The organism is Ruminococcus sp. J1101004sp1_RTP21198st1_B9_RTP21198_201120, assembly GCF_040924245.1.
Lineage (GTDB): Bacteria > Bacillota > Clostridia > Lachnospirales > Lachnospiraceae > Blautia_A > Blautia_A faecis.
The window spans coordinates 1-57,671 of sequence record NZ_JBCOMI010000026.1 but is presented as its reverse complement, the minus strand read 5'-3'; the positions used below and the strand labels follow the sequence as shown (position 1 = coordinate 57,671).

Genomic DNA, 57,671 nt, shown 5'->3' with positions numbered 1-57,671 from the left:
CAGATTGCATGGGTTACTTATACGAATGGAAAGTTGAAAGATTCTCTGATTGAAGCGTTTTATGATACAAAAGGGTATACAGACAGGGACGAGGCATGGGAACATGTATATAACAGGATACAAACCCAGCGAGAGAAACTGCTGATTGTAATTGATAATGTGGAAATGATCGAACAGGATCGGGATATTGAAAGAGTGGGAGACCTGCCTTGCAGGATACTGGTAACAAGCAGAACCGAAAAGATCGGTGGGCTTTATAGATGTTCCGTAGACCATTTGCCGGAGGAAGACTGCCGGGATATCTTTTATCATTATTATGTTGGGAATCATGATAATCATTACTTGGATAAGATTCTGAGATTAATAGAATATCATACGGTAATGCTGGAACTTTTGGCTAAGACAGCTAATATGGAAGAAAAAACTCTGCAGGAGTTTTATGAGCTGCTTGTTCAAAAAGGGTTCCGCATGAGTAATGAAGAAGTCGATTCGCACCATCCATTATTGCAATCAGAAAAGAGGGTAACAGAGCAATTAAAAATCTTATTTACGATTTCAAAATGTCGTATCCAGGATAAGGACTTACTGTGCCAGCTTTCCGTCATACCGGCAATTCCATTTCAATATAAAGCCGTGAGAAACTGGATTGAGATTCAACATAAGTCACAGTTGGAATATTTGGTAAAGACAGGCTGGCTTAAAAGTGACGGAAAACTTGTTTCAACATATATCATGCATTCTGTAATTGCCTCTGCTATACGGTTTCAGAATGAGGAGTGCCTATATGAAAAATGCAGATATGTAATCCATTCCATTACAAAAGAAATGGAATGCAAAGAGCAGGAACACGGTTCAGAAAAGTCTTACCTAATCCCATTTTCTTGGTCCATTTCCGATGTACTACGGGATCATTTATGTGATGAACAGGATGCCGAGTTTCTGACGAATCTGGCATATGTTTATTATGATATAGGAAACTATGATAATGCGTATCAATTTTTTCAAAGAGCATTAGAAATTGATGAACGGGTAACTGGTCCGGATTCCATTACCGTTTCTTCGGATTACTACAATCTGGCAGATGTAAGTTATAATATGTACCAGTTTTCAAAGTCTCTTTTGTATTTGCGGAAAGCTCTGGCAATTCGGAAAAAGCATTATTCGTCTGACGATATTGGAGTTGTTGTGCTTATAAAATTATTGGCAGGAATATATGTAAAACTGAACCGGCCGGATCGCGCTGAAGCACTATATTCCTGGGCGGCAGATAAATTTGAACGGAATCCGAAAACCGATATCCTGCAGTTAAGTACACTTTATTCCGATATGGCTTCTTTTTTTAGGGAACGCGGATATCCGGGAGATTACGAGAAGGCAAAGATCTATTATCAGAAAACAGAACAAGGGATGAAACAGATCTATGGTGACAAGCCTCATCCGGAAATGGCTGCCTTTTATGATGAGTATGCGTTGCTTTATGATAATATGGGAAAATATTCAGAAGCGCTTTCTTTACTTCAAAAAGCATTAGAGATAAAACAAAAAACATTAAAGAAAGAGCATCCGGATATTGTTCAATCCTATGGAAGCATCGGACTAATCTATTATGAACTTACGGAATATGACAAGGCACTGGATTATTTAAATGAAGCTTTAGAAATTGCAGATAAAATCTGGTCAGGCCCGTTTTCGTTTAAATCGGATATTTATAATAATCTGGGACTTGTATACCGGAGTAAAGGAGACTATCAGAAAGCAGAAGAGTTGTATGGACGTGCGCTGCGTATAAGAGAAGAGATTTATACACCAGATCATCCGATGGTTCTTGCAACAAAAAATAATATTGCGCAGGTTTATGCCAGTGAAGAAAGGTATAGCGAAGCTATTTCGCTGTTTGAAACAGTTATCCGAAAATACCGTGGAAATTCTACAGAGGATTCGGTATTTCTGGCAACAATATATGATAACCTGTCAACTGCATACCGGGAAATGGAAAGATACAATGACGCTATTGATATATGCACAAAAGGCTTAAATATACGTAAAAACATTTATGGGAAGAAAAGTTTGGATTACGCAATCAGTTTGAATAACCTTGCCCTGATTTATTATGAAATGGGAGCGCTTAATGATGCGGCGGATATATTTAGTGAGGCGGTGACAATTAAAAAAGAGACTCTTCCAGAAATACACGGGCAGATCAGTATCGGCTATTTTAATTTGGGCCTTGTGTATGATAAGCTACATAGGGATAATGAAGCACTGGAAAATTATCGGGCTTCTATGGAAATAGACAATGAACTGGGAGCATATGGAGATGTTCTGCTGACAGCCGAATATGTTGCCGAAATATATGAAAGGAATGATATGCCAGAGGAAGCAGAGGCATATCGTACACTCTGCAGCGAAGATGATGAGCATTAGCCTGTTACGTCATAATAGATGATTTCAAGGGAACGATGTGCTTACGAATAAGATATTTTCACTGATCTTACTTGATTTTGGGAGGATTTTCTTTTATACTGAATTGGCAAACTGCACACGTTTTTTAAAAAAGTTGTACGGTTTAGGAATGGAGGCGAATTATTTGTGAATCAAGACCTTAGAAATGCATTTTTAAAAAAAGGCGGGATTCTTCAGACAAAGGATCTGCGTCAATTGGGATATTATTATCAGAAGATACAAGAATTGTTGGAAAAGGGTGAAATTGAGCAAATACGTCGTGGATATTATCAGTATATAGATGACGATTCTTATTCAGATATTTCAATTTTGAAAGCACTGTTTCCTGACGGTGTGCTGTGCAGGGAGAGTGCATTGGATTATTATGGATATACAGAACGAACTCCTTCAGCTTGGCATATTGCGGTTGACAGACAGACTTCAAGAAGAAGATTTCAAATTGATTACCCTATTGTAAAGCCTCATTTTGTGGTCTCTGACAAATTTTCTGTGGGAATAGAAATTGTAGAAATTGAAGGGTCAGAAATTCAGATTTATGATAGGGAACGTACGATATGTGATTGTTTGAAACACAGGAATAAGTTAAACGCGGAAGTATTTAATGGAGCGATTCAGTGTTATCTGGCGGATGGTAAAAAGAATGAGGGAAGACTTGGAAAATATGCATCTGTCTTTCATGTAGATAAAAAGGTAAGGGGGATTTTAGGAATATGGCTGTGAAAAATCGTGTAGCTTCAACATTGGCAAGATTGCGTAACCAGGCAAAAGCTGAGGGAATTGAGTATCAGGTGTGTCTTCAATTGTTTTTTCAAGAAGAATTTTTAAGAAGGCTTTCTTGTTCAAGTTAGACAATATCCAAAGTGTTATGACGGAGATTTGTGAGGTGAATACCGAGAATGAGTTTGTCCGGTTGGAGGTTGTGGAGTCAGAAAGAAAGCTACGGTATTTATTAATATGGAAAAATTAGGAAATATCTAGTATACTGTTTGATAGGATAATATGTAGTTATCCGCTGGTTGGAGGAGAATATATATGATTAGTTATATCATTGCAATGAATAATACATATGCACTCATGAGTAATTTCTTTGGGTTTTTGTTACCTTCAGTAAAACCGGATGATGAAATAATTATCGCATGTGACGGTTGTGACAGTACTGCCACAATGGATTATCTTAACTCACTGGCTCAAATAGACTTGAGAATTCGTTTAATAAAGCTGAAGGAAAAATTAGGATTCGCAAAAGTAAATAATTTGGCAGTAAATGTAGCCACATCAGAAACATTGGTTTTTATTAATACAGATGTGTTTCCGAATAATGATTGCATCAATAAAATGATTTGCGCACTAAACAGTGATGAAAAAATCGCGGCTGTACAACCATTACTTCTATACCCGCAAAGTGGTTTGGTTCAAAGTACTGGACATGTGTTTTCGGAATTTAAGAGCGGACACCTTTTTTCTATGAGAAAGTCAACGGATAAGATTATTAAACAATCAGCATCTCGACAAGCATTAACAATGGCGTTGTGTGCAGTAAAAAAGAAAGTTTTTTGGCAACTGGGTGGGTTTAATGAGACGTATTTTAATTCTCACGAAGGAATGGAACTAACACTAAAAATGTCTCTTCACGGTTATATTTGTATGTATTGTGCTGAAGCAATTGCATATCATTGTTCTGGTGTTGCACGCCAAAAGACGGCTTTTGATATCAGTAGACAAAGAGCATACTTTTATCAGCAATGGCATAGCCATATTATCAATGATTTGGAAAAATATTTGTCTCAGCAAATAAATTTTAATATGGATTTTGTTGAATATATCGTTTATAATTTAAGCAGTTCAACAGCTTGGAGAAGAATATTGGAGGAATTAAGAATCAATTATGAACAAGTAATAGTTTTGGAGGAACGATTTGACGAAAAGATCAATTTATATGACTGTATTTCGTTTACTTCCTTGCATTATCCGGGTCCATATTTATTTCTATGTGATTCTTTTTCACAAATCGCGTCCAATGATAATTGGATCCGCAATCGTAATAATCCGACAGACTTAGTATTAGATTTGAACGGGAATCTACTTCGCTTGAATACATTGATTCAAAATATTTAAATGCCAAAGAAAATGTTAATCATTACAAAACATCTTGATATTGGTGGAGCAGAAAAAATGCTGTTGCGCTTTTTGCCTGTTTTTATATCTCTTGGCTATAAGATTGATTTGTATTTATTATACAATTATAGAATGCAGATGGATTTTGAGTTTGATCTAGGATATACTAGCAATCAAATTGAGTTATTCAGTATTTTTCCTTATAAAACAAATGATTATAAGCAATTTATGAAAAACGAACCACAGGAAGTATATTATTCCGTAATACATGATACATATGACGTAGAGATTGCATTTCAAGAGAGTTATGCCACCAAAATTATTAGTACCAGTAAAAATAAAAAATCGAAAAAAATTGCATGGGTTCATTCTAATTTTCAAGAATATCATTTTTCTGCAAATGCATATGATAATGATGAAGAAGAATTAAATGCATACAGCCAATTTAATAATATTGTTTTCTGCTCGAAATCTGTTCAAAATGCATTTGATAAAACTTTAAAAAATAATTTCAAAAACAAAGAAGTTATTTATCCTTTGATACATTCAGCATTTTGTAATGAATGTGCTCAACAACATCAGCAACAAATGCAGGATTCGTATTTTCTTGTGCTTTCAAGGTATTCTCCGCAAAAGGGGTTGGACAGGCTTATAAAAGCTGCAAGATTGCTAAAAGATTGTAATATGCTGTTCAAAATAATCATTATAGGAAAAGGAGAATTAGAACACGATTTAAAGGAAATGATTATGATGTATAATTTAATAGATGAAGTACACCTGGTTCCTGCGGTTCCAAATCCTTTTCCATACTTTAAAAATTGCATTTGTTATGTAAGTCCGTCATATACAGAAGCTTTCGGAGTTTCCGTGCAGGAAGCACTTTGTATGCATATACCGGTAATTGCCTGTGATACGCCTGGAACACGTGAGGTTTTAAAAAACGGATTATTTGGAGAAATCGTCGAACCCTCTGAATATGCGTTGGCGAATGCAATGAAAAACTGTATTCTTGATTCTGGCTATACAAATACATTGATCAAAAAAGCAACAAATGGAGCGGATTACTGGGACAAAAAAGAGACTATTTCTAAAAAGAAGCTTGAAGTCCTTTTGTCACCATATCCGCGGATCTAAAATAAATGAGTGGGGAGAGTAACCCCCTTCCATATTTCCCCACTCGATATTTTGGATTTGTTTATAATATCTCAAATTATGTAAAGCTATGTTTGTAAATGAGCCACCAGCCTTGGAAACCATATTAAGATTCCGTTCTAAATATTTTTTTGCCTCAACAAAATCTTGAATAATTGTGTCAAGAGCAGAAAAATACATCCCTGTTTGATAAGCAAGACGTCCGCTAATATATAGCATAGAATCCAGTTCGATACTTAAAGCTTCTTCCTTCATTTTTTGTGCAATTGCTTTAATTCCTTTTGAATTTGCGATACCTGGATTTTTAAAATATTGTACTAATTTGCATAAGTTTTCACGTAAGAATCCACGAAAATATTCATTGATATAATTTTCTCTTTGCAAATCAATTGTTAAGTTATGGATTGTTTCTATTTCATCAAACTTTTCGAAATACACGCACTGCAGGAAAGCAAAATCCATTTTTGCTAAAATATACCGTTTTTCATTTTTACCGTTCTCTAATAATTTAATGCTTCTTTTATAATAGATTTCCGCACATAACGGACATACATAGGAAATACCCCGTGCGTAATCTAAGAGCCATTCTCCTATCATGGAATTATACTTATATGAATACAAAGAAATAGGAATGTTATTATTATATTTAATATATCTCTCGAAGATACCAGTAGCATCCAAAATCCTATCTTGCATGAACAAAATCATCATATAGCGATTCATGCAAGTAGAATACGCAATTCGAATATCCAATGCTAAATAATCAGTTTCATCCTTTAGACAGTTAATTTTCCTTTCCAATTCTGTTAAAGTGATAAGTATTTCACCTTCTAATTGATCAATTTGAAATAGACTATACAAATTATTGTACAATTCGCAACTAGCCATAGAATTTACATTAGAACCAATAGGTGTACTATTTTTTATTTTCCGAAAAATTTCGATAGCGCCACGCTTTCGGTCACAATGAAGTAAAGAAATCCCATAGTAAAATAATATCATATAATCTGATTCCGACCATTCTACTGCTTCTTTTTGATTCAAAAAATAGTATGCAATTTTCCCATAATTATACATGTTTCTATAATCACAAACGTAACTACATGTTCGCATATGTTCCAGCAGATCTGTTGAAATATTTATTACACTTTTTGGGGTGACTTCAATATATTTTGTATAAATTTCGGGAAGAAAAATCAAATTTTCGTAATTAGTTGCATTGTCTACAATTTTATTAAGGCAACAAACTATATAGTCAGTACATATATGCAAATTTTCTTTAAGAAATGCATTTCTATATAATTTACTATACGCTTTCACATTTCCGGCACTGTATTTTATGTATTGTGCTTTTTTTAAATTGTCAAGCTGTTCTTCAAGTACACCTATGTCATATAGAATCTCCCTCGGTACACCATTTTCAAACAGATAGATAAAAGACAGTGTTTCCAAATATCGTTTGTCAAATGTAAAATTTGATTTGTACAAAGTGATATTCCCAGCATTGTCAGAAAGATGAATATATTTCGCAATTACGTCTATATTATCTTCCTGATCCAGATAATACTTCAAGACTTCTACAACATCTATAAATGATGCTGGACAACAAGGCATTTCTTTATAAATCACATCGATAAAAGAAGACGTCCAATTGGTGAAATTATTTGAGAGACTATTTTTTATATCACCAGATGTTAATCCGCTCAAATAAAAATCACAGTCATTTTCCCTCCCTTTAGAACTAATCAAAAAGCGAGTGCTATTAAAACGTATAGAATGTTCAATAATACTCTTGACAGCATCATACTCAGGGGTACACAATCGCTCTGTATTGTCTAACAATGCCAGATGTGCCACTGAGTCTGTTCGGTGCAAAATTACCTTATTAATAAATTGACGGTTAGACATTATATTTCTCTTGACATTTTGTGCGTGAATTTCATCATAACATCCGTCTATTATCTCTAATATTAGATTCAAATCTCCATTTTTCGGATCAAGCCTTTCTTTTAATAACCCCTTATAATAATCTTTTGTGTCTGTAGATGTTTCTTTTTTGAAATAATTTACAACCTCTCCGAAATTAATGTAGATTATCAACCTGCACATCTCAATAGCATTTCGGTAATCTCCTTGAGGATAAAAATTGAAATACATAATTTGCCTTGTTGCATAAAAATGCCTCATAACATCTCTTAATAAAAATGTTTTTCCAAATCCAGAGTCTCCACCTAGAATTAATAAACGCTCATTTGGGTTTTTGTCCGATAATATCCTGATTATTCTTTCTTTATATACTAATTGCTGTGAATACATCAATTTAACTTCATTATCCGAGCAAATGTTTAGAGTAAAGGCATAAGACAATGGCATTTCATCATTCATTTTATATCTCAACTCTACAGCACCATCATAACAGTTTTTGGTATAAACCAGAAATTTAAACTGCTGAATGCCTGGTTTAATCCGTATACACTCATAATTTTCATATCCAGGGGAATTTATAAAGGAAAAAGGATAGGTATCATCCAAAATTGCGATTTCAGCGGATATATTTGCTTCTATTGTTACAACGAAAGCATAAAAATGTTGTGCATATAACTCTTGCTTCAGTGCAAGCAAATTATTATTACTATTAACTAAGTCCAAAATCTCTATTTCCGTAATAAGTGCGGCAGAAAGATATTGATTGGCAGAATCTAACTTTTCTTGAAAATGTGTTTCATATATATCTGGATGAAGATACAACCAGTATTCTAATTGAACTTTTGTTATACAAATAACACGAAAAAAGTGCATTCTTTCAGCTTGTTTAATGCGCTTCAATAAAGTATCCGGCAAATATCCATTAGTCAGAAAAAAGATAATTTCTATCTTTCCATTCAAAAAACCTGACATCATTGTAGGATCTATATCTGATTTTTTCAAGGCAGTACAGTCTTTTTTATATTTTGCTTCTGCCCATATATTTTCCAGTATAAGAGAAATGAAATCCCTATTGTTATCCCATGATGATTTTGTGCTTTTCCAGTCATATTCCTTATAATATTGGTTCAAATAATCTAATACAAGTTTTTCAAATTTTGAGCCAGAAATTTTATTATTTTCATTACTAAGCTCATATAATTTTGTCCAATTTATCCCCATTTTTACGACCTATCCCTTTTGATTGAACATATACCAATAACGGATAACTACATATTATCCCATTATCCATGTCAGCTAAGGCATTAGCGAGAGTAGTGCGGCTGCTCGTATACGGGACTTTACTTGAAGGTTATGTTTATAACAAAAGTTCTTTGGGGTTAGCAGCAAAATATGGTATACTTAATGAAAAATAATAGGGAAGAGTGCTGTGGCAATTTATACTTCAGGCATGATGATATGGTATGTACTCTTCTTCCGATACATAAGATGGGAGAGCTATACGCATGAGGATTATTACACAAGCGATTAGAGTGATTGACTATGAAAATAACAAAGTACTGCCGAGAGATATTATGCCTAAATTCGGTGAGTATATAGAGCAGTTGATTAGTTATATAAACGGTAATACTTCAATACGGGAATATAAAACACAATCCGTTGGAGGGGAAGTCATTAGTAGTATTCTGGAAATCGTTGAGAACAGATCGAACGAAGAAATAATCCTGCAGAGAATAGATATGATGGCGGAACGATTGCTGCGTAAGGAGAGAGAAGCACAGGAGCAGGTAGCAAGCATGGATATTAAGGTACAGAAGGGGAGTCTGATACTTTCATTAATTGAACATGATGAAAATTTATTGTTCCTGCTAGCAAAAGTTGAGCATACAGATTTTTTCGATGATACGGATTATAGCATTAAATCAGGATTTTCAAAAGATACGAAAAAGATATGGAAAACATGCTTATTTGAAATTTATGATGTAAGAGCGGAACAGTTTTGTGCAAAAATATACTCTAATACAGTTGCGAAATACTGGTGGCATGACTTTTTGGAATTAGAAGAACTTCAAAGCGATGAATGCAATACAAAAAGAGCGTTTAAAGCAATAGAAAATACATTAAACAGAAATCTAAAAAAAGTGGCACCGTATGATCATATGGTGATTCAGAATGCGATATATTTATATTTTAGCAGTACTGAGCAGTTTGACTTTTCTGAAATGTTAGAGAGGAATGTAAAGAACTATACGCCTAATGATATGACTGTTGAAAAGAAAGAGGAGCTCTTGCAGAAACTGCAGAAATTACCGGAAGAGCAGCACTTTGACCAGCAGTTCCACCCTTCTCTTTCAGTAATCAAACGTAAGATGAAAAAAACATATGATGTGTATAGCGGAATTCAGATTAAAGTAACCAGTGCAGTTGAGGATTTAGGAGATGTTATCGAAGCATATCAGGCAAATGACGGAAAAAGATATCTTAAAATTCGTATAGATAATGATGTGACATTTCGGACTTTTGAAAGGAAAGCAGAGAGTTAGGGGGAGAAATTTTGTTAGACCATATTATGGATAAGATAACTGATCTGACTGAGGAAGAGCGCCGAAAAATTTATACTGCCCGGTTTACATTTCAATCGAAGCAGGCAGTGAGTTATTCGGAATTGGCGGATATTATGCGGAAGATCCCATTGAGAGATGAAATCAGAATCTTTTTGGAATCCGAGAATGAAGATACTTTTATGATGAACAGAAATTCTACAGAAGCAGAGTATCGGGAGTTTATGGGAGAAATTTTGGAAGATGAAGTTATTTCGGCGAAGATTGAGATAAACAAAACTTTATCGGCAGGATATTTTTCTATTTACCGATTTCACAAATTTGCTGAAGATATTGTCAGATTACCAATGGATGAAGTACTGAAAATATTTGCTATGTTGTTGGATGAGGCGGAAAATAGTATAGTATTTGAAATGTTTGACAATGCAAACGCCTTTTATACCAAAACAATGTATTTCCTTCCTACAGGGAACAATGAAACGTCATGTTCCTTTGACAGAAAGCAGAGATTGTCAGAATGCAGGGACACATCTTATCTTTATAATCAGGATGTGTACGCGCTTCTTCCAGATGATTTTAAAATAGAAGTAGGATACGAGGGAAATCCGTTTAAAGAACTGTTTTTTAGACTGGAAACAGTTTTAGCAGCCAGTATGGTGGCATCAAATGCAATGTTGCAGGAGGGGCAGATAAAACTTCAAATTGTAGGGCAGCGTTCCATAGATTATGCTTTTAAGATAGACGATGTAGAAGGGAACCGGGTGTTGTACAAAATATATGATTGGATATATTCAGGTGGGAGTTCCATTGACAAGGCAATTATTGCCCGGAATATCATCTGTCTGCATTGTAAATACGAGCCGCTGTTAAAGGTGGATACAAAAATCCTTGCTTCTATTCAATCTAATTATAATCTGTACTTAAAAGATAATGTGACGCAGTATCTTGAAATGAGAAATAAAGTAGCGGAGTTTATCAGTGATATTATGTCCAGAACCGGGGAATATGCAACGGATCTGCTTGATAAATTCAAGACCAATATCATAGCAGTGTTTGGATTTTTGTTTTCCGTGATTCTTGCGAACATCGTATCAGATCAACCGCTGGATAATATTTTTACAAGGGATATTACAATTATTTTGGAATTGGTGCTGGTGGGATCAGTAGGATATCTTCTTATTTGCTACAAGCAGTCAAAATTTCAGATGGAGAAAGTTTACGATAGTTATGAGAAATTAAAAAAATCTTATGAAGGGATATTGACCGAGGATGATGTCCGGGAGTGCTTTCAGGATGACAGTCTGCTCAATGACATGAAGCAAACTGTAAGCAAAGCAGAGAAAAAATATTTGTTTTTGTGGATTGCTTTTCTTTTAATATTCTTTGTAATCATTGAAAAGATTAGTGAGGCTCCGATCGTGTTTCCGATTGTAAAAGAAGTGGCAGGAAAATGGCGGGTGATTCATTAATATGGAAAAAGATGTATTGGTACAAAAGGAAAGAGGTTTTATAGAAAAGTTCATGGTCCCTCAGATGTACGATCTGTTTCGGTTTGGCGGCAGTTCTGTGAAGGATGATGAGATGGGCATGCAAAGAATGCTGCAGAACTTTTCTGGCCTTTTTACGGAAGAACAGCTACGCAAAAACATGGAAAAGTACAACCTGCAGAAGATGTTCGGGGTGGTAAAGGAATATTTCAAAAAGGAATATGGATATGCGGGTGATTCTATCATACTGAGCAATAATTATCAGCATACTATTAATAGTTACATATATAATGACAGGGAAAATCCGGCATTTATCCATATTGATGAACTGTTTGAATCTACGGTGATTGCATTTCTCCTATCTATGTTTAAGTGGTCGAAAGATTTTGGAAACCTGGAGATTTACAGTGAGTGCTTCAAATATGTTTTATTTCTGATGAATGATGTATGTATTTTCGGAAAGATGCAGGGAACCGATTCGAATGATGTGCTTCTGGGACTGGTATCCGGAGATATACAAATTTTACAACTCGCAGAGGATTGTTACTGGACGATTGTGGTTTTCAGTCTGGCGCATGAAGTTGCCCATGCATATCTGGCATATACGGGTAGACAATATTCCAAACAGCATCCGGAAAAGGAAGAATACAACGCCGACATGATGGCATATCATATTGTCCTGAAAATCATTATGGAGAAAGAGGGTGAAGAACAGATTTTAGAAAAGTACACTTATCTAGCGCCCATGATGTATATGGATTTCTTTGACCTGTACTATTATACAGACCGGGTACTGTACAAATCAAGGCTTTCCGATCCACAGCATCCCTGGCCGGTTGATAGAAAAAACCGGTTGTTTGCAGTTGTGAATAAAGATGAATATGACTTTGATACAGTGGATGGAAATCACTTATATAGCGGGTTCCTTGATGTTTATGATGAATATAAAGACCAGGTTTTATTGAAAATGGAACGTGGAAAATTGGATAAGATCCTCCATACGGAGAGAAGAAATAGAATGCGGTGTGTAAAAGTATGACAAGGCAGGATGCGATAGAGTATGATAACTGGTTAAAAAGCGGGCTGATGCAGGAAGCAGAAGTTCTTGGGCTTGGTGAAAAGGCAGGGAGTGACCTTGCAGATAGGTACATCACAGTAATCCCGGATGACGAGAGGAAAGGAATGGTTTTTCTGGGAGAGGAAGCAGCCTCCTATAAACTGGGAAATGTACGACTGGATCTCAAAAAAGCAATCGTTGCAGCTCTGGAGTTGGCAGCATCGGTTAGTCTGCCGGAAAGCTTCTTCAATTATTTGCAATTATTGATTGTTGGGGCATTTTTTATCCAGAAATCTACGAAACAGGAGATTGGAAAAAACGAAGCTTATATATTGTATTTCCTTCATCAGAAAAATTGCTATGAAAGAGGAATTGATGAGGAAGATTTTCAGGATGAGTTTAAAATTTGGTGTGAAGAAAAAATGGAAAGCTGCCCGGATGGAGTGAAATGTAAAAAGGCGCTGAGAACACTGCGTAAGTACAAGGTAATTGATATAGAAGATGGAAAAATTTATTTAAGAGAGCGTGTAATAGGATATGTTGAGTGAAAGTAAATTTGAATCTTTGATTCCAACAAAAAAGTAATCTTTGCCTTTGTGTAGGGTAAAACCGTGTTCCGGGCAATCCTGCGGTTGACGAAAAAAAGCGATCAGAATCCAGAAAGTGAGAGCGGGCAAGAGGTAGAGTTTGTTGATATGTTAAAAGAGCAGGAAAAAGAAACGCCGGATGTGGGAGAAACTGAATAACTGGTCTTGTTTTTGAAACATTCATATTATGCCGGGATACCTGCAGGACAGCTTAGCATGGTTATGGAAAACGTTATCCATTTGGCGGAGAAAAAAGCAGAGAAAATCGGGGCGGAAACTGTAGTTAGCACAAGTTATAGGGAGTACGTTCAGGAAAGAGAGGATTATGCAAAAGCAAACTTTTATCTGTATATCTCAAAATCCAAGAATGGACTGATGCAGTTGGAACTGATGGAAATTTAGTAAATAATACGCTGTCTTATATTAAGTTCGGTAATGGCATTGATTCAGTGGATGAGATTGTAAAAACAGAAAGTGTGAAACAAAAGCTCGTCTATGCGACAGTTACTTATACCAATAAGTCAGATGAAGAAATTAACCATATGCTTTATATTGGTACATTGCTGTTGATGGACCATGAAGATGGATCATATCAAATTTACGATCCGACAGAACAGTCCGGAGATGACTACGACCGTGTTATATGGGATGGTGTTGCACGTACAGCTGAAATGACATACAACAGTATATCAGAGGATTATGGAAATGGAGGAAACTATATTTCTTCATTAAAACCTGGTGAGAGTATACAGGTGAATATGGCATGGATCGTAAATGAGAATGACTTGAATAATATGTATCTGAGTCTTAATGGTGATGGAGCTACATATGAGTTTTCAGATTCAATGTTAAAAACAGGATTGGTGGACATATATCAGTAATGAAAATCTTATTATAGAGAAGAGGCTGTCCGTAGTGGGCAGCTTCTTTTAGACATATTCAATCACCCAGCTACATTTTGCAATTCCTCTTTTCCACAGAAAATGTCCTGCGTATTCATATAATTAGCTTAAATAATTCGCATTTTCTTTCTTGTAATCATTCAGCTGGCCATATATAATAAATGCCAAATTGATTTGCTGGAGGAAACTATAATGCTCGAATATATCTCTGCTCCAGAAGCGGCGAAAAAGTGGGGGTATCTCTGAGCGGCAAGTACAGAAGTTGTGCGAAGAAAACCGCATATCTGGCGCAGCAAGACTCAGCCGTATGTGGCTGATACCAAAGGACGCAGAAAAGCACGTTGATGGGCAACTGAAAATTAGCAAATCTACGGATATGTAACATTTCACGGACATTTGCCTGTTATACTGTAGATACAAAGGAAGTGAGGATATGAAGCAAATTTTGATTGTTGAGGATGACAGCTTTTTGAATAAGATGCTGTCCTATAATCTGACAGCAGACGGTTACGGCGTGACTTCTGCCCTAAATTTCAGAACCGCTGCTGAAGCTGTTCGTCAGCGGGAATTTGATTTGATACTGCTGGATGTCAATCTCCCCGATGGCAGCGGCTTTGAACTGTGCAAACTCGTAAAGCCTAACTGCCCGGATGCAATTGTGATTTTTTTGACTGCCAACGATCAAGAGAGCGACCAAATACGAGGATATGAAGTTGGTGCAGTAGATTATATTACAAAACCTTTTTTGGTAGGAACCTTGCAGAGGAAAATCAAAGCGATGTTTTCGTTGTTGGAACATCATAAGTCTGCAAAGGAAGTTTACGACGATGGGCGGCTATTCTTGGATTTCTCAGAGCATTCCGCTTCACTAAACGGCATCTCACTAACCCTGTCAGCAATGGAATTTAAGATGCTGAATCTGTTCCGCAGAAACCCAAAACAGGTATTGACGCGCAGACAGTTATTAGAAAAACTATGGGATATTGACGAGCGTTTTGTAGACGAACACACGCTGACAACTTCTGTGAGCAGAATCCGCAGCAAGATAGAATCCGATGGCGGTGCGCCCTACATCAAGACAATCTATGGTTTGGGGTATCAATGGACAGGAGGCGAAGCAAAGTGAAGTTGCAAGGTCTTTCAGTAAAGCGGTTATTTTTTTATGTGATAATAGGACTTATCCTCTCCATGACCGTGGCCGCTGCCATTTTATATTATATAACAGAGCAAGCTGCGGTGTTAGCTGTCGGTGCTGTGCAGATTTTGTGCGCCCTTGCGTGGCTTCTTGCTTTGACACAAATATTGGGAAAGAAACTCGCTCTCTTTACCTCCGATCTATGCGGGACCTTAGATCATATGATTGCCGGAAATAAAGGCATCTCTCTTTCCGAGGACAGTGAGACACAGCTTGCCAGAATTGGTCACAGGCTGGCAAGGCTATATCAGATCATGCAGGAGGATCGTCGCCGGGTGGAAGAAGATCGGCAGGAATTGCAGTCACTTGTATCGGATATTTCCCATCAGGTGAAAACCCCCGTAAGCAATTTGAAAATAGCAACAGACACACTGTTGGAAAAGCCTATGACTGAGGCAGAGCGCACGGACTTTATTCGTGGAATCCGTACACAGACAGATAAGCTGAATTTTCTTTTTCAGGCACTTGTGAAAACATCCCGGTTGGAAACAGGCGTAATCCAGTTGGAGAAGAAAGTAAGCAGCCTATATGACACAGTGGCGCAGGCCATGAGTGGAATCGTATATGCCGCAGAGAAAAAAGAGATTTCTGTGTCCGTAAACTGTCCGGAAGAATTGATGCTTTCCCATGACAGCAAGTGGACGGTCGAAGCACTCTTTAATCTTTTGGATAACGCGGTGAAATACACATCGGTTGGCGGAAAAATCTCCGTATCAGTCGTACAATGGGAAATGTATGTGGAGATTAAAGTAGCTGATAATGGTAAAGGAATTTCTGAAAGCAATCAGGCAGCTATTTTTCGGCGCTTTTACCGCGAGGAAGAAGTACATAGCAAGCCCGGCGTCGGCATAGGATTGTACCTTACCCGCGAGATCATAACGAGACAGGGTGGTTATATTAAGGTGGTTTCTGTGCCTGGAAATGGATCTGAGTTTTCCATCATGCTTCCCGCAAAATAGTATGTATGTGGTGGGTGGTCGCTTTTGGCTGCCTGCCATTTTTTGAAATGTCCGAGTGCTGTAACATTCCATCCTGATTTGCAGTGATACAAATTGACCGTTGTAACATTTCACGGACATTTAGGTTTTACAATATCCCCATTAAAAGGCGGGTAGCCTTGAAAGGAGTTTCTATATGAGCGTTTTACAGACAATTGACCTGAAAAAGTATTACGGCACAGAGCCAAACATTACCCGTGCTCTTGATGGCGTGAATTTTTCTGTAGACGATGGCGAATTTGTTGCGGTGGTTGGAACCTCCGGCAGCGGTGGTCATGTTAAAATAAGACTAAGTTAGCAGATTCCTTATAAAATAAGGGCTCACGCCAATTTAGTCTTTTTTCTATTATACCATAAAGGGTAGAAAATTCATAGACCGGGAATGAATTTCTCATAGTAGAAATGAGAAGGCAGGAGCTCTTAAAGATAGAAACCTATTGCTACTGGTCCTGTCAAAATTATATCCATTCTCACAGGCGGTCAAGTTTGTGAAAAACCATTCGGTTGCAATACATTGTAAAAAAATATGTTAAGGACTAGGTTAGTTAAAAGATTCTGTTAGCTGGCTTGGTCCTTTTTTCTTGGGAGGACGGAGCGATGATAAAAGTGATTATGATTGTTGTAACAGCTATTTTCCTTAGTTCCTGGTATGCGTGCCTGGTGGCAGGCAAAAGAGCAGATGAAGAAATAAGTGCTTTGTTTGAAAAAGAAAAGAAGCAGGGAAGTGAGGAATAAACGAATGAATGGAGGTATCTATAGCACTGGAAATGAAATCGTAGATGAAAATGCAAAACTGAATATATCTGGAAATATCATTCCGCAGGTGTGGTATCGGACAATCATCAGAGAAAGCGGAAAGCCAAATCTGACAGCGATTATTATACTGGCAGATATTGTGTATTGGTATAAGCCTACAGAAATCAGAGATGAAGGAACCGGACAGGTCATTGGGGTAAGAAAGAAATTTAAGTCAGACTTTCTTCAGAGAAGTTACCAGCAGATCAGCGAACAGTTTGGGATTTCCAAGAAAGAAGCGACAAATGCAGTGGTATTTTTAGAGAAGCTGGGTGTGGTAAAACGGGTATTTAGAACCATTTCCATGAATGGGATTGTTGTAAATAATGTTTTGTATCTGGAATTGATCGTAGACCGATTAAAAGAATTGACTTATCCAGAAGAAACAGGAGCAGATCCGGTTTCCTTTGAAAAAAGAAGAGAGAAATCCAAAGCAGAGAAAATCAGTTCCCATACAGCCATAGAGGAAGAGATACATTTTGTAGAAGAGAGGGCTGTCCCTTTCCAAAGGAAGAGGGTGTCACCATTCAAAGAGGGAGCATACCCCGACAGGGAAACAGAGCCCTGGATACCCAAAGAGGTACCTCAGACTGATAGCGGGCAGACAAATACAGAGATTACTACAAAGACTACAGCAGAAAGTACCCAAAAGAATACAACAGAAATAGGGAATGGGTATAGAGATAATCCTATCTTATCCTATCAGGCAGCAGAAGAACAGTTCAAAGATCAGATTGATTATGATGCGATATGGATAGACAGACCTTTTGACAGAAAACTGCTCAATGAGATTGTAGGGCTTGCAGTAGATGTTTTGACGTCCAATGCAAAGACCATAAGGGTAAATCAGGAAGAACGACCTCTTGGCATTGTACAGGGAATGTATAAAAAGCTGGATAAGTTTACCGTAGAGTATGTGATAGACTCAATTAAGCAGTGTACAAGGAAAGCCAATAATATCCGGGCAGTGCTGCTTACCGCTTTATACAATGCCACATTGACAGCAAACAGCTATATATCCAATCTGTTTGCTTATCAGGAAGCTATCCCTCAGACGTAAGGAGCGTGATAGAAAGTAACAAAATTAAGAAAATTCAGGACAGCTCATGGATATACACAGATAGAACTTGCGGCTGTCTTGGGTATCAGTCTTCGGACGTATCAGAGGATTGAATACGGACAGCAAAAGCCCAATGTCTATGTAGTTGTCCGACTTCAGCGGTTATTTCAAAAAGATATTAGTGAGATTATGGAGGAATATACAGAATGAGGGAAGAAAGGTTTCGTATTCAGTGCCCCAAACATTTTCTGGTTGGAGATTCAGGGCGTTTTGAAAAATCTCCACAGGGTAAGGATTCGGATTTTGTAGTAGATTATGCTCCACCGGAAATGTTTGAAGCCGGGATTGTCTTACAGGAGATGGGGACGGAGGGAGATACCTATTGCACAATGTATGTCTATTTTGCACCAGAGGAACACCTTCCGGTTTATATGGACAGCATGAAATACGACCTACAAAAAGTATCCATTCGGAAAATTTTTGTTGATACCGAAGAATACCTCATAAAAGTAAATGAGAAGACAAAAAAGTTTTATGCGGGTGAGGACGGTTGTTGGGGTTCCTATACGGAACTTTACCGGAAAGAGAATGGGGAACGTCTGACTGATGCAGTGATTGTTTTTCTGTGTATGCCAGATGAAATGAAGTTTCAGGAAATGGAAGCTGTGATGGGGGAACTGTTTGAAAAACTTCATGTGATAGATAAAGAAAAGAAAGAAACAGGTCAAGAACCAAAGAGAACAAGATAAAATACAAACTATAACTTTCAGGAGGATAAGAACGTGGAAACTAAAATGATTATTGGAATTGATCATGGAAACCGTAACATGAAAACTGCAAATACTGTATTTTCAGCAGCAATCCAGCCTTTACAGGCAAGGCCGGACAGCCTGGAACATATTCTGGAATACCAGAACCAGTTTTATTATGTGGGAGGGAAAGTACCGGAAAAGGAGTGTGTGGATAAGACAGAGAATGAAAATTATTATCTTCTTACCCTTGCAGCACTGGCACAGGAAATGCGCTGCCGGGGACTGACAGACGCTTCCGTAAAAATGGGAGCTGCCCTTCCGCCTAGAAGATTTCAGCAGCAGAAAGAAAGTTTTAAGAAATATCTGTTAAAGACAAAGGAACTGCATTTCCGTTATGAAGGAGTACATTATCATGTGTCTTTGGAAAATGTGTTTGTTTTTATGCAGGGGCATGTGGTGATCCATACGCTTTTAGAAGCAGTTCCCGGCTATTGCCTTTTAGTAGATATTGGTGGAGGAACTACCGACCTGGTAGAGTTTGTTGACGGAATGCCGGACGGGAAGTATTCGATTTCGGATAAGGCAGCTTTGTACTGTATCGGAAAAGTCAATGAGGAAGCCATTGCCAAAACAGGGGCAGGGGTACCGGCATACATTACAGAAGCATTTATGAGAACAGGAAGCTATGACTGCCCGAAGCAGTATCAGGACGTCATAAAAAACTGTTTGAAGTCCTACGCAGAGGAAATTTATGGTATCATACAGGCAAACCATTATAATCTGGATCTGACCAAAATGGTGTTTATGGGCGGTGGTTCTTCCATTGTGGAGCATTTTGGAGCCAATGAGGGAAAAGATGTACAGTTTGTAACGGATATACATGCCAATGCAAGGGGCTGTGAAGAGGCAGTGAAAAGTATTATCCGGGCAAAACAGAGGAAAATGCGGACAGCATGATAGGAAGTGAAAACTTATGGATACGGAAAAAGTATATACAACTTCACTGCGGCTGTATAAAAACAGACCGGTACATCATCAGGCTTATCGGTATCTGAAGGAGTATAACAAAGATATTTTCAAGACAAAAGACGATTTTATAGCAGAAGCAATCGTTTATTTTGCCAAGTATCTACAGCAGGAAGAAGAAGTACAGCAGATGAAACTATTAAATACCCTTCTGGAAAACCAGAAAGAACAATTTTGTAAAATCGTAAAAGAAGCGGTTTCAAAGGCACAGGAAGAAGCCTTTGAGAAGCGGGGTGTGCTGGAAAAGACCGTTCAGGGAGAACTTTCTGACGGTGGAACGATAGCAGAGAACAGGGAAAAGGAAGAAGCCTGTATGGAAAAAGATTTACGGTTTGCGGAATTTTATGGGGCATTTGAAGAATAAGGAGGAAAAAGATATGGCAGTAGGAAGAAGTGTATGGGAAGTTGTAAAAGGGATTTTCATTGCAGTGGGGAAACTGCTGTATCTGACAGGGAAACTGGTGATATGTTTGTTTCTGCTGGTTCTGCAGCTTGTTTTGGCAGTGTTCCATGCAGGAAGCAGGGAATAGAAAGGGGATTGACGGGTGCATTGGATACGGGACAGACCGTATACAAAAGATAGAAAAAAGAAGATAGAAAATGGAAAGCAGGCTTGTGTGGCCTGCTTTTTTTGACGAAAAAATGAAAAGGAGCAAAGCTATGATGAAAGGAAAAAAGAAAAGGCTGCTGGCTGGGACGCTGGCACTTCTTCTTAGTTGTTCTACGTTACTCAATACAGGGATCACCGCACTGGCTTCTGAACAGTCTGAGGAACATGCACAGATACAGGAAGTAAAACAGGAGGAGGCTGCTTCAGAAACATTACCGGAGTTGGAAGAGGTAAAGGAGCAACTAACAGAAGAAGAACTGGTGTATGCAGAGGACCTTACCATAAAAGCAGGAGAGTCCTTTGACTTGGAAACAGATTACAGGGGTTTTCAGAAAAATGATGAAAAAGTAAAGGTAACGTTTCTGAAAGCAGAAGGGGACTCCGGCAATTCTTTTGATTTCAATACCCCAGGTTCTTACCAGGCATTTTATCGTGTTGATCCGTTAAGCGGAAACCCTTCCTATCAGATTATGAGAAGAATTGTGGTAGAAGCAAGGGAAAACAGTACACAGGAACCCCAGGGAGAAGTAAGCCAGCATACCGAAGATGGCTCCGGTGAGGACGGTGAGGCGGACCCTGACCCGGAGATACCGGAGGTACTGACGGAAGAACCGGAAATGCCAGATGCAGGGGCAGAGTTGATTGATCTGACACCAAAAGAGGATAAGGGAATGTTCTTATCGGTTGTTCCGGCAGCAATGGAGCAGCAAAAAGGAAGCAATGTACATCTGGTACAGGGAGAGAAAATCCCATACCCTTCTAACGTGGGGAACTATTCTACTTCCTATTTCACCGTAAATGGCCATGTGGCATATTGTCTGGAGTCTATGAAGGCTTCCCCGCCGACCTCGGATTATGTAGCCAATGAATTTGAAAGCAACCCGGAATTACAGAAAGTCCTTTATTATGGATATGGCGGTCCCGGGGACATTACTGGGGAGTATATGCCCTCTTTTGACTGGAAGACAAAGTATATTTTTACGCATTTAGCTGCCGCTTATTCTTATTGTGGCATGGACGGTTTTTATGGCTGTACCTTTGAAGATATTAAGGCAAGCGGTGTGTGGGGATATATCCAGCATATTTACAGCCTGGAAGCACCTCCGACAGCAGCAATCACATTGTCCCCAAAGGAAGCAAAGGCTTATGAAAGTGGAAAGGAACAGCGTACCGGAGAATTTACTTTAAAAGGTGACCATAGAAACTATATTACTTTAAAAATGCCAGAGCATGTGACTTATCACAGTGGAAGTACAAAACAGACAGGAACCGTAAAGATCAATGGGAATACCACATTCTATTTCAGTGCTCCCAAAACTGTAACTGGTACATGGAACAGTGGTAAGCTGAAAGGACAAATGGGAACTCAGTGGAAGACCTTAGTATTGTCTACGGGTTCTGGTTCTCAGGATATTGGGTATGGGGCATTTTTTGAAGAAGAAAGTGCTTCTGTGGAATTTACGGTGAAGTGGCTGGACCTGGCAAGGGTAAAGGTAACAAAAAAAGATAAGAACAGTAAAGTAAATCTGTCCGGCGCTGTTTTTGGTATTTATTCAGACAGTGCATGTAAAAACCTTCTTGTACAGATGCCGGCCACAGACAGCAACGGTACTTCTGAGGTGGAAATTCCGAAAACCCAGGATACGGTATATTTAAAAGAAATTTCTGTTCCAGAAGGATATAAGCTGAATACAGAGTCTTTTAACGTGAAGCTGGAAACAGGAAAAACAACTTCTGTTGCAGTGACGAATGAGGAACAGAAAGGAAAAATCACAATCCGTAAAAAAGGTGAGGTTCTGACCGGAGTAACCGGAGAAGAGGGAAACCTGACTTTTGTATATGGAAATGCGGACTTTGCAGGGGCAGAATATAACATTTATGCGGCAGAGGATATTTACAGCCAGGATAAAGTGACGAAGGTGCATAAAGCAGGGGATCTGGTAGAAAGTCTGACAACAGGGGAAGATGGAAGCGCTGTTTCCAAAGAATTGTATCTTGGAAAATATAAGGTTGTAGAACAGAAAGCACCGGAAAATCTGGTGATTGGGAAAACAGAACAGGAACGTACCCAGTTTGTAACCTTGTCCTATGCAGGACAGAATGTAGAGCTATCCCAGGGGGAAACCGTTTTTACCAATGCAAGACCGGAGATTTCCGTAAATGTAGTGAAAAAATCGAAACATGATGATGTTACCCTGGAAGGTGCGACGTTTGGCTTGTATGTAGAAGAAGACCTGACGGCAGCAGACGGAAAGGTCCTTGTAGAAAAAGGAAGCCTGGTGGAACGTGCTGTTTCCGACAGGGAAGGAACGGCTGTGTTCCATGCAGATATTCCTTTGAATTTCCATTACAGCGTGAGGGAAATCCAGGCACCAGATAAGTATTATATGACAGATGAGGTGTATCGTTTCTTCTATGAATATAAAGACGACAGCACCTACACATATACTTTTTCCCATGATTTTAAAAATGAGGAAGTACGGGGAGAAGTTCATGTAAGTAAGATTGACCAGGATTCCCAGGGATTTATTTCTCAGGGTGACGCAACCTTAGTAGGGGCAAAATATGGGTTATATGCTACGGAAGATATTGAACACCCAAATAAGAAAGATGGGATTGTCCATAAAAAAGGGGAACTTGTAGCGCAGGGTACGATTTCCAGTGAAGGAACCGTAGATTTCAAAAACCTGTATCTTGGAAATTATTTCGTAAAAGAAATAGAGCCGGCAGAAGGGTATCTGTTAGATGAAACAGAGTATCCCGTAGAGGTTTCGTATGAGGGACAGGAAGTACAGATTGTACACCGGGAGGTGACTGTAAAGGAAACTGTAAAGAAACAGGCCTTTCAGCTTATCAAGATCTCAGAAGACGGGGAGCAGACAGAAACAGAACTGGTAGAAGGAGCTGGATTTAAGGTATTCCTCATCAGTGAGCTGTCTGGTGTAAAAGACGGAAGTTTGAAGCCGGGAAATGGTTCTTATTATACCCCGGAAGATTTTATCACCTATGATTACAGCAAAGACGAAACCGCTTCTTATTGGGAGAATGGTAAAAAGATTACGGTACCAGAGCTGTTTACGGATAAGAAAGGATATTTAAAGAGTCCAGAACTTCCTTATGGAACCTATGTGGTGTTTGAGTCTACGGTTCCGGAAAATTTAAAAGGGATTCGTCCATTTATTGTACAGATTTCGGAAGACAGCCGGGAACCCCAGGTATGGCGTGTGTTTGATGACCGTCCTTTGCAGTATTACTTCAAGATTGTGAAAAAAGATGCCCAGACGCAGAAGCCGGTGCTGGATAACAGTGCAGCTTATAAGATTTATGATGTGGAAGCAGAAAAATATGTGGAAATGATCGTAAGATATCCAAAAAAAGAAGTGGTATCTGTGTTCAGGACCAACGAAGAGGGATACCTGATTACACCGGAGCAGTTAAAATGTGGCACTTACCGGATTGAAGAAGTGGAAGCACCGGAAAATTATGTACAGGTAGGATTTGAAAATGCCCTCTTAAAAGACGGGAAGGAAGTTCCGCTGAATGAAGTTGCAGACGGAGGAACATACCAGGAGGCAAAGAAAGCGCCGATCACTATTACCGTAGATTCTGATACCGTACACCAGGTAGAGGAGGAAACCGGTAAATTTATTGTTGTCATTGAACAGTATAATGATGAAGCAGTAGGAAGCCTTACAATCCATAAAAAAGGAGAAAAACTTTCTGGTGCTTCTAAAGTAGAAGAAAAGTTCCTGACAAAGATGAAAAACGGTGTAGCAGGTTTCGTAAATCAGGTAAGCAGTTTCTTCACTGGGGAAGAGGTCATGGAAAAAGAGAAAGGTTATGAATTTGACTATGAAGAGGGAAATATGGAAGGTGCAGAATTTGCCATTCATGCAAAGGAAACCATTTATACCCCGGACGGACAGAAAGACGAAGCAGGAAACCGCATTGTAAAATATGAAAAAGATGCCCTGGTAGCCCGTATGGTGACAGATAAAGAAGGAAAGGCAGTCCTGAATAATCTTCCTATCGGAAAATACTATGTAGTGGAAGAAAAAGCAGGTCAGAACTGCGTGCTTGACCCGGAAGCAAAAGAATTTGAAATTGCATATAAGGGACAGGAAGTAGCAGTGGATTATGTAACAATGGAACTTACCAATCAGCGACAGAAAGTTTCCCTTAGTCTTCTGAAGAAAGACGCAGAAACCGGAAAACCGCTGGAAGGAGTGGTATTCGGGCTGTATGCGCAGGAGGATATCAAGAATGCTGCCGGGGAAGTAGTTGTAGAAAAAGATGCCTTGATTGAACTGGGAACAACAGATGAAGAGGGCAAGCTGGTATTTCAGGCAGATCTTCCTCATGGAAAATACTATATTCAGGAAGTAGAGCATAAGCCGGGATACCTGCCAAATGATGAGGTGTATTCCTTTGATGCGTCTTATACAGACCAGACCCTTGAACTGCTCGCTTTTTCAGAAGAAATTTCTAATCAGCCTACCATTACGGAGTTTACGAAAGTAGATTTAACCGGTGGACAGGAAATTGAAGGGGCCAAAATGCAGATCCTGGATCAGGAAGGAAAAGTGGTAGAAGAGTGGGTGTCAAAAAAAGAAGCTCATGTAGTCTACGCACTGGCACCAGGGGAATATATACTGCATGAAGAGCAGGCGCCTACGGAACAGGGATATGTCCGGGCAGAAGATGTGAAATTTGTTGTGGAAGAAACAGGGGACGTACAAAAAGTGAAAATGGAGGACGACCATACAAAGGTTTCTATCTCTAAAACAGATATTACAGATGGTAAGGAGATTGAAGGGGCGAAGCTGCAGATCCTGGATCAGGACGGGGAAGTGGTAGAGTCCTGGACCACAGGAGAAGAACACCTGATTGAGTATCTTCCGGTAGGCACTTATACCCTGCACGAAGAGGCGGCAGTTGACGGATATATTGTGGCCAATGACGTGGAGTTTACAGTAGAAGAAACGGGAGAAATTCAGAAAGTGAAGATGGAAGATGAGCGTGCTATGGGACAACTGGTTATTGTAAAGACTGATACAGACAGTAAAGCAGCTTTAGAGGGAGTAGAATTTGTTCTGCTGGAAAAGGAAACCGGAAAAGAAGTAGGACGTTTGAAGACTGGAAAAGATGGAAAAGCAGTTTCAGAACTACTTCCAATTGGAACTTATGAAAATGGTGTTTTCAAAGAACCGATCACCTATGTGCTGAAAGAAACTGCCACCTTAAAGGGATATGAGAAGACGGAAGAAGAGTGGGAAATCGTATTTACCTATCAGAATGATAAAACACCAGTCATTGAAGTGGTAAAAGAGATCCAGAATAAAAAAATACCAGAAACACCAGGTACCGTAAAACCAGGACCAAAAACGGGTGATGATACAAACTGGTTCCTGCCTTTGCTGGCTCTTGGTGTAAGTGCAGGTATGGTAGCAGGCCTACTTTATTACAGAAAAAGACATAAAAAGGCATAGAAAATAAAAATCAGTTTTTAAACTTGGGAAAGGGCGGCTGCGGCTGTCCTTTCTTTGGCAATATGAGGTGAGAAGCATGGAAGAGAAAAAAAGAATACGGTTTATTGACAGCCATTATCATACCCTGTTCAGCATAGCAGACGGGGACTCCATAGAGATTGTATATCCAGATGGAAAAAGGGAAGAACGGGTTTGTACCTATATTGATGAATACCACACACAGGTAGGGGCAAGGGTGTTCCATATTTGTGAATTTGCAGAAATCATGGAAGCAAATGGAAAATCATATTGCCCGGCAGAATGCAAGGAAAAGGAAGAAAGAAAAGAGGCAGTCAAAGGGGAGAAGAAAACCGGAACTACCCGTATGGAAAGGAGCAGGCGTTGAGGATAGGGATTATAGATGCAGATCTTTTATACCGGAAAAGACACCGGTTTCCTAACTTGGCATGTATGAAACTTTCCGCTTATTGGAAGGAGCAGGGATTTGAAACAGAGCTTCTTTTGGATTATAGCCAGGCAGGGGAATATGACCGGCTCTATGTATCAAAAGTGTTTACGGATACCTTTGTGCCGGAACATATTTTGACGAGGGAAACAACCGTTTATGGAGGGACTGGATTTTTTTACGATAAAGCACCGGTACTTCCAGAAGCGATTGAACACCATACACCGGACTATCATTTGTATGACCAGATGGTAAAAGAACATAGAGAAGGAGAGAAAAAAAAGAAAGAGTTCCAATTTTATACGGAGTATTCCATTGGTTTCCTCACCAGGGGGTGTTTTCGGAAGTGCAGTTTCTGTGTAAACAAAAACAGCACCGGTGCAGCATCAGCAAGCCCATTGGAAGAATTTTATGACCCGTCCAGAAAGAAGTTATGCTTTTTGGACGATAACTTTTTTGCCTGTGCAGGGTGGGAAAAAATCTTTTCCAGTGTCCTGGAAACAGGCAGGCGGTTTCAATTCCGGCAGGGGCTGGATCTGAGGATTATGCAGAAAAGGCAGATGGAACTTCTGGCATCTGGAAAATTGGATAACGGTATGATTTTTGCCTTTGACCATATCAAAGATCAGGAACTTATTGTAAGAAAATTGGAACTTTTGCGGGAAGTGATCCCAGTTTCTTACCAGAAAATTAAGCTGTATGTACTGTGCGGCTATGACTGGGAAGGAACCTGGAAAGCAGACTTTTGGGCAAAGGATATTCGGGACGTTTTCATACGGATTGAGATTTTGATGCGGTATAAGTGCCTGGCTTATTTGATGCGCTATGCCGCATGGGAACGGGCGCCGGAGGTTTATAAGGGAATGTATATCAATCTAAGTCGTTGGTGTAACCAGCCCGCCCAGTATTCAAAAAAGAGCCTGCGGGAATTTTGTACCGGACAGGGAGAGTATAGTTCCTGTTTCCGCTACCTGACTGCTTTTGAAGCTCTGCACCCGGAAATGGCACATTATCTGGATATGAAATATGAAGAGGTGCAGTATGGGAAAATTTACGGCTGAAGAAATTCAGATTGCAAAGGCAGTGGATTTAGTGGATTTGGCGGAGCAGATAGGGATTCCATTGAAAAGGAAAGGCAGGTTCTATCAGGCAGTTGGTATGGACTCTGTGATGATCTTCAACCGGTCTTCCTGGTGCCGGTTTAGCCAGGGGGTAGGTGGCAGCACCATTGACTTTCTGGAATATTTCAGAAACATGGATTTTGTGGAGGCAGTCAAATATCTGCTGGAGTTTGCCGGATATATCCGTACTGAAACCATGCAAAAATTTCAACCGGAAAGACAGGCTGAAAAAATAGAAGAAACAAAACAGAGAAAAGACATACCGAAAGAACCTTTTGTACTTCCTTCAAAATCAGAAACCAGCCGCCGGTTATATGGCTATCTGATAAAACAGCGGAAGCTGTCAAAGCAGATGATTGATTTTTGGGTAAAAAAGGGGATTTTGTATGAGAGCGGAACGTACCATAACCTGGTTTTTGTGGGAAAAGATACGGAAGGTATCCCACGTTTTGCCAGCCAGAGGGGAACCCTGGATAAATATGGAAAACCCTTTAAAGGAGATGTTACGGGGAATGACAAAACTTATGGGGTTAATCTGGTAGACCAAAACAGTGATACGCTCTATGTATATGAGGCGGCCATTGATGCCATGTCCGATATGGAACTGCGGGAAGATTATCAGAACAATATCCTGGTACTTGGAATGCTTTCCGATGGTCCTTTGGAAAAGTTCTTAAAAGATTATTCTCATATCAGGAAGATACAGTTCTGTTTGGATAATGACCTGCCGGGAAGACAAGCGGCAAAAAAATTGGCAAGAAAATATACCCTTATGGAGTATGAGGTTTTTGTACGTCTTCCACCTATGGGAAAAGACTATAATGCTTTTTTGCAGTATAAAAAGGAAAACCAAGAGCTTTCCAGCCTGGTAGAAAAGGAAAGGCCGCTTCTTACTGAAACAAAAGGGACAAACATACAAAAGATAGAAAAAATGGTAGGACACAGGAACATAGTATCATACCAGATAGCACAGGCAAGATAGGAGGGTATTCTTTTGGAAAATAGCTATGATGAGGAATGTTTCAAAAAATGGGAGATCGACGAATGCGAAGCGGAGATGGAAAAAGTAGTGCAGTGGATAGGAAAGAGGAAACTGCATGGACGTGTACGGGTTGCGTTTATCGAAGAGAGCTATGAGCGGCAGGGATACCGCATGGGGATACCCAAGCAGGCGTATGTGTCCAGGGTGCTGGCAAACATCAGAAAAAGAGCGGTAAGAAAGAAATAACCAATCCGAAAGTGGGAGTGTTAGGAAAGGAGGTGGTGCAGACCAACAGAATTTTTGACAGAAGGATAAACTCTGGATACGGGAAGGGGTGATTCTATGATTGTAAGGTAATGCCAGATGGATATTTCGTTTGTAGCTGTGGATTTCTCATGAAGACTATAAAAAATTTAGGAGACAGGAGGAAATAAGTGAGTAATCCTAGGTAAAATGTGTAGCTACACCTCATGAAATATGAGGAATGAAATATAGTTTGGTGAATTTTTGTGAGTTTGATAAATATGCAGCAAAGAGTTATTGTGCGATTCATGGTACAAGTGAAACATTGAATCTGGGAGATATTACAAAAGTGGACGAAAGGGAGATTGAACCGTTTAACATGATCTGTGGAGGAAGCCCCTGTCAGGATTTTTCCCTGGCAGGCAAGCAGGCAGGCGCGGTTTGGAAATGCCGAAGCTGCGGGTATGAGTATAACCCTCTGCAGGTACATTATTCCAAAAGGGACGCCTGCGGCATGTGTGGTTCCCATGATATTGATAAAACACGTTCTTCCCTTCTGGTGGAGTGGCTCCGTATGATACGGGGTGTCAAACCAGTATGGGGAATTTACGAAAATGTAAAAAATATTGTAGGAAAAAAATTCCGGGATACCACATTCCGGTTGTTTGAAGAAGAACTGCATGAATACGGATACCACACCTATTGGAGTGTTCTTAATGCAAAGCATTATGGAATACCACAGAACAGGGAACGGGTATATCTGATTTTGATACAGAAGGAAATGGATAATGGAACATTCCAGTTTCCGGAACCGCTGGAGTCCTTCCAGTGCCTTATGGATATTCTGGAGGATACGGTAGAGGAAAAATACTACTTATCCCAGGAAAAAGTACGCCGCTTGATTGAAGATATGGAAGAGAGAAAAGCGCTTTTGTTTGAGCCGGACGAAAAAAGCCTGAAGGCTTTTCGGGAAAACCGGGTAAAACGGGCCGGAAATATCAAAGGGGTGTTTGAACAGACTGGACGGGTTTATCTGCCAGACGGGTGCTGCCCTACGGTAACTGCCTGTGGTGGTGGCGGACAGCAGCCCAAAATTCTTCAAGTGGGAGATATTCATACCGGCTATGGTTCAAGCGGGGTTATTTATTCCCCTTTAGGAAGCAGCGGTGCGGTTTTAGCAGGGCATGACCAGCCAAAGATTGTAGAAAAATATCCAGGAGCAATCCGGGGCAGGTATGATCGGGAAGGCCGGATTGTGCAGACTTTGGAACTGGGAGAAAAAGAAGTCTGCCATACCCTTACTTCTGTGCAAAAAGATAATATCATTCTGGTACGTCAAAAGACACAGAAAGGTTATGAGGAATGTTTGGAAAATGGTGTTGTAAATCTTAGTTATCCGTCTGTGGAAAAACGGGGAAGGGTACAGGAGCATGGGGAACTCTGCCCTACGCTTACGACATCAAATGGAATACACCGCTTAGAGTCTTTGTTCCGTATCCGGAGGCTGACACCTTTAGAATGCTTCCGGCTTATGGGCTTTTCCGATGCGGATTTTTGGAAAGCAAAAGAAGCAGGCATAAGTAACAGCCAGCTTTACAAACAGGCAGGAAATTCCATTGTTGTTGATGTGCTGTACTATATTTTTCTGGAACTATACAAAGCCATGCCATATCTGTTTGAGGATATCCGGCTTTCTTCCTTTTTCAGTGGGATTGGAGCTTTTGAAAAGGCATTGGAGCGTTTGGAAGAACAGGTAAACCAATAATTTCATAAGAGAAACCCAAAGCGGCAAATGGTCCATAGAGAGTCTTCCCATACTTGTTGGAAAGAGAGAAATTGCGGAAGAAGAAGCAGCCTGCAAGGAGTCTGTGCAAAAGGCGTTGATAGCAGAATGGAAGAACTGCTGTCACATCAGACACAGGAGGCTGGCAGATTTGCTAACAGAACTGGGGTTTTGTTAGCAGAAATAGAAGTAGGAAGTGGAAAAACCGATAGCAGATGTTTGGAACTGCTATCGGTTTTTCCCTATATGGAACGCAGGTCTGCTATCAGTATCTGCGTTGTGCTATCTATTTTATCCGGGGTATTAGGGGGTGCCCCCTAACAAGATGGGATTTTGTACGGTAAAATCCGTATCTTGCAGAGGACTGGCATAGCCAGTCCGGACACCGGGAAGTTATATGGTGACCGATAGCAGGTCTTAGGAGTTGACAGCAGATAGCGTTGGAGTAGAAATCGGTAGATGAAATATGTGATAAAGATAAGGAAAGGGGGAGCATGAAAAAAGAAACAATGAAATGCAGAAAAGAAATCCGGCTGTACTCATGGGAGTTGGAAGAGTTACAAAAACAGGCAGAAAAGATGGGGCTTTCCGATTCCCAGTACCTTCGTATGCTGATTACCAACCGTCCCAGGGATTACCCGGAAATCCGTCAGGAACTGGAACGCATGAACCAGGAAATCAACCGGATTGGCGTAAACATCAACCAGATTACCCATAACAATAACAGCGCCCTTTATTCCAGGGAAGATAAACACCGTCTGTATGTGTTTTTGAAGCAGATAAAAACACTGGTAAGCCAGGTGCAGGAAAGGCTGTAGGTTATGGCAATTACAAAGTGCCTGCACATGAAACAGGCAAAAACGGGCTATCCGGCAAAACATCTGGCAAACGGTCTTCGCTATATTATGAACCCGGAGAAAACAGAACATGGCCGCTATGTCTGTGGACATAACTGTATTCCTGAACAGGCATTATCCCAGATGGTAGATACCAAACGTCATTTTGGAAAGCTGGATAAAAGGCAGGGCTACCATTTCATTCTTTCGTTTGAGGAAGATGAGGTTTCGGAAGAAGAAGCCTTCCAAGTGGTAGGAGAGTTTGTGACAGAATTTCTTGGGAAGGATTTTGAAGCGGTTTATGCAGTCCATAATGATACGGACCATATTCATGGGCACATTATTTTTAATTCAGTACGCTGTACTACGGGATATAAATACGATTATAAAAACGGGGATTGGGAAAACATCATTCAGCCTCTGACCAACCGGATATGCAGGGAGCATGGTTTATCTGTGCTGGATCTGGAAGAAGCAAAGGAAAAACGCAAACAAAAAGGACAGGAAGAAAAATCTCTTTCTGAACGGGACAGGCGGATCAGAAGAGATGTGGACCAGGCATTACAGGACGCAGGTTCTTATGAGGAATTTCTTGAAAATCTTTCCAGCATGGGATATGAGTTGCGGGGGAGAAAGCGCCTTTCTGTTCGGGAACCCGGAGCAGGAAGGGCAAGGCGGCTTGACCAGCTAGGGGAAGAATATACAGAGGAAAGGCTTCGGCAGCGTTTTGGACGCCTTCCAATCCCGGAAATGACCGGAGAGGAGATACCGGTAGAATGGACGTATGTGTTTATCCCATACCGGGAGCGGCATTTGACCAGATACCAGAAGGAATGTTTTCTTCGCAGGTACCGGCAGGGGAAACCAATGGCAGACTCTAAAACCTGGAAATACAGGGCAGCAATCCATGAATTGAAAAAATTGCAGGAGGAATTTGATTTTCTGGCAGCTTATCGCATACAGGATAAGGCGCAGTTGAAAGCTATTTCTGATGCAACAAAGGAACAGCTTTGGGAAAACAGCAGGGCAAGAAAGCAGCTACGAAAAGAAATGGTTCCTTATGAGGAAATGCTTCTGCTTCTCAATAAGCTGCAGGAAAAACAGATGGAAGCAAAACTTTATCAGGAAGGGTATCAGGAATTTTTTCAAGACCACCAGACATACCAAAACCTTCTTGGGCAGTTAAAAGAAATGGGATATTCCTTGTCTGAGGCAGAACAGACAGACGCTTATTTCTTTGAGAAAGAGGAGCGTTTGCGGATTGAACGGAAAAAAATCTTAAAAGAAAAAAGGATTGCAGAGCGTCTGCATGAAAAAGCAGAAGAAAAAGAAAAGTTGGAAGCACAGCAGAAGGAAAAGAATAGGAAACCGTCTGCGAGGGGCAGAGGAAAAGGAGGGTAAATGACAGTAGAAGGACAACGGTATCTGGAAGAATGCCGGAAAGTTTTAAAAGAAGAACAGATGGACGCAGTTTCTATGGGGCTGGATTTTGGTCTTCCTGTTTCGGATATCCAGAAGGTAGTTAAGAGTAACCAGGAAGCCCCGGTGATGAAAGCAATCATCATAGGGCTTATGGAAGGGATTGGGGAAATCGACTTTTTATGTGAAGGAAATTATAACCAGTTCCAGGTACGGGAAATCGTAGAGGGCTTAAAAAACGGGCTGGATCTGGAAGAGGTGAAAACCTATGCCGGAAATGAACTGCCGGCCAGCCGTATGCGGACCATGCGGATACAACTGGAAGAGTCAAAGGCAAAAAAAGAAGTTCCGAAAGATGAAGAAATGCGTTCTTATATGAAAAATCTTATGGGGATCATGGAACAATCCATTCAGCAGTTTCGGGAAAGCAATGACCGTTTTACAGCCTTGTCTTCTCTGGTAAAGGAGCATGTTGTTGAAGAGAAAAACCAGGAGATTAAAGACCTGTATGAGAACCTGCAATATAAAGATAAAAACATACAGGAATTAAAAGAAAAGCTGGCAAAGAAAGAGCAGGAAATTCAGGATCTGAAAAAAGAAGCAGAAAAATACAGGGAAAAAACAGAAGCTGCTTCCAGGGAAACAAAAGTGGTATTGGAAGAAAAAAGCATACAAACAGCGGAAGGGCTACAAAAAAGTAAGCACCGGCTGCTTGGGATTGCCATGCTTGGGAAAAAAGTACCCAAAAGTGTTGTGGAGAAAATTCTGGAATATAACCTGTCCGCAGAACAGTTGGAAGAAATCCGCCAGTGCGTAGAAAGTGGGCTGGCAGATGCAGAAATTCTTCAGGTGATGGAGAACAGCCCTTCACCAGAGAGAATGAAAAAAATGCGGGAAATTATCCTTTTGATGCGGAAACGGAAGGCGGGTGTGTAAATGGCAGAACTTGAACATGTGGTAAAAACATTTTCCCTTTTGGAAACTGCCGAAAAGGAACAGCCCTTTCTTACCAGGGAGCAGAAACAGGATTTGTACCGTATTGCTTTTCATAAGGAGTCTATGGAAGAGGTAGAAAAAATTATTTTGCAGTTACAGGCGCCTCATGCAGGAAAGGAAGAAAAAGAGCGTATTCTTTATCATTACCTTGAACCGTTTTTTCAGGTTCCGGAAAATATTTTGCAGATTGAGAATTATATTTTTCAGCTTCAGTATATGACCTATGAAAAGGAAAAAGCAAACCACATGCTGGAGACTCTCTTAAAACAGGAAAATATCCAGTATGACCTGGAAGCCATGCTTACAGAAGGAAAAATAAAGGCGGCTGTTCCAGTAAAAAAGGACAGGGCAATGGGATAGGAGGGAGAGCATGAGTGAAATACAAGATGCGGCGCAGATTATTAAAGTTTCCTTTGAAGGCGCAGAAATCATTCTGAAAATGGGAAATACAGGCTGGCAGTTTGTAAAAGATATTTGTGCGGTATTTAAAAAAGTTCTGGATCAGGAAAAACTGTCAGGGAAAACTTCTGTACAAAAGCTCCTGAAAATGGGAGGCGATTTACAGGTTTTCCGTTTTGAAACAAAAGACCTGGAGCGGGTAAAAGCCCTGGCAAATAAGTATGGGATTTTATATTCCATTTTGCCGGATTTAAATGAGAAGGACGGTATGAGTGAAATTTTGTTCCATTCCCAGGCAGCGCCCCGTATTCAGTCCATGATGGCAAAAATTGAACATTCCAATATTGGGACGTTAGATGAATACTATGAAAATGCAGAGCCGGATAAGGTAGAGCAGTTGGTAGAAGAAGTAAAAAAGCCTGCCCTGCCGGAGCCGAAGGAGTGTGAACTGGTTGCGCGGGAGCTGGCGAAAAACCAGGTGGAGAAGATCAGTGATGTCCGTTCCCGTCTGAATATGACCTGGCTTCAGATCTGGCCGATTATCTGCTACATGGAAGAACAGGGGATTTTGGAAAAAGGGAAGGAAGGTACGGTGACACTGACCAGGACACCGGAACAGGTTGAAGAATTGGTAGATTCCCAGCAGTGGAAACAGTTGTTTGGGGAAGAGGAAGCCAAAAGACGCAGCACTGGAAGCAGCCAGGAAACAGAAGAAAAGATGCAGGTCATTCGGCGTATCCAAAAGGAGAAACGGAACAATCCAGGTGTGAATGCCATTACCATAGACCAGAAGCTGGTATATGAAGAAACAGAGCATCATATCAAAACCAGGATTCCGTACCGTAAGAATGAATTTATCTGGCTGGATAAATCGGAAATTAGCTGGATTAATGACCATAAGACGATTTTTGCAGGATTGGAAAAGAAGAAGGAGTATGCAATTTTAGACCTGGAGGACCGTTTTCTTAGAAAAACTTCGGGGGAAGATTTATATAGGGAAAGCTATGACCCGGTACACAGGGAACGTGCCAGACAGGAGCAGGAAAAGATACGCAGAAGAAGGGAGCAGAATTACAGGAAGGCACAACAGAACCTGGAAGCAGGGAGAAGAACCATACAGGGGCAAAGGAGGTAGAGAACCGGAGCAATTCAGAAAAAGAAGAAACAGTCCTGGGGCATGTATCTTATTGGTGGCATAGCTTCCGGCTATGGAGGTTATCTCTTGAACGTGTGTTATCAGCCCGGAAAGGATATCAATTATTTTTTAAACCGTCTGGATCAGGTGATGGCAGCCCCGTTTGCCAATTATTGGAACGAAACTTCCTTAAAAGCAATCATTCTGGGGATTTTTGTATATGTGATCGGTATGGTCATGTATGTAACCAGCCGGAAAAACTATATGCCGGGACAGGAATTTGGTACCGCTGTTTTTGCAGATCCGAAAAAGGTGGCAAAGCAGTTTGCGGATAAAGATGAACACAATAATCTGATCTTATCCCAGAATGTCAGGCTGTCCATGAATACCAGAAAGACCAGGAGAAACCTAAATGTCCTGGTAATCGGAGGAAGCGGCGCTGGAAAAACCTTGTTCATGGTGAAACCCAATCTCCTTCAGTTAAGCAGGGCTTCCCAGATCATTACAGATCCCAAAGGGGAGATTTTAAGATGCTGCGGAGGTATGCTGAAAGCGCATGGATACCGGATACGGGTGCTGAACCTGGTGGAAATGGAGCAGTCTAACGGATATAACCCATTCCGCTATATCCGCTCTGAAACAGATATTGTAAAACTGGTTACTAACCTGATCAATAATACCACTCCGAAAAACGCACAGCCCAGTGATCCATTCTGGGAGAAAGCCGAGTCTTTGTACTTGCAGGCCATTTTTCTTTATGTGTGGCAGGAGTGTGAAATGGAGAAAAGGAATTTCCGTATGGTTTTGCAGCTCTTGAATGAGGCAGAAGTCCATGCAGACGGTTCCCCTTCTGATTTAGACCGGCGTTTCCGCAGACTGGAGAGAAAAAAGGGAAGCAACCACCCTGCTTTAATCCAGTATAATAAAGTGGTACGGGGTGCCGGAGATACGGTAAGGAGTATCATCATTTCCGCAAATGCAAGGCTTGGATTGTTACAGAACCCACAAATTTTGCGGATTCTGGATCATGATGAAATGGAGATTGAGGAGATTGGGATTGGTGTTGACGGGGACAGAAACCGGAAGACTGCACTTTTTTGTGTAACGCCGGATTCGGATAAGAGTTATGCCTTTTTAATTGGTATGCTTTATTCCCAGATTTTCCAGGAATTGTATTACCAGGCAGACTTCCATTATAATGGAAAACTTCCCATTAACGTGAATTTCATGCTGGACGAATTTGCCAACGTGCCATTGCCAGATGACTACTGCAGCCTCCTTAGTACCATGCGTTCCAGGAATATTTCATGTACCATTTTTATCCAAAACCTTGCCCAGATCAAGGCTTTGTTTGAGAAAACCTGGGAAACCATACCGGGTAATTGTGATTCTCTGGTATATCTTGGTGGGAATGAACAGTCCACGCATAAGTATATCAGTGAGTCCCTGGGAAAAGGAACCATTGATAAAAAAAGCAGTGGGGAAACCAAAGGCCGGCAAGGGAGCAGTTCCCGGAATTATGATGTGCTGGGGCGTGAGCTTTTGACACCGGACGAAACCCGAAAGCTGGATAACTCAGAGTGTATTTTGTTAATCAGGGGTTGTGATCCTATTATTGATAAGAAATACAATACTTTTGCACACTCCAGATTTTCGGAAACAGAAGATGGCGGGGCTGCGCCTTATATCCATGACAGAATGGCTGCCCAAAAACAGGCGGTACAGATTTTAAGTGAAGAATCCCTGGATTATTATAAGAAGAAAAAGGAACAGGGAGAAGATGTTCAGATTGTGGAACTGTCTTTTGATGAAATTTTTTCTTATGAGCCTATTCCTAAGAAGATTTTTTCGGAGGAAGAGCTGAAAGAGAACCAGAAGAAGAGAACGGTAGAGGAGGTGAGGCCGCCGAAGAAAACGGAAAAACCGGTACAGACAGAGGAAGAAAAACTTTCTGAATTATTAGAAAGCCATGTTTATAATGAGGAACAGTTGGGAGAAATCATGCTTGCCATTGGTGCTGGAATTTCGTATGATAAAATCCTTCAAATGGCAGATACAAAAAACAGTGCTGAAAAGATGAAGGAAATCCGTAAAAAATTTACAAAAGAAACAGCCTCGGATTAAAGAAGGCAGATTTTTGGAAACCTGTAGTTTTTGCATTACGCAGGGCAGGTTTTCAAAAATCTGTCTTTTTGCGTAATGCGGTATCAATCACATGAAAAGGAGTAAAAAGATATGAAGATCAAAGAGGTTATCAGAAAGAAACAGAACCGCTTGAAAAAATCTCTACTGGGAGTCCTGGCAGTAAGCGCTGCCACTGTTTCCCTGTTCCCCCAGACTGTCATGGCTTCCGGGGTAAGTGACGTAACACAGCCGCTTATGAATTTAAAGACACTGGTGATCAGTATTATCGGTGCGGTGGGTGTGATTATCCTGGCAAAAAACGTGATGGAATTTGCACAGGCTTACCAACAGCAGGACAGTTCTTCTATGAACAGTGCCATTAAAGGAATTGTTGCAGGGCTTATTATGGCAGCCATTTCCTCCGTTCTTACTTTCCTGGGAATTAGCTAAAACCATTCTTCTTTTTGAGATAAGCAGATAAGAAGAGAGGTGAAGTGATGTTTAATTTAGGAGAGGCGATCCTTGCACTTTTGGAAATCGTGTTTGGATTTTGGAATAACCAGGTCAGCCTCGTATTTGAACTTTTAGGACAGTCCCCTACCGGGTTCAAAGGAGGCGGGCCCTGGGGGATCATTGAAGGGATTGAACCCCTTTTTGTTGGGATAGGCTCTGCCCTGGTAGTCCTTTTTTTCGTCATTGGGTTTTGTGCAGAGTCGGTAGATATCCGGGAAGAAATCCGGTTTGAAGCAATCCTCCGTATGTTTATCCGGGTTGCCATTGCACAGTGGCTGGTATCTTATAACATTACCATTATGAAAGCCCTGTTTACTTCCTGTGGAAACCTGGTGGGGCATTTGGGGCAAAACCAGAGTGTGGAGTTATCCATTGACCCGGCGCAGGCAGAAGTGATCAAAGATTTGGGATTTGGAACCAGTATCGTGTTCCTGATACTTGCTGTTTTCCTGTCTTTAATCGTTATTATCTGTGGTTTCTTCCTGCTGTACAATGTTTATTTCCGCTTTTTGAAAATTATGGTAATTGTACCTTTTGGGGCGATTGCCAGCAGTACCCTGGCTGGAAACCGGGGGCTTAGCAATACCTTTGTAGCCTATATGAAATATTTTATCAGTGTCGTTTTTGAGGCAGTCACAATGGCGCTGGCAATCCTTTTGTGTAACCAGTTTATTTCCTCCGGACTTCCGACCTTTACCGGAGATTATGAGGACTGGGCCAAAACCCTGATTTATTTGGGGGAAATGACCTTTACGGTTGCGCTGACGGTAGGCACTGTAAAAGGAGCGCAGAACCTGACTTCCAGGGCACTGGGATTGTAGGAGGAAAGGATTGTGCAGGAAAAAGGGATACAGATGACACTATTTGAATATTTTCAGGACGCAGAATGCTTCAGCCTTAAAGAAGCAGTGGCTTGTGTAGAACAGGTAAAAGAGGTAAAAGAACCCAGTATCCGGGCAAGAATTTATGAGGGAATAGAAAAGGGGCTTTTTTCCAGGATAGCCAAAGGAGTCTATACGGTTACCAAAGAACAGGACGGAGAAGAGGTAACTTGTATGCTGGTTCAGGGAAATGGCAGGGATTTGAGCTTTTTAAAAGATAACAGTATAGATGCCATTATTACAGACCATGCTTATGATCTGAAAAAAAGCCTGAAAGGGGGAAACCGGGATTTTGCCGCCTATGAATGTTTTCAATATACGCAGGAAGACTTTGATGAAAAATACCGGGTGTTGAAAAAAGGGTGTTTTCTGGTAGAGTTCATGCCGGAAGAAAATGGGGAAAATTATGAATACCTCTATCAGATGAAAAAAATGGCGAAAGAAGCAGGACTTGAATATTATGCAAAAGTCGCCTGGAAAAAAGGAAATTTCGTTGCCAATACGGGAAGAAAATCTAAAAATACGGAAGAGATTGCATTTTTTACGAAAGGAAAAGCCAGGAATTTACGCCCAGATGCGAAAAAGGATAAGGCGGAGCCAGGAATATCCCACTATATGTCAGGCGCCAGGGGAATGCTTCCAACGGTCTTTGACATTGAACCGCCAGGGAAAAACTCCCGTATTCATCAGGCAGAAAAACCAGTGCAACTTTTGCAGCAGATCCTTGGATTTGTAACAGAAGAAAAGGAGTGGGTACTGGATCAGTTTGCAGGTTCGTTTTCCCTGGGGGAAGCAGCACTTTTAAATGAACGGAATGCAATCTGCATTGAAATTAATGAAGAATATTTTGAAAAGGGAAAAGAAAGGCTTCTGTCTGCAAAGAGCAGGAGCCGGTAAGAAGGGAGGATATGTAAATGGAACAGGAAGAAAAACTCAGCCTGGATTTTGGCAATGGGGAGATCTATGAGGTCTGGCTGGAAGTTGCAACTTATCCGGCTGATAAAAACATCAAAGTTTGTGTGTTTACGGAAAAAGAGGAAGAGATATGGAAACTTTTTGAATTGACCACAGATATGGGAATTCCGCTGGAAAAGAACCAGACCTTTTTGCTCCCAGGCTATGATCTGGAGCAGATCGTAGAATTTATCAAAAAAAACGGGCTTGGACAGTTAAAAGAAGAAATTTGCTGTTCTGGTTGTATGGAATATCCACTGTTTGAATTTCAGGAAGAAACTTTAAAGAAATTGGACCCGGAGGGATATGCAGCCTATGAGCAGGCATACCAGGAACGGGGAGAAGTAAAAAATCCAGAATTTCAAAAGGAAATCAAAACAGCAGATTTTCAATGGGCGTATGGAACCGAAGAACTGGCATTGCGGGTAGATTATTACGCAATGAACCAGAACCTTTATGTGGAACTGTATAGTAAGGAAGATGGGGCGTGGGAACCGTTTTCAGATTTGACCGTAAACCTTCCCGGATATTGCCTGGAACCTGGAACTGCCTGTATCAGCGGTGATTTTAGTAAGGAAAATATCCAATTTATTCAGGAGCATGGACTGGGAACTTTGCTTCCCTGGAAGGCACAATCCGGTATGGAGCAGTACGCGGTGGTGAAATTTCATCTGGAGGAGCTGCGTAAGTTTGACCAGGCTGGGGTTGCCGCCTTTTGCAATCAACATGGATTACAGAAAACCATGCAGGAAGAGCGAAGACAGAGCAGATAAAAAACAGATACAGGAGGTTATGTATGGAGATTGAATTAAGTGAGGACCTACAGCATTATAAAGAATCCCTGGTTCTAGGACTTACAGCAAAACAGTTTTTGTTTTCGGCATTGGCATTGGGCGTAGGAACTGGGATTGTCCTGCTTTTGTATGAAAAAATCGGGATTACTTTGAGCTGTTATGTGGCAACCCCTTTTGTTGTACCTCTGGCACTGACTGGGTTTTATAACTATCATGGGCTGACATTCTGGCAGTTTGCAGGGAAGATGATTTATTTTTCCTTTTTTAACCGCCCTTTGGTGTATGGCTCTACGGAATCGGTGCAGGAACTGAAACAGATTTATATGGAAACCCGTCAGGAAGAAGAACGGGAAGTACAGCAAAGGAAAAAGGAACAGAAAAAAGAGAAGAAAGGTGGTGATGTCAACGTGGTGAAAAAGAAGGCAATCCGTATGGGGATCGTAACGGTAGTGATGATTGTACTTGGTGCGGCAGCAGCGGTGTGGTATAAGATGTACCGTTGACCAGAATATTCAATCAAGGCGTGAAATAGCGCCTGCTCTCCATTTCAGGAGAGGGATACACAGACATGTAGCGGCAGATGGAAGCTGCTGTGTTTGTGGTCCCATCTGCCTGAAAGGAGGAAATTAGAGATTGTCAATTTTTTCAGATAAGTTTGACCAGTTAAAAAAAGCAGATAAAGCAGTAAAATCCCCGAAATATCTTCAGGAAGTCATGGGGATTGGGAGAATTGCAGAAAATGGCATTTTTGAAGTAGGGAAGGGGATATATTCCAAGACATATCGTTTTTTGGATATTAACTATGTAACCGCAGGTGCAGAAGAACAGATGCGGATTTTAAAGCAGTATTGTAAGACGGTAAATGCCATTGATGTATATTTTCTTATTACCATTTTTAATCGGAATAAAAATATGCAGGATTTCCGGGAGCATGTACTTTTCCAGGAAAAAGGAGATGGTTTTAACTGGCTGCGTGGAAGTTATAACCAGATTATTGAAAAGCGCATTGTAGATGGAAGGCAGGGGATTGAGCAGGAAAAACTGCTGACTGTATGTGTAGAACGGAAATCCTACGAACAGGCAAAAGCATTTTTTGCCACTTTTGAAGCTACCTTAAAACAGAACTTTGGAGAACTTGGTTCCTGCATTGAAGAATTAAATGCAGAAGAGCGGCTGCGGGTACTTTTCAATTTTTACCGTATAGGGGAAGAAGAACAATTCTCCTTTGATTTCAGACAGGCGTTAAAAAAGGGCGGTGATCCTAAAAATGATATTTCACCAGGGTATATGCAGTTTTACCCAGGTTATTTTGAAACGGAACGGAAAAAATGCAGGGCATTATTCATTAAAAAATATCCGTCTTCTTTATCGGATACCTTTTTAAATGAGATTACCAGCCTTCCGGTTCATAGCATCACTACAATCTGTATTGTACCAGTACCAAAAGAGCTGGCAAATAAGGTTCTTCAGAAGAAATATCTGGGCATTGAAAATGATATTTTAAAGCAGCAGAGAGTCCGTAATAAAAATAACGACTTTTCCAGTGACATTTCCCATATCAAGAAAGTCCAGAAGGAGAAGATTGTAAATCTTATGGACGACGTGCGGGAAAATGACCAGAACCTGTTTTATACAGGGGTTAATTTCCTAATCATGGCAGAGGACAAGAAGGAGTTAGACAGTGTAACCGAAACCATTAAAAATATCGGCAATGGACGCATGTGCCAGATTGAAACCCACTATTATCAGCAGAGGGAAGCTATGAATACCATACTTCCAGTGGGAAACCGGCAGATCAGCACAATGCGGACCATGCTTACCAGGGACATTGCAGCCCTTCTTCCCTTTAATGTACAGGAATTAAACGAAAAATCCGGCGTCTGCTATGGCATTAACCAGGTTTCTCATAACCTTTGCATTGGAAACCGGAAAAAACTGGCGAATGGGAATGGAATGGTATTCGGTGTTCCCGGCTCCGGAAAATCCTATTTCAGTAAGTCGGAAATGCTGCAGGTGTTCTTAGGAACAGATGATGATATTATCTGTATCGACCCGACACTGGAATATTTTGATATTGCAGAAGCCCTGGGAAACCAGGCGGCAATCATTAACCTGTCTACCTATACAAAGAATTACATCAATCCTTTGGAGATGGACGTCTGGGCGCTGGATTTAAACGATTCCCAGGGATATATCCGGGATAAAGGGGAATTTATGCTGGGGCTGTGTGAACAGTGTTACGGGGATAATCTAAACAGCCGCCATAAATCCATTATAGACCGTTGTGTACGAAAGCTGTATATTGACATTGCAAAGGCAAGGGAAAAGCATATCCCTACCATGTCAGAATTTTATGAGCTACTGTTGGAGCAGCCGGAGGAAGAGGCAAAGGATATTGCCTTATCGTTAGAGCTGTTTGTAAATGGCTCTTTAAATATTTTCAATAACCATACCAATGTGAATGTACAGGCAAGGTTCATTGTTTATGGTACAAGGGATCTGGGGAAAGAGCTGGGAGCCATTTCCACTCTGGTCATGTTGGAAAATATCAGTGCCCGGATTGCAGAAAACGCAAAGAAAGGAAGGGCAACCTGGCTTTATATAGATGAGTTCCATACCGTTCTTGACCGGGAATATAGTGCGAAATTTTTGTTCAGCCTCTGGAAAAAAGTGAGGAAACAAGGCGGATTATGCACTGGAATCACCCAAAATTTAGTTGATATGCTGCAGAATTATACAGCAATGACCATGCTGGGAAACAGTGAATTTATTGCCCTGTTAAAGCAGTCCAATGTAGACAGTCAGGAATTATCCACTGCAGCAGGAATTCCAGAAGCACAGCTAAAATATGTAGATAATTCTCCTTCCGGTACGGGGATCATTAAGTATGGAAATACCTGTATTCCATTTGATAACCGTATGGAAAAAGAAGATAATCCGCTGTATGCGCTTTTCAATACCAACCTTCACGAAAAGGCGTTGCAGACAAAGCAGGAGTAATGTAAATTGAAAGGAACGTTTTCTTTTATCTGTAAAGGAAAAGGTATGACAGACGAGAAAAAGAATTGGGCAACAGCAAAATTATAAGTCGGTAAAGTAGAAAAAGGATAGTACAAAAAGAGTGCAGTGTTTTATCAGGCACTCTTTTTGTATATCATGGGAAAGGTGGCAGAATGGCCGAAACATATCAAATAGAAATGAATTTAGAACAGTTGGAAAGACTTTTAAAAAATCTGCCGGAGGGAATTATGCTGGAGATTTGTTTTGGAAAGGAAGAACATGGAGAAGACACATAAAATAGATGTGGTAAGTATACGCCTGGTGGAAGAACCTCCTCTATACAGTAGTAAAAAATTAAAAAATTCCTGTGATGTGGCAGAACTCTTTCAGGATTTTTTAAAAGATTGTGACCGGGAAATGTTCTGTATTTTGAACCTTCGGACAAAAAGCCAGGTCATTAACGTTAACGTGGTAGGTATGGGAACGCTAAATAGTGTACTGGTCCACCCAAGAGAAGTATTCAAATCTGCGATTTTATCTAATGCCAGCAATATCATTTTGGCACATAACCACCCTTCCGGTGATCCAGAACCAAGCCGGCATGATATAGAAGTGACAAAGCGATTGGCAGAAGCAGGCAATCTTATGGGGATTGAGGTGCTGGATCATATCGTGGTGGCTGAGAACCGGTATTTTAGTTTCCGGGAAGAAAATATACTGCCAGAATACTTTCAAATGGAAGAAGTAGCAGCAGAGCAATCTCTTCCTTATGCAAAAAGTGAGAAAGAGAAGGCACGTTAATGGGATTGACGTATCAATACTGGAACCATATAATGGGTACAAAGGAAAATTTGTTTATGGAAACAAACACATTGACGGAACATACAAAAGCTCTGTGATTAAAGTTTAAAGTGTGTTATACTAGGAGGAGAACAATGGGATTAAAAGATGCGAAAGAAGGGAAACTTCTATATCATTTAACAGAGTTAAAAAACCTGGAATCGATCATTGACTTTGGACTTGTGCCAAGAAAGATTTTAAGGGAGAATACAGTAACGTTTGGAGATGTTGCAGATCCGGAAATTATACGTAAGAGAGAAGTTTTAGGACTGGACGGATATATTCCATTTCATTTTCACCCATATTCAGCTTTTGATGTGGCTGTGAAAAAAACGCATGTGGGCGAAGAAATGATTTATATTTGTATTACCAGAATTTTGGCAAGACGCAATAATTTCCGCATTTTACCTAAGCACCCATTGGCATTGGAAGAGTGTCAGCTATACAATTATGACGAAGGCTTTGAAATGATTGACTGGGATATCCTTACCAGAGTAGGGCAGAATGACGAGGACGCCAGACAGATAAAGATGGCGGAATGCCTGAGTCCATTGGTCATTCCAGTTGATGCTTTCCAGTGTATCTATGTTTCATCGAAAGAAACTGAAAACAAAGTAGCAGATATGCTCAAACAGAAAGGTGTTATCTTTCCACCGCCATTTATTACGGTGATGCCCCAATGGTTTGAGTAACGAGAGGAGGTGGTTGTGTTGATTAAATACACAACTGGAGATATGTTTCAGTCTGGTGCAGAGTGTTTAGTTAATACAGTCAACTGTGAGGGCTACATGGGAAAGGGAGTTGCGTATCAGTTCAAGCTGAAATTTCCAGAAAATAATAAATCCTATATAAAAGCCTGCAAAGATAAAACACTGCATGTTGGAACAATCCATACATTTGTAGAGAATGGTATTACGATTGTAAACTTTCCAACGAAAGATAAATGGCGTGAAAATTCTAAAATAAGTTATATAGAAACAGCGTTAGACGTTTTGGTAGAACGACTTCCGGGATTGCATGTGAAATCAGTAGCCATTCCACCACTGGGGTGTGGAAATGGTGGTTTGGATTGGCAGACAGTAAAAGAACTGATACAAAAGAAATTAGAACCAATCGCTGATAATTTTACATTTTTGATTTATGAGCCACAGAGAAATTATGTACAGAAGGCAGCGGTTGCGCCTAAACTTACAGCAGCCAGTTTAGTTCTGATGAAAATAAAAATGGGGCTGAACCGTTGTACAAAACTTCGTCTGCAAAAAGCCGCATATTTTATGAATTTGTATCTGGAAGAACCATATTTTTCGTTTCAGAAGTATAAATATGGTCCCTATGCTCACTCCATTGATATAGTTAGTAGAAATATCGGAGAGTATCAGAGTTTTTATGGCTTAAAAGATACTGAATCAACGTATCAGTTAGCTTACCAGGTAATCTGTAGTGAAAAAACAACAAAGTTATTAAACCGTCTTATGCCTGCAATCGAAAAAGCGGTTGCTTATGTGAATGAGATAGAAAGTGATCATGAATTGGAAGGACTTGCAACGGTAACTTATTTAGTCCAGACTTTTTCAAGGATTGATGCCAGCCAGATTGTATCTGAATTTAAACAGTGGTCAGAGGATAAGGCAGCCCGCTTTTCAGAAGATGAAATAAAGAAATATATGGAATGCTTAGAGCAGACCGGTGTGATAGAACGGGATATTACAGGAAGCTATTGCATTTCAGAGTATCTTTCTTACAGATAAAGAACAGTAGAAAAGAAAATAAGAAGTAACACAAAGAGCATTATCGCTAAAAACGGTAGTGCTTTTTTTGTGCGTGAAAAGGAGGTATTGCTACGTGGAAAAAGGTGAGATGGGCGAGAATGCCACCGGACGTTTGGCAACGTATTATGTGGCAGAATGTATGGAATTTAACCGTTATGGAGAATACAGGGAGGATATTCAAAGTGCAGAAGAAGCAGTAAAGTATTATCAGAGTATTCCTTCTGAAAGGCTGAATGCAGGAAAAGGGATTGGGCTTCATGTGGAGGAGGAAGATGGTATTCCATTGGACTTTCCACTGGTTTCCGGCGGCAAGTTAGATGTGGATTTTTTAGGGGAAGTCTATGGTTTCAAGGAATACCCTGAGCTTTTAAGGGCTGCCAGGGAACTGAGTGCTTATCTTCCAGAAACAAAAGTCGTGGATACCAAAGGGATTTTAACAAAAAAGAGCATGGACGCTGCTGATTTTGCAGATGAAATGATAAAACTGGAAAAAAATCTTGATCCTGATTTTTACCATACCTTTTATCCGAAAGAAGCAGAACATAAGGAAGCTATTATATGGAAAGCCTTATGTCAAGACGGAAAAGAGGAATACATCAGGTGGCTGGGAAGCAAGATATTTGAGCAAAAACCAGAGCTGAAAGAACAGGCAGACAAGCTAAAGACAACACTGGAGCAGGTAAAACTTATTCCGCCTGTGGATTTGAAACCCTTTGTGTATGTGCGGATCAGTGAACACCCGGACATTCCATTGGAAGAAGCCATGCCATTAAATCAAGCGGTAGAATTGTTCGGAAAGCTGGATCGGCAGTCAGTGGAAGAGAAAGACATGGCAGGTTATTACAAAACACATTTTGAAATCTGTTTTCTCTCAGAGGGGGAAGTCATGTCTTATACCGGGCGCCAGGATTTTGGTGACGGGGAAGGAAATTTGCTGGATCATGTAAAAGCATTTGCAGATTATTATCTCCATACAGAAGAAGGGCAGCAGCTTATGAAACAGACCGCCAGGACAACAGAAGAATGGGAACATGAACAACAGCAAATGAAATGGGTACTGGAGGAGATGCTTCCTTCCCTTCAGTATTTCTGCAACCTGGAAAAACTGGAAACAGCGGTTCTGGAAGAACAGGAAATAGAAAAGAAAGTCCCTTTGCTGACGCAGGGGGACGCATCACGAAAGGCATATCAGGAAGCCATACTTGCTTATGTCCGGGAAAGCAGGATTGCACTAAATACAGGGAAGGAGCTGCCTTGTATGCCGGATATCCGGGATTTTGCAACTGCCTGTCCGGACAAATCATACAGGGAACAGGTTATGGAGGAAATACGACAGGAAGCAGAGTCATACGGTATGACCGTAGAAGCGTATGTCGCAAATGGATATGAGCCGCCAAAAAGAGGCGGCAGATAACATTAGGAAAGGAGGCGGAGTTTTGGCCATGTAAAAGATATCTTCCCTCCTGAAACAGAATTGGATTTAGAAAAAACAGCGATAGAACGTATCCGCACTGCCAGCCAGATGTCCTTGCAGCACTATGGGCTTCCTTTGGTCGTGACGGATAGTGGAGGAAAAGACAGTGCAGTATGCAGGGAACTGGTGCGGCGGTCCGGTGTGCCATTTGAACCGATGCACAACCTGACTACCGCAGATGCCCCACAAACGGTTTATTATGTAAGGGAGCAGTTCCAGAAAGCAGAACAGGCGGGGATTCCTTGTAGTATCAACAAACCTTATTATAAGGGGCAGCGGATAAGCATGTGGAGCCTGATTCCCATGAAAATGATACCGCCAACCAGGACGGTACGTTATTGTTGTGAGATTTTAAAAGAGAGTGGGGGAACGGGGCGCTTTATTCTTACAGGTGTCCGGTGGGCAGAAAGCCGGAAGCGGAGAAACAGCAGGGGGATTTATGAAAACTTTGTCCCAAACGGAAAAGCAAGAGCAGTCATTTTGAATAATGACAATGACGATACCAGGCGGCTCTTTGAAGCCTGCTTTTCAAGGAGCAAGCATGTATGCAATCCTGTTATTGACTGGAGTGATCAGGACGTCTGGGAATATATCCGGTCTGAAAAAATCCCCATGAACCCGCTTTATGAAATGGGATTTTACCGGGTGGGCTGTATTGGCTGCCCTATGGCGGGAAAACAGCGGTATCGGGAGTTTCAGATATTTCCCACTTATGAACGGGCATACCGGCACGCTTTTGCAAAAATGCTGGACCTTAGAAAAAAGGCAGGGAGGCAGTGTGATTCCAGGATTTGGGGAAATGTAGATGCTTTTTTCCGTTGGTGGATGTAAGACCCTGGTATCCCCGGACAGTATGAATTGTCCTTTCATGAAGATACCAATGAGATTTATTATGATTATTTGTAGTGGAAGGGAGGAGGAATTATCGCAAAATATCAATTATCTTTTGGGCTGCAGTATGAAGCCTGGATGCTGGAAATCCGTATTCCGGATTGGCTGGAGTTTTCTTCTAAGGGGCAGGCACTAAAATATGGTGAGCAGGCTGAGGTTTCCGTTTTCTTAAAAGCGGAAGCTATTTTTTTGCTCTTTGATGGCAGTAAAGAGAAGATTTTACCGCAGCAGACGGAACTTTACCAGTTTTCCTACCTGAAAGAAAAGACTTATGACAGACTGGGACCGCCACTTTCCCCGGAGGACATTGACCATTTAGTAGAGGCGGGGGAATTGGAGCAGGTACTGTTCAGCGAAAAGTATATCCTGACGGAAGATGATTACCAGGAATTTTCCGGAAACCTTATGGAAGCCTTTCAGGAATTGGAAAAGGAGTACGGACCACCACCCAGAGAAAAGGAACAGGGGTATCTGTTTCAGGCACTCTGGTATCAGGCAGAAGAATTAAACCCCGGAGAGGGGGACTGCTTTGGAGATTAAGGTAAAAAAAGAAAAAGAGCCGGAGCTGAAATTAAAAAAAGAAGCCCAGGTGACGGTGCATAAGAAAAATCCTATTTTATCTGCAAAGGAAAAGAAAGCTGCTTTTACTTCTAAGCCGGTGGCCGATCTTTTAGGGCAGAGAAAGAAAAAAGAAAGGGCAGAAAAAGGGAAACAGCCGGAGCAGGGCAGAGAAGCGCTGTTTGAAAAACAAAAGGAAAAGAAAAAGCAGGTCGGGAAAGAGGCAGCAATCCGGGGAGCAGCAGAAGATAGAAAACAAAATGGAAAGACCAAAAGTACCGTATCTGTACCGGGAACCTTACAGACGGATCAGATGAAACAGGGGGCAGCACCAAACAGCCAGCCCTCTGCTGGTTTCCGGGCAAAGGAACAGTACCGGAGGGAACAGTCTGCAAAGCTGGCAGAGACAAAAAACTCTTCCCTGGCGAAGCAGACTGCCATAAAGGGGGTACGCCGGGGAGAGGCTGCTATACTGACCCAGTTAGAGGGTGGGGAAGAAGTTAATGATTCCCTTTATGTCATGGGGACAGCAGCAAAACCGGCAGAAAAGCTGTGGAAGGACCGGAACTATAGAAAGGCAGAGCAGGAATTAAAGGTAAAACAGGCTGATGGGAAGATTACCAATAAGCAGTTTTACAAAGAAACAAAAGCAGTGAAAAAGAAACAGATGGAGAAACAGAAAAAGCAGGCAGTCCGGCAGAGGAAAATCCAGTATATGATCAATAAGCTCACCGGAAATGGACAGCAGGACAGTTTGGCACAGGTGGCAAAAGATATTGTAAAGATGAAAGCCTCTGTATTTATGCTGAAGGTGGTCCAGTTTGCCGGGGCGCTTTTAGCTCCGCTGTTCAGTATTCTGCTTGTGGTGGCAATCCCTGTGGTGATTATCTTTTTCCTTTTATACTGTTCGCCACTTGGTGCGTTCATGCCCAATCCGTCTGAGGAGAACCCTACCGTCCGGGAAGTTTTAAGCGGTTACTACATGGACTTTAATACAAAACTTGGACAAAATGGGGAAGATGGGGCAGTTACCTATCTCCATGAGAAAAACGGAAATTATGTGAGTAATTATTATGATACTTTAATGGTTTATATGGTGAAGTATGGAACCGGGGATATAGGTGTGGATATGGATCAGCGGCATAAGGACAAGCTGAAGGAAATCTTTGATGAAATGAACAGTTTTGAAAACACGACCATAACCACCACCATAAAGGCAGGGGAAAGTCTGGGAAATGTTGTAACCAGCGGCTATTGCCAGTGCAGTATCTGTTGTGGGCAGTGGGCAGGAGGACCGACAGCCTCCGGTGTCATGCCAAAACCGGACCATACCCTTGCAGTAGATGCACAAAATCCCTTTGTCCCTATGGGAACCAGGATCATTATGAACGGGATTGAATATACCGTAGAAGATACCGGGGCATTTGACCGGTATGGAGTACAATTTGATGTTTTCTGTGCAGATCATGCAACTGCGTCTGCTTGGGGACATCAGACTTTTGAAGCGTTTCTGGCAGATGGGGACGAAAATGAGATTACGGTAACAAAGAAGGGCTGCTACGTCAAGAACCTGAATTATGAGGACTATATTGCACTTGGAAAGCTGACAGAAAAAGAAGAAGAACTGTTAAGGGAAGTCATGAGTGAGGAATTTAGAAATGAGATCCCTTCCTTTGGCGTAGGAAGTGACGTTGCAAATCTGGCACTGACGAAGGTAGGCTGCAAATACAGTCAGGAACACCGGTATGAGGAAGGATATTATGATTGCAGTTCCCTGGTACAGCGGTTGTATCAGGAGGTAGGCATTTCCCTTCCGGCGATTGCCTCTACTCAGGGAGAATTTATGGTAACACATGGGTTGGAAGTTACAGAAGGCGAACTGGAGCCGGGAGATCTGATTTTTTACTCTTATGAGCAGAATGGGCAGTTCCGCAATATTTCCCATGTGGCAATTTATGTTGGTAATGGCAGAATGGTACATGCAGCCAACAGCAGACGTGGAGTAGTGAATGACCCGTTCAATCCGTCGAACATTGGGCTGTATGGAAGACCCAGCCGCTTGCAGTAAGAAAGGAGAAGCATGGACGAAAAAGAATATGAAGTGACCATAACAGAAGTCCTGGAGAAAAAAGTAAGATACCGGGGCAGGAATGAACTGGAGGCAACTGCAAAAGCAGAAGCAGATTATTATGCAGAAAAAATCGTGCTGGGGGCAGATGATTTTTCCTATCGTGATATTTCTGCAAAAGAACTGGTACCTGTAAAAGAAAGAAGGAACAGCAGATGAAGCATATCACAAAAGTACGGGAACTGTATGAGGAAACCATACACTGGATTTCAGAGTCGGAGGATTCCTGGAAAAATTTCCTTTCCTGCATGGGGCGTTTGTATCAGTTGGACTTCTTAAATACCTGTATGGTATATGCCCAGCGCCCAGATGCGTCCGTTCTTGCAGGATATGATGCCTGGCTGGAAATGGATTTGCCGGTTGCCAGAGGAAGTAAAGGAATTGCAGTATTTCCTTCCAAAATTTTCGGGGAAGGAGTTACCCATGTTTATGATATTCAAGATGTAAAGGGACAGGGAATCCGGCCCTGGAACTGGCAGGTGAATGGGACAAACCGCAGACTGCTGGCAAGGGAGCTGTTCCCGGAAATCTACGAACAGGAAAAAAAGTTTAAAAATTCTTTAGACGCCTTTACAAGAACAAATGTTTGGTTTATGATAGAAGAGGAAGATGAAATTTTAAAATCCTTGCAGAAGCTGGCTGTCCTTATCGGAGAGGGACAGGAGGTAAAAGAAAACCAGATTACAGAGTTTCTTGTAAACAGTGTCTGTTATGCGGTGAAAAGCCGCTGCGGTATCCGAGATGACACCCTGGATTTTTCTTTTATCTGCGGTTTTTCAGAGAATGAGGAGGTTCTGTACCGGACAGGACGGTTAGTATCCCATTTATCTGGGCGGATTGTGTTACAGATTGCAAGGACCATGAAGAACATAGACCTTGAAAGGAGGCAGTATTATGGAAGGAATCGCAGGAATCCAGTACAGGGAAATGAATGGCGTACAGATACCAGTCTTAGAGGGCGTGATGAGCGAGGAGAAGATGCTGGCGTCCCTGAACCGTTACGGCAGGATCGCAGCACAGGAAATGAAGAGAACGGACCAGGCACAATACGAAATGATGCTCCTGTCCGGGAAACTGATGGAGCGGCTTATGAAAATCCAGACAGAAGCGGAGGAATACCACGAGAAACTGGCAGAAAGTTTTCTGAAGACCTGGACCAGGGAGGACAGGATAGACCCTTACAACACGTTGGAAATGACCAACCTTCGGATACAGGCGGATATGGAAGCACAGAAACAGGTTATGGAGGAGATCATTCAGCTCAGGATCGGATAAAACAGGAAAAAACAGAAGAGGATACAGAGAAAGGAACTGCTTCGGCGGTTCCTTTTCTGTCTGGGGAGATAGAACCTGCACAGCCGGAAAACTGGCAGAAAGAGAAAATTCTTCTGGAAATGACGGAGCAGGAGATACCATATAAAATTTATGAGTTTTACCGGAACAATCCAGAGGAAACAGACCGGGAAGCTTATCTTTATGAATTGTATGGAGATGTAAAAAGAGAAGCCCATACAAAAGACGGTATCCTGACCGCAGAAAGCGGTTCCAGTGGTTTTTATATCCTTTGGAGTGAGGGAACTTCCATGAAGGAGGCGTTCTGGTACTGGGACGAAGTTTCTTTGGAAATTGGGAAACGGATTGAAAAAGGGACCTATCTTCCTTTGTTATCTGTATCGGAGGAAGCCTTAGAAAATGGGGAAGAAACAGAGGAAGAAACCTTACAGCCAGAGAAAGTGCAGGAAGTGATTGAGGAAAAGGAACCAATCCCATTAGAAGAGATTGGCATAGCCTTTTATAAACAGAATATCCAGGCGGATATTTTAAAGAAAATGCTCTGTCTGGTCTATACGACCAATCAGCTACCGGAAGAAAAAGACCATTTTTTGAAGATGCTTTTGCTTCGGGAAGTACCGGAAGGCCAGCCTTATTATCTGGTGCGGACAGAACATGGAAGCTATGAGCTTTGTATTCAGGAAAATGGGATTAAGATCACCCTGCCGGAAAGCCAAGATTTTCTGCAGGAACTTTCCTGGGATCAGTTTGGCGGGCTTACTGCATATCTGGCAGAGGAGGACCAGATTGCCTATACCGAAGATTCAGAAACCTTAGAGCAGCAGGAGAATATGTACCGTCTGCTTCCCTGGTTTCCGGCATTATGGGAAGAATATAGCGAAATTCTTAAAAAGGAAGAGCTTTGGCAGGAAGGAAGAACCTCTGTCCAGACAGAAGGCAAGGAAGAAGCCGGAGATTATTATTACCCAGAAGGGTGGTTGCAGTTTACCGGTGGGGATAAAAGCCGGTATCAGAAAAATATCCGGGCAATCCGTATCTTAAAAACACTGGAGCAGGAAGAGAGAAATGCCACAAAAGAAGAACAGGAAATTCTTGCGGGGTATGTAGGGTGGGGCGGGCTGCCAAATGCTTTTAACAGTAAACGCCCGGAGTGGAAAAAAGAATATCAGGAATTGAAGGAACTGTTGACCGCAGAAGAATACGCCCAGGCAAGGGCCAGTGTCAACAGTTCTTTTTATACGCCGCCGGAAGTCGTGCGGGGTGTTTATAAAGCCCTGGAGCAGTTTGGATTCCAGAAGGGAAAAATTCTGGAACCGGCTATGGGGATTGGAAACTTTTTTCATGGTCTTCCGGAAAGTATGCAAAAATCCCAGCTTTATGGCGTGGAGATTGATGCCATAAGCGGAAGGATTGCACAAAAGCTCCACCCTTCAGCCAGTATCCAGATTAAAGGATTTGAAAAAACGGAATTTGAGGATAACAGCTTTGATGTAATTGTAGGAAACGTGCCTTTTGGGGATTTCCGTTTGTATGATCCCCGATATAAAAAGATGAAGTTGAAAGTCCATGATTATTTTATCCGGAAAAGCATGGACCTCCTTCGGCCAGGAGGCATTTTGGCAGTGGTAACTTCAAAAGGGACGTTGGATAAAAATGACAGCGCTGTGAGAAAAAATTTGGCAGAACAGGCAGACCTTTTAGGGGCAGTCCGGCTTCCGGCAGATTCTTTTGGAAAGAGCGCCAATACCGCAGTTACCAGTGACCTTTTGTTTTTTCAGAAAAAAGCAGAGCCTTCGATTGGGGAGCCAATCTGGACTTATACAGGGCTTACGGAAGACATGGTACCGGTAAATGAGTATTATCTGGAACACCCGGAAATGATGCTTGGGAAAATGGTCTGGTTTGAACAGTTTTTCGGGAAAGATTCCAAATATACAGCCCTGGTCAATGAAGCGGAAGACTTTGACCTGGAAAAAAGAATTTTGGACGCAGTTGGAGAGCTTCCTAAAAACTGTTATGAAGAAAGCATAGCAGAAAAAAAGAAGGAAGAGCAGGACGTCTTAGCTGCTTCCCCAAAGATACCTAATTATACGTTTACGGTGATACAGGACGAAGTATATTACCGGGAAGGGGAGTCTTTATACCGGAGTCAGGCAAAGGAAAGTGTGAAGCGCCGGATACGTGCCATGCATAAAATCCGCCTTCTGGTGCGTGAAATTTTACAGATACAGCAGGAAAATTGTTCTGACCAGGAACTGAAAAAGGCACAGGAACAGTTAAACCGTTTGTATGATGCCTTTGTGAAAACGCATGGATATTTCTGTGACCGGACAAATAAAATGGCGTTCCGGCAGGACAATGATTACCCCCTGCTATCTTCCCTGGAAGTGGTTGATGAGGACAAAAACGTAACCAAAGCCGATATTTTTTACAAAAGGACCATACGCCCCAGAGATGTGATAGACAAAGTGGAAAATGCCCAGGAAGCATTGCATATCAGTCTGTCAGAATATAACCGGGTGGATATTCCCTATATGCTCTCTCTTTATCTGGGAAACAGGAAAGAAATGCTCCAGGAATTAAAAGGGTTAATCTACCAGAACCCGGTACTGGCAAAAGAAGAAGATCCCAATGCAGGGTGGGAAACCGCAGATGAGTATTTAAGCGGAAATGTGCGGCAGAAGCTCCGTACTGCTAGGATTTATGCGCAGAACAATCCCTTGTTTGTAGACAACGTGGAAGCACTGGAAAAGGTACAGCCAAAAGAACTGACAGCGCCTGAGATCAGTGTAAAACTGGGAACAACCTGGATTGAAAATGAGGATTACGAACAGTTTATATATGAGCTTTTGGAAATCCCGGAGAGCAACCAGAGAAACTATTGCGCTCATAGTGGCCATGCCCTCAAGATTGAGCGCTTAGATGCAGATATGTCTTACCATATTGACAGGGGAAATTTTTTTGGAGGAACCATTCGTACCAGGGAAACCTATGGCACAAGATTTATGGATGCGATCAGCATTATAGAGGAACTGTTAAACAGCCGGATTGTGACCATACGGGACCGGGTGCAGGAAGGGGAAAAGGTGCGTTATGTGATTAATCGGAAGGAAACCATGCTTGCCAGGGATAAGGCGGAGCAGATAAAAGAAGCCTTCCGGGACTGGATTTTTAAGGAACCAGAGCGCAGAAAAAAATATGTGGATTTTTACAATGAAACCTTTAACTGCGACAGACAACGAAGCTATGATGGCTCTTATTTAAAACTGCCGGGACTGAACCCTTTGTTAAAACTGCGTCCTTATCAGAAAAATGCTGTAGCAAGGGCATTGCTGTGTGGAGGGAACACCTTGCTTGCCCATACGGTAGGCACTGGTAAATCTCTGGAAATGATCTGTATCTGTATGGAGATGAGGAGGCTGGGGCTGGCAACGAAACCCCTTCTTACGGTTCCCAACCACCTGACCTTCCAGATGGGGGCAGAATTTTTGCGGGCCTACCCAGATGCGAAGATCCTGATTACCAGAAAAGAAGATTTTCAGAAGGAAAACCGCAGGCGCATGATTGCCAGAATGGCAACAGGGGATTATGACTGTATTATTATCGGACATACGCAGTTCCAGAGAATTGCCATTTCCCCTGACCGGCAAAGAGCCATGATAGAAGAACAGGCAGAGCAACTGGTAGAAGCCATTAACCAGGCAAGGGAAGAAGCAGGAAAGAACTGGTCCATAAAGCAGATGGAAAGCAGAAAGAAAAAACTGTTGCAGAAAATCGAAGAACTGAACAATGAAGAAATCAAAGATGATGTGATGTACTTTGAAGAAACAGGCGTAGATGCCTTATTTGTAGACGAAGCGCACCTGTTCAAGAACTTGGAAATTTTTACGAAAATGAACAATGTTGCGGGTCTGGGTTCCAGCGGTTCCCAGAGGGCTATGGATATGCGTATGAAAATCCAGTATATCAACGAAAAAAATCAGGGAAGGGGCGTCATTATGGCAACGGGAACCCCTCTGTCAAACTCAATGGTGGAACTTTATGTGATGCAGTTATATCTGCAGGAAAGGCGGCTTCACGAAAAGGGGATTTACCATTTTGATGCATGGGCTTCTGTGTTTGGGGAAGTTACCAGCTCTTTGGAACTGGCACCGGAAGGTACTGGTTACCGGATGCGGACCAGGTTTAATAAGTTTATCAATCTGCCGGAACTGATACACCTGTTTAAAGAAATAGCAGACATTATTCTGCCTGATATGCTAGATATTAAGCGGCCAGAATTAAAGGACGGAAAATATAAGGTTGTAGTATCGGAAGCCTCTGATTATGTCAAAGAACGTATGCAGGAAATGGTGGAAAGGGCAGAAGCAATCCATAGAGGTGTGGTAGATCCAAAGGACGACAATATGCTCCGGATTACCGGGGAAGCAAGGCTTTTGGGTACAGATCCCCGGCTTTTGGACAGTTATGCTCCGGTAGATTCGGATTCCAAACTGAATAAAGCAGTAGAAAACATTTACCAGGAATATGTACAGTCCCAGGAACAGAAAGGAACCCAGATTGTTTTTTCGGATATTGGGACACCCGGACCTGGGAAAGCGTTTACCGTCTATGATTATTTAAAACAGGAACTGATTACCAGAGGTGTTCCAGAGGAAGAAATCTGTTTTATCCATGATGCAAAAACAGATGAACAGAGGGACCGTATGTTTTCCGATGTCAGAGCCGGAAGGAAACGGATTATTATAGGAAGTACCGAAAAACTGGGAGTAGGAACCAATATCCAGACCAGAATGGTGGCGGCACATCATATCGACTGCCCCTGGAAACCCTCTGATATTGAACGTGCGCCCGTAAAGGCATCATAATAAATATACCTTTGGCAAGGTATTAGGATAGTATCTTACAGTCCTATCAT

48 protein-coding genes and 3 pseudogenes (1 of these 51 running past the window's edge) are annotated in these 57,671 nt (G+C 41.3%); 50 read left to right on the top strand and 1 reads right to left on the bottom strand.

Annotation, left to right across the window (positions count from 1 at the left end):
• The 4 genes from AB5618_RS16145 to AB5618_RS16130 form a co-directional block, all read left to right on the top strand.
• A protein-coding gene (locus AB5618_RS16145; RefSeq protein WP_173736304.1) for a tetratricopeptide repeat protein crosses the window boundary here: on the top strand, positions 1–2,424 show its 3' portion. The gene continues 729 nt to the left of window position 1, outside the view; 2,424 of the gene's 3,153 nt are visible here — the last part of the coding sequence; its start codon lies beyond the left edge, outside the window; its stop codon occupies positions 2,422–2,424.
• Between the two features lie 165 nt (positions 2,425–2,589).
• Positions 2,590–3,183, top strand: a complete 594-nt coding sequence (locus tag AB5618_RS16140) for a type IV toxin-antitoxin system AbiEi family antitoxin domain-containing protein (protein ID WP_173736305.1) — start codon at positions 2,590–2,592, stop codon at positions 3,181–3,183.
• A 312-nt stretch (positions 3,184–3,495) separates the two neighbouring features.
• The gene (locus AB5618_RS16135; protein WP_148462705.1) at positions 3,496–4,578 is read left to right on the top strand and encodes a glycosyltransferase family 2 protein; all 1,083 of its coding nucleotides are present in this window, start codon (positions 3,496–3,498) and stop codon (positions 4,576–4,578) included.
• Positions 4,579–5,712 (top strand): glycosyltransferase, encoded by a 1,134-nt coding sequence (locus AB5618_RS16130; protein WP_148462706.1) that lies wholly within the window; start codon positions 4,579–4,581, stop codon positions 5,710–5,712.
• Here AB5618_RS16130 and AB5618_RS16125 read toward each other — a convergent pair.
• Positions 5,692–8,877: a hypothetical protein gene (locus AB5618_RS16125; RefSeq protein WP_148462707.1), complete on the bottom strand. Its 3,186-nt coding sequence runs from the start codon at positions 8,875–8,877 to the stop codon at positions 5,692–5,694. The two genes, AB5618_RS16130 and AB5618_RS16125, sit on opposite strands and share 21 nt — an antisense overlap.
• 284 nt (positions 8,878–9,161) lie before the next feature.
• On the opposite strand from AB5618_RS16125, the gene AB5618_RS16120 reads away from it, so the two are divergent.
• The 46 genes and pseudogenes from AB5618_RS16120 to AB5618_RS15895 all read left to right on the top strand — a co-directional run bounded on the left by AB5618_RS16120 (position 9,162) and on the right by AB5618_RS15895 (position 57,621).
• On the top strand, positions 9,162–10,199 hold the full coding sequence (locus AB5618_RS16120; RefSeq protein ID WP_148462704.1) for a nucleoid-associated protein: 1,038 nt from the start codon (positions 9,162–9,164) through the stop codon (positions 10,197–10,199).
• Between the two features lie 11 nt (positions 10,200–10,210).
• Entirely contained in the window at positions 10,211–11,686 is a 1,476-nt protein-coding gene (locus AB5618_RS16115; RefSeq protein WP_148462703.1) for a hypothetical protein, read from the top strand.
• A 1-nt stretch (position 11,687) separates the two neighbouring features.
• On the top strand, positions 11,688–12,743 hold the full coding sequence (locus AB5618_RS16110) for a hypothetical protein (RefSeq protein ID WP_148462702.1): 1,056 nt from the start codon (positions 11,688–11,690) through the stop codon (positions 12,741–12,743).
• On the top strand, positions 12,740–13,309 hold the full coding sequence (locus tag AB5618_RS16105; protein WP_148462701.1) for a hypothetical protein: 570 nt from the start codon (positions 12,740–12,742) through the stop codon (positions 13,307–13,309). The genes AB5618_RS16110 and AB5618_RS16105 overlap by 4 nt, the downstream gene beginning before the upstream one ends.
• Positions 13,310–13,564: 255 nt before the next feature.
• Positions 13,565–13,750, top strand: coding sequence for a hypothetical protein (locus AB5618_RS16100; RefSeq protein ID WP_148462700.1), 186 nt, complete (start codon positions 13,565–13,567; stop codon positions 13,748–13,750).
• A 74-nt stretch (positions 13,751–13,824) separates the two neighbouring features.
• Complete coding sequence (locus tag AB5618_RS16095) at positions 13,825–14,229, top strand: hypothetical protein (RefSeq protein ID WP_173736306.1); 405 nt, start codon at positions 13,825–13,827, stop codon at positions 14,227–14,229.
• Positions 14,230–14,442: 213 nt separating this feature from the next.
• Positions 14,443–14,632 (top strand): annotated as a pseudogene (locus tag AB5618_RS16090) (helix-turn-helix domain-containing protein).
• A gap of 51 nt (positions 14,633–14,683) precedes the next feature.
• A complete protein-coding gene (locus AB5618_RS16085; RefSeq protein WP_148462699.1) occupies positions 14,684–15,376 on the top strand; it encodes a response regulator transcription factor in 693 nt (230 codons plus the stop codon).
• Positions 15,373–16,404 carry a HAMP domain-containing sensor histidine kinase gene (locus AB5618_RS16080; protein ID WP_148462698.1) on the top strand — a complete coding sequence of 344 codons (1,032 nt, stop codon included), beginning with the start codon at positions 15,373–15,375 and terminating at the stop codon, positions 16,402–16,404. The genes AB5618_RS16085 and AB5618_RS16080 overlap by 4 nt, the downstream gene beginning before the upstream one ends.
• A gap of 175 nt (positions 16,405–16,579) precedes the next feature.
• Positions 16,580–16,714 (top strand): annotated as a pseudogene (locus tag AB5618_RS16075) (ABC transporter ATP-binding protein); the annotation flags it as partial.
• Between the two features lie 326 nt (positions 16,715–17,040).
• Entirely contained in the window at positions 17,041–17,178 is a 138-nt protein-coding gene (locus AB5618_RS16070; protein WP_161276450.1) for a hypothetical protein, read from the top strand.
• 4 nt (positions 17,179–17,182) lie between these two features.
• The gene (locus AB5618_RS16065) at positions 17,183–18,298 is read left to right on the top strand and encodes a DUF6017 domain-containing protein (RefSeq protein ID WP_161276451.1); all 1,116 of its coding nucleotides are present in this window, start codon (positions 17,183–17,185) and stop codon (positions 18,296–18,298) included.
• A 33-nt stretch (positions 18,299–18,331) separates the two neighbouring features.
• Positions 18,332–18,508: pseudogene (locus AB5618_RS16060) on the top strand (helix-turn-helix transcriptional regulator); the annotation flags it as partial.
• On the top strand, positions 18,505–19,047 hold the full coding sequence (locus tag AB5618_RS16055) for a hypothetical protein (protein ID WP_161276452.1): 543 nt from the start codon (positions 18,505–18,507) through the stop codon (positions 19,045–19,047). The pseudogene AB5618_RS16060 and the gene AB5618_RS16055, both read left to right, overlap by 4 nt.
• Before the next feature lie 33 nt (positions 19,048–19,080).
• Entirely contained in the window at positions 19,081–20,007 is a 927-nt protein-coding gene (locus tag AB5618_RS16050) for a ParM/StbA family protein (RefSeq protein WP_092072137.1), read from the top strand.
• Between the two features lie 16 nt (positions 20,008–20,023).
• A complete protein-coding gene (locus AB5618_RS16045; RefSeq protein WP_368366914.1) occupies positions 20,024–20,440 on the top strand; it encodes a hypothetical protein in 417 nt (138 codons plus the stop codon).
• Positions 20,441–20,453: 13 nt separating this feature from the next.
• Positions 20,454–20,606 carry a hypothetical protein gene (locus AB5618_RS16040; RefSeq protein WP_155512673.1) on the top strand — a complete coding sequence of 51 codons (153 nt, stop codon included), beginning with the start codon at positions 20,454–20,456 and terminating at the stop codon, positions 20,604–20,606.
• Between the two features lie 130 nt (positions 20,607–20,736).
• The gene (locus tag AB5618_RS16035) at positions 20,737–26,175 is read left to right on the top strand and encodes a SpaA isopeptide-forming pilin-related protein (protein WP_173724100.1); all 5,439 of its coding nucleotides are present in this window, start codon (positions 20,737–20,739) and stop codon (positions 26,173–26,175) included.
• 76 nt (positions 26,176–26,251) lie between these two features.
• The gene (locus AB5618_RS16030) at positions 26,252–26,560 is read left to right on the top strand and encodes a hypothetical protein (protein WP_116441961.1); all 309 of its coding nucleotides are present in this window, start codon (positions 26,252–26,254) and stop codon (positions 26,558–26,560) included.
• On the top strand, positions 26,557–27,681 hold the full coding sequence (locus AB5618_RS16025) for a hypothetical protein (RefSeq protein ID WP_368366913.1): 1,125 nt from the start codon (positions 26,557–26,559) through the stop codon (positions 27,679–27,681). The genes AB5618_RS16030 and AB5618_RS16025 overlap by 4 nt, the downstream gene beginning before the upstream one ends.
• The gene (locus AB5618_RS16020) at positions 27,662–28,723 is read left to right on the top strand and encodes a DUF3991 domain-containing protein (RefSeq protein ID WP_161276456.1); all 1,062 of its coding nucleotides are present in this window, start codon (positions 27,662–27,664) and stop codon (positions 28,721–28,723) included. The genes AB5618_RS16025 and AB5618_RS16020 overlap by 20 nt, the downstream gene beginning before the upstream one ends.
• A 12-nt stretch (positions 28,724–28,735) precedes the next feature.
• Entirely contained in the window at positions 28,736–28,969 is a 234-nt protein-coding gene (locus AB5618_RS16015) for a hypothetical protein (protein ID WP_161276457.1), read from the top strand.
• A 238-nt stretch (positions 28,970–29,207) separates the two neighbouring features.
• Positions 29,208–30,731, top strand: a complete 1,524-nt coding sequence (gene dcm / locus AB5618_RS16010) for a DNA (cytosine-5-)-methyltransferase (protein WP_195191241.1) — start codon at positions 29,208–29,210, stop codon at positions 30,729–30,731.
• Positions 30,732–31,243: 512 nt separating this feature from the next.
• Positions 31,244–31,567: a plasmid mobilization relaxosome protein MobC gene (gene mobC, locus AB5618_RS16005; protein WP_025577448.1), complete on the top strand. Its 324-nt coding sequence runs from the start codon at positions 31,244–31,246 to the stop codon at positions 31,565–31,567.
• A gap of 3 nt (positions 31,568–31,570) precedes the next feature.
• Positions 31,571–32,986, top strand: coding sequence for a relaxase/mobilization nuclease domain-containing protein (locus tag AB5618_RS16000; protein WP_161276458.1), 1,416 nt, complete (start codon positions 31,571–31,573; stop codon positions 32,984–32,986).
• Positions 32,987–33,940: a hypothetical protein gene (locus AB5618_RS15995; protein ID WP_116441969.1), complete on the top strand. Its 954-nt coding sequence runs from the start codon at positions 32,987–32,989 to the stop codon at positions 33,938–33,940.
• Complete coding sequence (locus AB5618_RS15990; protein WP_116441970.1) at positions 33,941–34,360, top strand: hypothetical protein; 420 nt, start codon at positions 33,941–33,943, stop codon at positions 34,358–34,360.
• A 10-nt stretch (positions 34,361–34,370) separates the two neighbouring features.
• Entirely contained in the window at positions 34,371–35,534 is a 1,164-nt protein-coding gene (locus AB5618_RS15985) for a PcfB family protein (RefSeq protein ID WP_116441971.1), read from the top strand.
• Between the two features lie 42 nt (positions 35,535–35,576).
• Complete coding sequence (locus AB5618_RS15980; protein ID WP_192926713.1) at positions 35,577–37,658, top strand: VirD4-like conjugal transfer protein, CD1115 family; 2,082 nt, start codon at positions 35,577–35,579, stop codon at positions 37,656–37,658.
• 111 nt (positions 37,659–37,769) lie between these two features.
• Complete coding sequence (locus tag AB5618_RS15975; RefSeq protein WP_021651237.1) at positions 37,770–38,108, top strand: hypothetical protein; 339 nt, start codon at positions 37,770–37,772, stop codon at positions 38,106–38,108.
• Between the two features lie 47 nt (positions 38,109–38,155).
• Positions 38,156–38,992: a hypothetical protein gene (locus tag AB5618_RS15970; RefSeq protein ID WP_025577460.1), complete on the top strand. Its 837-nt coding sequence runs from the start codon at positions 38,156–38,158 to the stop codon at positions 38,990–38,992.
• A 12-nt stretch (positions 38,993–39,004) separates the two neighbouring features.
• On the top strand, positions 39,005–39,949 hold the full coding sequence (locus AB5618_RS15965) for a site-specific DNA-methyltransferase (RefSeq protein ID WP_233435077.1): 945 nt from the start codon (positions 39,005–39,007) through the stop codon (positions 39,947–39,949).
• Positions 39,950–39,966: 17 nt separating this feature from the next.
• Entirely contained in the window at positions 39,967–40,779 is an 813-nt protein-coding gene (locus AB5618_RS15960; RefSeq protein WP_161276459.1) for a DUF4313 domain-containing protein, read from the top strand.
• 23 nt (positions 40,780–40,802) lie between these two features.
• Positions 40,803–41,303: a PrgI family protein gene (locus tag AB5618_RS15955; protein ID WP_055056111.1), complete on the top strand. Its 501-nt coding sequence runs from the start codon at positions 40,803–40,805 to the stop codon at positions 41,301–41,303.
• A gap of 130 nt (positions 41,304–41,433) precedes the next feature.
• Positions 41,434–43,800 carry a VirB4-like conjugal transfer ATPase, CD1110 family gene (locus AB5618_RS15950; protein WP_161276460.1) on the top strand — a complete coding sequence of 789 codons (2,367 nt, stop codon included), beginning with the start codon at positions 41,434–41,436 and terminating at the stop codon, positions 43,798–43,800.
• A gap of 173 nt (positions 43,801–43,973) precedes the next feature.
• Entirely contained in the window at positions 43,974–44,096 is a 123-nt protein-coding gene (locus tag AB5618_RS15945; protein WP_255610470.1) for a hypothetical protein, read from the top strand.
• Complete coding sequence (locus AB5618_RS15940; RefSeq protein ID WP_243148410.1) at positions 44,065–44,601, top strand: JAB domain-containing protein; 537 nt, start codon at positions 44,065–44,067, stop codon at positions 44,599–44,601. Before AB5618_RS15945 ends, AB5618_RS15940 begins: the two co-directional genes overlap by 32 nt.
• A gap of 134 nt (positions 44,602–44,735) precedes the next feature.
• Complete coding sequence (locus AB5618_RS15935; protein ID WP_021650169.1) at positions 44,736–45,332, top strand: DarT ssDNA thymidine ADP-ribosyltransferase family protein; 597 nt, start codon at positions 44,736–44,738, stop codon at positions 45,330–45,332.
• 18 nt (positions 45,333–45,350) lie between these two features.
• Positions 45,351–46,388, top strand: a complete 1,038-nt coding sequence (locus AB5618_RS15930; protein WP_044960428.1) for a macro domain-containing protein — start codon at positions 45,351–45,353, stop codon at positions 46,386–46,388.
• Between the two features lie 94 nt (positions 46,389–46,482).
• Entirely contained in the window at positions 46,483–47,823 is a 1,341-nt protein-coding gene (locus AB5618_RS15925) for an LPD25 domain-containing protein (RefSeq protein WP_161276461.1), read from the top strand.
• Positions 47,824–47,883: 60 nt separating this feature from the next.
• Positions 47,884–48,714 carry a phosphoadenosine phosphosulfate reductase family protein gene (locus AB5618_RS15920; protein WP_330584136.1) on the top strand — a complete coding sequence of 277 codons (831 nt, stop codon included), beginning with the start codon at positions 47,884–47,886 and terminating at the stop codon, positions 48,712–48,714.
• Between the two features lie 138 nt (positions 48,715–48,852).
• Positions 48,853–49,314 (top strand): hypothetical protein, encoded by a 462-nt coding sequence (locus tag AB5618_RS15915; RefSeq protein ID WP_161276462.1) that lies wholly within the window; start codon positions 48,853–48,855, stop codon positions 49,312–49,314.
• Positions 49,304–51,400, top strand: a complete 2,097-nt coding sequence (locus AB5618_RS15910) for an NlpC/P60 family protein (RefSeq protein WP_173899975.1) — start codon at positions 49,304–49,306, stop codon at positions 51,398–51,400. The genes AB5618_RS15915 and AB5618_RS15910 overlap by 11 nt, the downstream gene beginning before the upstream one ends.
• A 12-nt stretch (positions 51,401–51,412) precedes the next feature.
• Entirely contained in the window at positions 51,413–51,619 is a 207-nt protein-coding gene (locus tag AB5618_RS15905; RefSeq protein WP_055056107.1) for a DpnD/PcfM family protein, read from the top strand.
• A gap of 735 nt (positions 51,620–52,354) precedes the next feature.
• The gene (locus AB5618_RS15900; RefSeq protein WP_081021354.1) at positions 52,355–52,735 is read left to right on the top strand and encodes a TnpV protein; all 381 of its coding nucleotides are present in this window, start codon (positions 52,355–52,357) and stop codon (positions 52,733–52,735) included.
• Positions 52,736–52,854: 119 nt separating this feature from the next.
• Positions 52,855–57,621 (top strand): N-6 DNA methylase, encoded by a 4,767-nt coding sequence (locus AB5618_RS15895; protein ID WP_368366912.1) that lies wholly within the window; start codon positions 52,855–52,857, stop codon positions 57,619–57,621.
• The last annotated feature ends 50 nt before the right edge of the window (positions 57,622–57,671 follow it).

Bases quoted from the DNA above. Each gene is read 5' to 3' on its own strand.
- AB5618_RS16135 (WP_148462705.1), top strand. From the start codon at position 3,496: ATGATTAGTTATATCATTGCAATGAATAATACATATGCACTCATGAGT.
- AB5618_RS16130 (WP_148462706.1), top strand. From the start codon at position 4,579: ATGCCAAAGAAAATGTTAATCATTACAAAACATCTTGATATTGGTGGA.
- AB5618_RS16125 (WP_148462707.1), bottom strand. From the start codon at position 8,877: ATGGGGATAAATTGGACAAAATTATATGAGCTTAGTAATGAAAATAAT.
- AB5618_RS16120 (WP_148462704.1), top strand. From the start codon at position 9,162: ATGAGGATTATTACACAAGCGATTAGAGTGATTGACTATGAAAATAAC.
- AB5618_RS16110 (WP_148462702.1), top strand. From the start codon at position 11,688: ATGGAAAAAGATGTATTGGTACAAAAGGAAAGAGGTTTTATAGAAAAG.
- AB5618_RS16105 (WP_148462701.1), top strand. From the start codon at position 12,740: ATGACAAGGCAGGATGCGATAGAGTATGATAACTGGTTAAAAAGCGGG.
- AB5618_RS16100 (WP_148462700.1), top strand. From the start codon at position 13,565: ATGGTTATGGAAAACGTTATCCATTTGGCGGAGAAAAAAGCAGAGAAA.
- AB5618_RS16085 (WP_148462699.1), top strand. From the start codon at position 14,684: ATGAAGCAAATTTTGATTGTTGAGGATGACAGCTTTTTGAATAAGATG.
- AB5618_RS16070 (WP_161276450.1), top strand. From the start codon at position 17,041: ATGATAAAAGTGATTATGATTGTTGTAACAGCTATTTTCCTTAGTTCC.
- AB5618_RS16065 (WP_161276451.1), top strand. From the start codon at position 17,183: ATGAATGGAGGTATCTATAGCACTGGAAATGAAATCGTAGATGAAAAT.
- AB5618_RS16055 (WP_161276452.1), top strand. From the start codon at position 18,505: ATGAGGGAAGAAAGGTTTCGTATTCAGTGCCCCAAACATTTTCTGGTT.
- AB5618_RS16045 (WP_368366914.1), top strand. From the start codon at position 20,024: ATGGATACGGAAAAAGTATATACAACTTCACTGCGGCTGTATAAAAAC.
- AB5618_RS16040 (WP_155512673.1), top strand. From the start codon at position 20,454: ATGGCAGTAGGAAGAAGTGTATGGGAAGTTGTAAAAGGGATTTTCATT.
- AB5618_RS16035 (WP_173724100.1), top strand. From the start codon at position 20,737: ATGATGAAAGGAAAAAAGAAAAGGCTGCTGGCTGGGACGCTGGCACTT.
- AB5618_RS16030 (WP_116441961.1), top strand. From the start codon at position 26,252: ATGGAAGAGAAAAAAAGAATACGGTTTATTGACAGCCATTATCATACC.
- AB5618_RS16020 (WP_161276456.1), top strand. From the start codon at position 27,662: ATGGGAAAATTTACGGCTGAAGAAATTCAGATTGCAAAGGCAGTGGAT.
- dcm (WP_195191241.1), top strand. From the start codon at position 29,208: ATGAAATATAGTTTGGTGAATTTTTGTGAGTTTGATAAATATGCAGCA.
- mobC (WP_025577448.1), top strand. From the start codon at position 31,244: ATGAAAAAAGAAACAATGAAATGCAGAAAAGAAATCCGGCTGTACTCA.
- AB5618_RS16000 (WP_161276458.1), top strand. From the start codon at position 31,571: ATGGCAATTACAAAGTGCCTGCACATGAAACAGGCAAAAACGGGCTAT.
- AB5618_RS15995 (WP_116441969.1), top strand. From the start codon at position 32,987: ATGACAGTAGAAGGACAACGGTATCTGGAAGAATGCCGGAAAGTTTTA.
- AB5618_RS15990 (WP_116441970.1), top strand. From the start codon at position 33,941: ATGGCAGAACTTGAACATGTGGTAAAAACATTTTCCCTTTTGGAAACT.
- AB5618_RS15985 (WP_116441971.1), top strand. From the start codon at position 34,371: ATGAGTGAAATACAAGATGCGGCGCAGATTATTAAAGTTTCCTTTGAA.
- AB5618_RS15980 (WP_192926713.1), top strand. From the start codon at position 35,577: ATGTATCTTATTGGTGGCATAGCTTCCGGCTATGGAGGTTATCTCTTG.
- AB5618_RS15975 (WP_021651237.1), top strand. From the start codon at position 37,770: ATGAAGATCAAAGAGGTTATCAGAAAGAAACAGAACCGCTTGAAAAAA.
- AB5618_RS15970 (WP_025577460.1), top strand. From the start codon at position 38,156: ATGTTTAATTTAGGAGAGGCGATCCTTGCACTTTTGGAAATCGTGTTT.
- AB5618_RS15960 (WP_161276459.1), top strand. From the start codon at position 39,967: ATGGAACAGGAAGAAAAACTCAGCCTGGATTTTGGCAATGGGGAGATC.
- AB5618_RS15955 (WP_055056111.1), top strand. From the start codon at position 40,803: ATGGAGATTGAATTAAGTGAGGACCTACAGCATTATAAAGAATCCCTG.
- AB5618_RS15945 (WP_255610470.1), top strand. From the start codon at position 43,974: ATGGCCGAAACATATCAAATAGAAATGAATTTAGAACAGTTGGAAAGA.
- AB5618_RS15935 (WP_021650169.1), top strand. From the start codon at position 44,736: ATGGGATTAAAAGATGCGAAAGAAGGGAAACTTCTATATCATTTAACA.
- AB5618_RS15915 (WP_161276462.1), top strand. From the start codon at position 48,853: ATGCTGGAAATCCGTATTCCGGATTGGCTGGAGTTTTCTTCTAAGGGG.
- AB5618_RS15905 (WP_055056107.1), top strand. From the start codon at position 51,413: ATGGACGAAAAAGAATATGAAGTGACCATAACAGAAGTCCTGGAGAAA.
- AB5618_RS15900 (WP_081021354.1), top strand. From the start codon at position 52,355: ATGGAAGGAATCGCAGGAATCCAGTACAGGGAAATGAATGGCGTACAG.
- AB5618_RS15895 (WP_368366912.1), top strand. From the start codon at position 52,855: ATGACGGAGCAGGAGATACCATATAAAATTTATGAGTTTTACCGGAAC.